Raw genomic sequence first — 57,671 nt, 5'->3', positions numbered from 1 at the left:
CAATGCTGCTGTTCCCGGCAATCCTCCAACTCTTCTAAATAAAGGCGCTGTCGGTTCCAAGGTGAAGACGCTACAGGTGCGTTTGGAAATACAGGGTTACGATCCGGGTCCGATCGACGGCATTTTTGGCGCTCGCACTGCTACGGCTGTCAAGAACTTTCAGAAATCTAAGGGTTTGATGGCTAACGGCATGGTGGACGAAACAACCTGGAAATCGCTCGGCCAAAAATAAGTGACAAGTGAAAAATACGGAAAATTGCTGTGGCGATAACTCATGATTGAACCCGGTGTCCAAAAATGACCGGGTTTCTCGATGTTGGGCGATCGAGCAATTGGGTCATTACCCTGCGGATTTATCAGTGGGTCGCTTCCTTAAATCTAAAATCTAAAATCTAAAATCGATTGACCGATCGCTCTGTTGTGTGCTAGAGTAATTGAATGTCTAAATGCGGATATGGCGAAATTGGCAGACGCGCCAGATTTAGGTTCTGGTTCCGAAAGGAGTGAAGGTTCAAGTCCTTTTATCCGCACTACTCTCACAGCTTTGTACATCAATAGTTTCAGGTTTGTTACTGTACAGTAACAAATTATTTTTGACATACTTATCCCTCTCAATAGACGCTGATTCTTGACACTTGAGGGACTGACGCTATAGAGCACTATCAACTGCACGATCGAGTATTTCAAACTCAACTAGATCGACTAACCCATAACCATCCTCAGAGAACCGATATTCTCCTCGCTCTAGTGCATCTGCAAAGGTCTCCAGATAAACGCGAAAATTAGGTGCAATAAGCGCTCTAGTAGGCTCCTGCCACTCAACAATAATGACTTGTCCAACATTTCCGCCTGCTGCTGGGGCTAAATCTACGCATTCGCAAGCACCATTGCTTTCCATTGTGAATGGAATCCAATTCGGGTTCCACCAACCGTTCCAGATTCCTTCAAAAATATTTTCACGATCGCACCTAAAATTATCGTCTGAACAATCCTGCCATTTTTCAGATATTTCGATCGCACTTTCGAGAGAGAGGAACTCCAAGTGGGGGAACAGGGAATAAGATTCTTCCTCCTTACCGTTATGCACGCGGTAAGACAGCTTGAAATCTTCGAGAAACTCTACACCAAAAAATGCTTCTGCCCGATAAATCTCCTCATCAGTAGCGCCTGGTTTAAGACTTGTCAGCACTTGAGGTGCATTGGCTGCCAGCCAATTATGAATTCTTTCCCAAATTATTTTCATGAGAAACCTCCGAAGCTAGAAACTCACTCTATGCGAGAACTGAGAGGAAAGCGAGATAGCGGTTTTAACCGCCTAAAATTCAACCGGGGTGCTGACTTTCTTTGCCCTGCTACTTTTTATCGACTCTAACGATCGCTTATGACAACAACTTTCTAATCTATTACGTCAAGGAACATCTAATATTCTCAAATCACGGCTCAAAAAAAACTTGTAGATTTGTGCCTCTCACGGACTGCTGCTACAGCGATGCCTTCTCAATTCATGGTGTCAATCTACTCGGTTGAGACGATAAACAAAGCAATCATCGTCACCGAACTTTCGGTACTCGATAAATTGAAAGCCTAGACGTTCATAGAAGTGGTGGGCGCGAGTATTATTGGCCAGCGGATCAACGAGGAGAGCATTCACCGCCGGATCTGCGAAACATCTGACAATTGCAAGTTGCATCATTTTCGTTCCATAGCCTTTGCCTAAATCGGTTTCTTCCCCAATCCAAATATCAATTGCACGAAGATCCGCCGTGACATCACCCCAATAGTTGCTATCCTCACGTGCCGGATCGATGATTTGGACAAATGCGATCGGACGACCATCGATTTCGGCAATCAATTGCTCCCTCCAATCGGGCGCGCGCTCAAGTTCCACCTCCCAAGCCCAGTCATCGTTAGGATCTGACGAAATTACGTGAGGTTGCTCATCCCAGTGTCGTAACAGATTCAAATCAGCGGAGGTCGCGGAGCGTAGATTAATCATAACTTCTTTGAACGTCAAACTTGTCATAGCTGAGATCCGAATTTTCCCAGGTAATATTGGCTCGATCGCCCCTGGCTTACCCTGACTAAAATCATAGTCTGTTACCATAACTATTCCTCCTAAATCATACTTTGGAGGATATTCATATGATATTTAACGGCTAAATTGAGTGGCGACAAATATCACAAAAACTAAGCGACATGACTCTGATTATGGCTTCAACGTCGTGTTAGCGAGCTAGCATACAATCATTATCTGTCATAACAAAATACAACTCTTGGCAGACTCCAACGAAATGTCTGGGAGATTACGAAGCATATCATCCCATGTCTTCTGTGCTTGCAATGCTTCTATAACGACTTGAAGCGGCTCTGAGAATATGGCAGGAAAATCTGCCTCTTCGGAAAACTGAATCTTGAATGCTAATTGCTCTTGGGGCGGGGTGAACTGAGCGTTGACTCCTTCTTTGTTACCTCTTGCATCAACCCGATACCAACCAACTTCAGGTAAATGGATGGCATTGAAACCGTGCAAACTATACGGTGCACCCTTGTCATCAATACTTAACCGCTGGTAGCAAAGACCTGCTGGAATGTCATTTGCTCTTAGTAACGCTGCTAACAAGTGACTTTTCGCATAGCAATATCCTGTTTTGTGCTGAAGTACATCTGAAGCTCGACAGGTCACAGGACTCATTTGATAGTCATAACTGTGACGAATTTTATCTCGCACCCATTCAAAGCAAGCCTTAGCTATCGCCGTTGGTGTCTCATATCCCGATGCGATTTGTTTAGCACATTCCATAATTTCGGGATGCTGCCAATCAATAACTTTACTCACTTTCAAGTATTCTTCCATGTCAACCGCTAGGAACGCTATAGCCTCAATTGTAAAGGCCTCACCAACAAATTTCAACTGTGTTAGCCACTAACCTTTCCATCCTCTTTGCCCTCTGCGTCCTCTGCGGTTTGTTCAATCTTTCCCGCATTAGTAACAATCTTTTTATGCTGGCGTTCCGACGCCGCTTTTTGCAGCATTTTCAACTTTTCTGGGTCAGCATTCGATCGCCAAAACAACTTATGATCCTTAATTTTAACGCAATTTTCCTCCAAACACTTCACCCACTCGCGATGTTTTTTAACGGCGCCACAATCGAGAATCCCTAACTTTTCTTCTTGGCGGGTGAGTTTCGCAAATTTGTCGTAATGGGGATAAGTAGCAGTAACAAAAGCTTCTTTTCTAACTAAAATTGGCGGATTATACACATCAGAATAGTCTTGATATCCGACAGAAAGGTCACGCAAATTTATGTGCATGGAAGTGTGGAGGGCTGGATGCGGGTTAGCGTCAAAATCAGGATAAAATAAATAGGAAATTTTTGGTTTATGAGCGTGAAATTTGATGATTGTAGCGCCGTCAAGCCTGCCAATTGTGCGGTTGGCGCAGCCTTCGTAGAGCCGCAGCAAAGGGTCAAGTTCTTCTAATGCAGAGACGTGCACTGAAAGAGAACCATGCTGTTTGTAGCCGATCGCACTATCTTCGCAACAGTCAGCCACAATATCAGGTTTGCCCAAACTGTATAGCATTAAATCAGCCAACGTGCAAGCTTTTTGATAATTGTCAAACAAACCTTTGATATCATTGCGGATTTGAGCCGGGAGTCGGCGCATTGAAGGCCGATCGCCCAAACCGTTGAGAGCGAGATATACTAGCAAATCTTGGCGGCGCTTATCGGCGATTGTCTCCCAATCATCCGCATCCGTTGCTTGCAAAATCACCCTCCAAGCGCGATTAAAACTGTGAAATTCCCCTTTAATTACCGATTCTTCAGCTAATTCGCTTTTAACAGGAAGGCGGCCTCGATCGCTTACAAAAGCCATCAAAGGAGCCAGCATTTCCGCATAATCCTCAAAGCGCTTAACTTGCGATCGCACCCTGGGAGTCGATAAGTGCGATCGAAACCGAGAAGCGCGAAAACCTTCACCCTCGGCAGCATCCCGAAACACAAAATAAATCCCCAAAGCCACAGGAATTGCATCCACATTCAAAACTTGGTCAATATAAACCTTCAACTCTTCTTGTTCGTAATACTTCTGAAAAGTATTCCGAGAAGTAATCACCCCATCCCCGTAAGCAATTTGGCCTCGATCGCTATCATCAATCAAAACCTGAGCCGCCACAACTAATAAATTCTTAGTTAGTTCCCAAGCATTCAGCAAAGCTTCTCGGCGTTCCGCCAAAGATTCAATGACATTAATCACATAACCAATATTCACAATATCAGCACAAATTCGCGGAGTATCCGGCTGATAGTATGGGTCCCACCCAGAAATAGCATAACCCTCTTGTCCAATATATTTAACATCCCCGCCGTAACCGCAACCGTAGTCAAAAAAAGTCGCCCCGTCCCTCACTAAATCAGCTTCTAAAACCAGACGCAGAGGTTTAGAAAGCGAATTGCGTACCATTGCAGCTTTGTGCCGCTCGATCTTAGGAATTGATACCTCGCTATTCTCCTGTTTCACACGCTCGACAACAGTATGATCTTGGATTTCTACACCGCAATATCCCAAATATTTGAGCCAACCCTCGCGAGTGCCGATAACGCTAGTATTGTCAAGTAGCCCCCACTTTTCCTCGCAGCGAGTCAGCCTGGAAAACTTTTCGTAATGGGGATAATCCGCAGCTACAAAAGTTTCCTTACGGTGCAAAACCGGGGGATTTTCGCTGTTGCTGTAATCAAAACATTTAACTTCCCCAGTTGCTAGATTAATCTGGATGCTGGTTTGCAAAGCAGGATGAGCATCTGTATCGAAATCAGGGTAAAAAAGATAAGATATTTTAGGTTGATGGAGTGAAATTTTAACTAAAGTTGCTTCATCAATATTTTCCAGAGTGCGTCTGGCACAATTTTCGTAGATTCCGAGGACAGGGTTGAGTGTCTGCAAAGCGGAAACGTGAACGTAAAAAGCCGTCGGTAATTTTTTTCCCACCTTGCTTTCGCGACAGCAGCGAGCCACCTTTGCTAGGAGATTGTCAACATATAAATTATTGATTTCATCGACCGGGTACAGCACAGCATTTGCAGAATCTTGCTCAGAGATAGCCTTGTTTTCGTACAATAAAACTTCCCGACTAAAACTAATCAAAGGCGTTAGCAGTTTTTCATCATTTTCTAATGAATCGCTATCTAAAATAGTGTTTGTACTGGTATCGTAATTCATAGCTAAATTAATTATTGTTAATTAACCGCAGAGAACGCAGAGGAGGCGGAGTGAAAAAATAAACAAAATTTTCCTAGATTTTCTATATGTAGGATGCACACTCCGTACCATACCGCTTTATTTATTAGTCTTTTAGAGAGGGACTTCGTTTTTGTGATGGAGATTTTGATCGCCGACTAATATCGACTACGAGCTAGTAAGATATTAACCAAACATTCGAGTTTCCACAAATTCTTGAACCCGGGCTAAATGACTAGACAAACTCACTAATATGTTTTCCACCCTCTCAATATTTAATAATTCCCCCTCTGATGGTTTAGATTGAAAGCCTCGCGCTTGATGCTCCAATTGTGCTGCCAAATCCGACATCAGAGCAACTCCCACATTAGCCGAAGTTCCTTTGAGACGGTGGGCTTGATATTCCACAGCTTGCCAATCTTTAGCTTCTAGAGCTAGTTTGGCAGCAGCCATATCAGCTTGGGCGTCTGCCACAAAAGCTTGCAAAAGTCGCTCTGGCAATTTAATATTAACTCGTCCGAGTTGCTCCAATCTGCTCTTGTCGAACAGTCCGTCGTAGTCTCTATGTTCCCAAGTTTGAAGTGCGATCGCCCTTGGTGTCGGCCCAGCCACAACCTGCGCTTTTTCCACAACTTCTGTATAATTTGTTCCTAATGGAGATTTATTTTCAGAATTAATACTTTTAACTCCATACTTATTTTCACCATGAACATTTAGGGCTTCATACTTTTTCAGGGCCGCCGCCAAAGCATCTAAATCTACAGGTTTGCTGAGATAATCGTCCATCCCCGCCGCCAGACACTTTTCTCGTTCCCCCGGCATAGCATGAGCAGTTAAAGCCATCACAAAAGTATGCCGCTCGCTTCCTTCGATTTGCCTCAACTTTTGGGCCGTTTTGTAACCATCAAGTACCGGCATTTGACAGTCCATCAGCACTAAATCATAGCTTTTTTTTGCCAGCAACTCCAGCGCTTCTTGACCGTTGACCACGCAGTCAGCCTGATAGCCTAAAACAGCCAACTGTTCGACAAGAACTTGTTGATTGATCGGGTGGTCTTCCGCCACCAAAATTCTCAGCGATGACGGCGAATTGGAAGTAACATATTGAGAATTAACTGGTGACAACTTGCAAGTATTAGTAGGGTCCACTCTCCCAAACTCTCCCGTTCCCTTCATCGGCGCAAGCATTGCCTCAAGCAGGTGGCTTGGCCGCACGGGCTCGATCAAATATCCGTTAAAACCCCGACTGCAAAGCGATTCAGCCTTGGGCTGTTCCCGCAAAGCAGTCATGGCGATTAACGAGCCAACTATAGAGGTCGATCGCACTTTCCTCGCAAATTCCTCCGCATCCAACTCCGGCATTTGCAAGTCCACAAGCAGCAAATCCCAGCTTTTTCCCCCCTCCCCTGAATGCTGAGAAATCCCGCGCTGGGCATTGTTCAACCAACTCAAAGCCTCAGCAGCAGTTTCTGCCTCATCGCAGCGGGCACCCCAACTTTGAGCGAGCGATCGCACGGCTGCCCTTCTCAAAGCGCTTCCAGAGACTACTAACAGTTTCTTGCCCGCAAGTTGGGGATCGTGAGGCTCAACTTGCAACTGTTTTTCCAAAGGTACAGTAAACCAAAAAGTAGCACCGCTGCCTAGCAAACTGCGAACTCCAATGTCCCCTCCCATCATCTCCACTAACTGCTTGCAAATAGCCAAACCCAAACCCGTCCCGCCGTAAGGCCTAGTAGGAGAATCGTCTACCTGAGAAAAAGATTGGAACAGCTTTGTTTGCCCTTCTGCCGAAATTCCAATGCCAGTATCCCGCACGGAAAACAGCAATCTTGCTTGTTGTCTACCGTCTGCCAGTCCGTTGCCCTGTTTCACAGTTACGTGAACTAGAACTTGACCGCGATCGGTAAATTTTATGGCATTCCCCGTCAAATTCAGCAAAACTTGCTTCAATCTGCCCGCGTCGCCCACCAACTTTCTCGGAACTGAGCTGTCAACTAAAATATTTAATTCAATACCTTTTTCTTCGGCTAAGTGCGCTATGATTTCTATCACAGACTCAACGCAACTATCCAAATCAAAATTAGCCTTTTCCAGTCGCATTTCTCCAGCTTCAATCTTAGAGAAATCGAGGATATCATTAATAACATTCAGCAAATGTTCAGCACTGCGGTAAATAGTCTGAACGCAGTCCCGCTGTTTCTGTTCCAGAGGAGCGCGCAGCAGCAATTGAGCCATTGCCAAAACCCCATTCATCGGAGTGCGAATTTCGTGACTCATGTTCGCCAAGAATTGCGACTTCACCCGGCTCGCTTCTAAGGCCGTTTCCCGCGCTTCCACCAACTCATTAATCTTGTCGGCAACCATCACGATTCCCCCGACTTTCTCGTCTGGATCGTACCAAGGGTGAGCAGCCCACCGCAGGTACAGAACAGAGCCGTCTGCTCGTTCCCAGGCATCTTCGCTCACAGAAACTACTTTGCCTTGGAGCACTTCTTGGTACATTACTTTCCAGCGATTCGGCGTATCTGGAAACAATTCGTAATGGCTAAAATTATTCAGAGACGGCAAGTCCAAATTAAATTGACTAACCCATTTTTTAGAGTTAGCCATATAGCGCATTTGCTTATCGAACATCGCCATTGCTACAGGCACGCAAGTAATAATTTGTCTCAGTTGCTGCCGTTCCCTTTCCAGAGCATCTTCCGCCTGTTTCCGCTCAGTAATGTCGCTAATCATGCCGGCCATTCGCAGCGCTTGTCCTTGGGAATTACGTTGAGCTTTTCCCTGAGAAGTGCAGTAGCGGTAAGCACCGTTAGAGTGTAACAGCCGGAATTCTACATTATAATCTATTTCTTGTTCCAAGTGAGCGGCGATCGCCGCGACGATTCCCTCCTTGTCATCGGGGTGGAGGCGGTTGTATAGAGCGTCCATAGTCCTGCCAAATTGCTTTCGCGACAAACCGATAATTTCCAAAAGGCGATCGTTCCAATAAACCTCATTTTTACTTAAATCCCAATCCCAAATTCCGTCGTTCACTCCCTCTAAAACTAACCTGTAGCGTTCCTCGCTTTCCTTGAGTTTTTGACTGGTATGAAACGCCTGAGATTCGGCGCGGTACACGCGCATAGCATTGTACAAACTGCGAGACAAACTATCGGGAGAAAGCTTGTTTTTAGCAATATAATCAGAAGCTCCAGCCTTCATTAATTCCACAGCAATTTGTTCGTCGCCTTGACCTGTGAGAACAATTAAGGGAACTTTCAGCCCCGCTTCTCGTAGATTTTTTACCAAACTCAGCCCGTCTCCGTCGGGCAATCCGTAGTCGAGCAATACGCAGTCAAATTTGCATTCAAATATTTGATTTAATAGCAGCCCATTTTCTATCTCATCAACCTCGCTTAAAAGTTGAGATTTATTTGGTTTGGATAGTTTAGCGGTAGCCTGGGCATAATTTTTGTTGACCGAGAGTTGGGCCAGCGCATCCGCGCAATCTTCTGCTTCAGTAACTGCTGCCGAAACACCGGCGGACTTGAGCGAACGTTTGATCGCCATTCGATCAACTGCATCGTCATCAACTATCAGAATTGTGAGAATTTTGTCCATAAAAACCGAATTGTGGATTACTCCGAAAAAGCTGCTTTCGAGAAAAAGGAATTAAAACAACTGCATAGCTGAAAAATCATAAAGCTCCATTGAAAAAAAATTATTAAAAATTCCCTATTTTAGTTAGGGGATTTCGCTCAGCATCCAGTATCTGTTGAGGGTAGCCATCACTTCCACAAAGTTAGAAAAAGTAACAGGTTTAAGAATATATCCCGCTACATTCAAATTATAAGCTTTTACTTTATCTCTATCTTCATTAGAAGTGGTGAGAACGATCACCGGAATCGACCTCAAACATTCATCCAGTCGCAATTCTTGCAAAAACTCGATCCCGCTCATTCTCGGCATATTCAAGTCCAGCAAAATCAACCGGCGGGCTTGAGGCATTGGAGTATCTATTTTTCCTTCTCCACGTAATATAGCTAGAGCTTCTAATCCATTGGCAGCAATGTAGAGGGGGTTGACGATGTTATTTTTTTTGAAAGCTCGCCGGACGTTCATCACATCAACCTCATCATCTTCTACCAAGAGAATATGAATTTTTTTGTCTTGCATAAATCAGCCATTTTATAGATGTTTTTTAAGCGCCCGTCTCGTTGGCGATGTTTAGTCAGCACGGATCGCGAACCCAGCAGGTTTAATCTCTATTGTCCGTTGTCAAGAATCATTTATGCCTGAGCCGATGACAGTATCTACCTGCAGGCGTACTCGCCCGTCATTCGATTTTAGATTTTAGATTTTAGATTTTGGATTGACCCCACGGATAAATGCGGGGGCTTGAGGATTTTAGATTTTAGATTTTGGATTGATTCCACGGATAAATCTGGGGGCTTGTACCCTCAAGAAATTCTTGGTCAGAGAATGAGCGGTGCAGCGGAGATCCAAAAACTCGCCAATAACACCCGATCGAGCTACGGTAAAATCTAAAACTCATCTACATTATTAATCGCCATGTCAGCCGATCGCAAACTCTACGAAGGCAAAGCCAAAATCCTCTACTCCACCGAAGACAGCGAAATTTTGCTGACGCACTTCAAAGACGACGCCACAGCCTTTAACGCCCAGAAACGCGGCAGCATCGTCGGCAAAGGCGAAATCAACTGCGCGATATCCGCCCACCTGTTTCGGATGCTAGAAGCCAAAGGCATTCCCACCCACTTCATCGACACGCCGGCCCCCAACCAAATGCGAGTCTGTCGCGTCCAAATCTTGCCCTTGGAAGTCGTAGTCAGAAACATTGCCGCCGGCAGTCTTTGCAAGCAAACCGGGCTCGCCCTCGGCACAATTGTCAATCCGCCGCTGGTGGAGTTTTATTACAAAAACGACGATTTGGGAGACCCACTGCTGACCCGCGACAGGCTGCTGCTAATGCAGCTAGCCACCCCCGAACAAGTAGACCAACTAGAAATCGCCGCCCGCGAAATTAACGAAATACTAAAAGAATTTTTCACCGAGTGCGGCATTACCCTAGTAGACTTCAAACTAGAATTCGGTATCGACCAACATCAAAATCTGATCCTCGCCGACGAAATCAGTCCCGACACCTGCCGCCTCTGGGACAACGCAGAAGCCGACCCGGACGCCCGTGTGATGGACAAAGACCGATTCCGCCGCGACTTAGGATCGGTAGAAACCGCTTACCAACAAGTTCTCCAACGGGTTCTCGCTCAGAAAGTCTAGAGGCCTTGGTAATGCGCTAGAATTGCACAGTTTGTCACCCTTGTGCCTTTGATGTCAGCAATCAGCGGTCAACAGTCATCAATTAGCGGTCAGCGCGAAATTCAACCGACTTAATAACTAATGACTATGACTAATGAATAATGACTAATGACTAATGTGGTGTGTGGATTGCCCAAAAAAGTGAACAAAAATGCGTTTATCTGCTGTATTGGTGGCAGTTTTTACTGCCTCAGCAACATTCGGGTTATCAAATTCTGCAAGCGGCCAAACATCCTACTCTGATTCAGCAGAGGAAGCTTTGGCTGCCGTTGTACCCGCGCCGTCGATCGAATTACCCGATCGCCCCATTCCAGAATTAACCCAAGACCCTCCTCAAAACCGCAAAGCCGCTAAAACCAGCAAACGGGAAGCCCTAACAATAGCGGAGGCCCCCGTCAGAGGAGGGAACGACCGCAAGCCCCCAGACCGATTCACAGACGACCCGCCTTCGCCGGTTTCCCCTGCCAGCTTTCAACTCAAACCAGAGCTAGCATCCAACCCCTCCCCCGCCTCTAGCAGCCAAAACGCCCTGCCAGACGTGCAACAGGACAGCTCGCTCCCCCCATCGGAAGCGGCTGTAACGCCCGCCTGGATCGCAGCAGAGCTAGGGAAACCAGAGGAATCCGGGACGATCGCTCAAAACGCCCAAGTTACCCCCAGACCGGCCCCGACCAGACCGCCGGCTAACACCGTTCCCCCATTGCCCCCTGGTCCAGCACCGCAGCCCAGACAAACCCCCGCACCCGCCGGGGCGGCAGAACCGCAAGTGCTAGTTGCAGAAGTTACAGTCACGGGGGCGACGGACGACCTGGAAAGCGAAATTTACCGAGTCATCAGCACTCAACCAGGACGCACGACCAACCGCAGCCAACTGCAACAAGACATCAACGCCATTTTTGCCACAGGCTTTTTCAGAAACGTGCGGGCAGTACCGGAAGACACCCCGTTGGGCGTCCGGGTGACTTTTATTGTGCAGCCAAATCCGGTATTGCGGGGAGTGACAATCACCGGTCAGCAAGTGCTGCCCCAAAGCGTAATTGACGAAAGCTTCCGCGATCAATACGGCAAAATTCTCAACCTCCGTCGCTTTGAAGAGGGAGTGAAAAAAATTAATGCGTGGTATCAAGAGAACGGCTATGTTTTGGGCCAAATCACTGATGCCCCGCAAGTAGGAGACGACGGAACAGTCACCCTGGTAGTGGCAGAAGGCCAGATCGAATCCGTTGATGTCCGCTTCCTGAACAAGGAGGGAGAGTCAACGGATGCCACGGGTCAGCCGATCGGAGGCAACACCCGCCGCTTTGTCATCACCCGCGAAGTAGAACTCAAGCCCGGAGACATCTTTAACCGCACCAAGGCGGAAAGAGATTTGAGACGGGTGTTTGGTTTGGGAATTTTTGAAGACGTGCGACTTGCTTTGGAACCGGGAACGACTGACCCCCGCAAGGCAAGGGTAATTGTCAACGTCATCGAGAAAAATACTGGTTCTTTGGCGGCTGGTGCGGGTTTGAGTTCCGCGACGGGTTTGTTCGGTACGCTGAGTTACCAGCAGCAAAACTTCGGCGGTAGGAACCAGAAGTTGGGCGCTGAAGTACAAATCGGGGAACGCCAAAATCTGTTTGACGTGAGTTTTACTGACCCCTGGATTGCGGGCGATCCTTACCGGACTTCTTATACGATTAATGCGTTTAGAAGACGATCGATCAGCGTGATTTTTGACGGTGGCGAACGGGAAGTCAGATTGCCCAACGACGATCGACCTCGCATCAATCGCACCGGGGCCGGCATCAATTTCACCCGTCCTCTGTCGCGCAATCCTTTTGCCGATTCTGAGTGGACGGCTTCACTCGGCTTGCAGTACCAGCGAGTCTCAATTACCGATCGCAAAGGCCGGCGCGAATCCGAGGACGAACTCGGCAACCAGTTGAGTTTTAGCGATTCGGGATCGGATGACTTGACAACACTGCAAGCAGGTGTTGTGCGCGATCGGCGCAACGACCCCCTCCGCCCCACTAGCGGTTCCCTGCTCAGGTTTGGGATGGAACAATCGATTCCTGTAGGTTCCGGCAGCATCCTCTTAAACCGCCTGCGAGCCAGCTACAGCTTGTACCTACCAGTCAAGTACACTAACTTTGCTCCCGGCCCTCAAACCCTGGCATTTAGTTTTAAAGGTGGCACCGTATTCGGAGATTTGCCTCCCTACGAAGCCTTTGCCTTGGGCGGCGCCAACTCGGTGCGCGGGTACGCCGAAGGCGACATGGGAGCCGGTCGCAGTTTCCTAGAAGCCAGCGTTGAGTACCGTTTCCCGATTATTTCGTTTATCGGCGGAGCGCTATTTTTGGATGCTGGCACTGACTTGGGCACGGGCAAAGATGTCCCGGGCGACCCTGCCGGTATCCGCGAAAAGCCCGGTAGCGGTTATGGTTACGGCCTCGGCGTACGGATTCAATCTCCTTTAGGGCCGATCCGGATCGATTACGGTATCAACGACACTGGCGACAATCAAATTCACTTTGGAATTGGTGAGCGATTCTAATTAACGAAGAGTCATTAGTCAGCAGTCATTAGTTATTAGTTAGGAGTAAGCTGTCGCGCATTTAAATTGTACATTCAGGGCGGGCGGGACGCGCACCCCACTCATTGTTTTATTGTTTTTTGACAGACAATTTAAATGCCGCAACAGCTTAATTGCTAATTGCTAATTAGTAAGCTGCGGCCAGGCGCACCCTACAAATCATGTCTAAGGTGCGCGACCAGGCGCACCCTACTGTTAACTTCCCTCTTCCCTCTTCCTTCTTCCAAATGACTCAACGTACCTTAAAATCTGAATTTGAACTGTCGGGAATCGGTTTGCACAGCGGTGAACAAACTCGCGTCCGAGTTTTGCCTGCGGAGGTTGGGGAAGGCCGCTATTTTGTCAGAATTGACTTGCCCGGTGCTCCGATAATTCCTGCAAAAATTGAGGCCGTTTGTCAGACTGCACTTTCAACTGAACTAGCAGGTATCGATGCTCAAATTCGCACTGTAGAGCATCTCTTAGCAGCTTTGGCGGGGATGGGAGCGGATAATGCTCGAATTGAGGTTGATGGGGCGGAATTGCCGCTGCTGGACGGTTCGGCTCAGGTTTGGGTAGAGGCGATCGCCCATACCGGCTTAGTTCCTCAAGAATCGAAGCAAGACCCCACTTCCTCCTTCGTCCTAGAACAGCCAATTTGGGTGCGCCACGGGGATGCTTTTGCAGCGGCTTTACCGTCAGCGGAAACTCGATTTAGTTACGGAATTGATTTTGAGGAACAGGCGATCGGCAATCAATGGTACAGTTGGTCGCCAGAGGCAGAAAGTTTTGCGACGGCGATCGCCCCAGCCCGCACTTTTGGACTTGCTCGCCAAGTTGACCAATTGCGACAAGCAGGTTTGATCAAAGGTGGTACCCTAGAAAACGCCCTAGTTTGCGATCGCTCCGGCTGGCTCAACCCGCCTTTGAGATTTGCCAACGAACCAGTGCGCCATAAAATCCTAGACTTAGCAGGCGACCTCAGCTTGCTCGGAACTTGGCCAAAAGCTCACTACTTGGCTTACAAAGCCAGTCACAACCTGCACGTCCAACTCGCCCAAGCCCTGAAATCGCAAGCTCTAGCTACGCTAGATAAAAGTTAGGAAAAAACACGCGATCTGTTAAGATTGCATATTCCTTCTGCCATACCACACTCAAAAGTCTTCAAGCAATGTCCACGCTGACTGAAGTTAACACCCTCAATACTGCTAATTCTGAATCCGTCCCCACCGAAAACGGTGAGGAGTCTCCAGCGGTTAAATCTACTTTTACTCTCGAAGAAATTCAGAAATTATTGCCTCATCGCTATCCTTTTGCACTGGTTGACAAGATTGTTGATTACGTGCCGTCCGAGAAGGCTGTAGGAATTAAAAATGTGACTTTCAATGAACCACATTTTCAAGGGCATTTTCCCGGACGGCCAATTATGCCTGGGGTATTAATTGTTGAAGCTATGGCTCAAGTTGGCGGTATTGTTCTCGCTCAGTTGCCCGACATCAAGCAAGGATTGTGGATGTTTACCGGAATCGATCAAGTGAAGTTCCGTCGTCAGGTTGTACCGGGCGATCAGTTGCTGATGACTGTAGAATTGCTGTGGGTAAAACGCCGCCGCTTCGCAAAAATGCAGGCTCTGGCTGAAGTAGACGGACAAAAAGTTTGTGAAGGAGAATTGACGTTTTCGATGGTAGATTAAATTCGGAATTAGTGAGGGCTTGGGGGTAGTTTTAAGTTATGAGTTTTCAATTTAAATTGAAACCGCGAACCCTTCCTCGGAAGGAAGTAATCTTAAAATTAAAAAAATTCCTTCTTCGTGCTTCCTTCTTGCTTCAACATCCATCCGTTAAATCAGTTTAATCCCTTACACTGCGCGTTGCCGAACTTCCTTCCCACTTACCAGCAAAACAACTGACAAATGCTTACTTTGATTCACCCAACTGCTGTGATTCATCCCGGTGCTGAACTTCACCCGACTGTAGAAGTGGGAGCTTATGCTGTAATTGGGGAAAGAGTGAAAATCGGGCCTGATACTAAGATTGGTGCCCATGCAATTATCGACGGGCTAACCGAAATAGGCGCTCGCAATCAAATTTTCCCCGGTGCGGCGATTGGTTTGGAACCTCAAGATTTGAAATACGAGGGTTCTCCGACTAGGGTGAAAATTGGCGACAGCAATCAAATTCGCGAATACGTGACAATTAACCGCGCTACTGGAGCCGGGGAAAGCACGACTATTGGCAATCATAATCTATTGATGGCTTATGTTCATGTCGGACACAATTGCGCGATCGCCGATCGAGTAATTATCGCCAATGCTGTAGCCTTAGCCGGACACGTTAAAATCGAGTCTCAAGCCCGCTTGAGCGGTGTTTTGGGCGTTCACCAGTTTGTCCACATCGGCCGCTTGTCTATGGTGGGCGGCTTGAGCAGGATCGATCGAGACGTACCTCCTTATATGCTAGTCGAGGGCAATCCTTCGAGAGTGCGAGCAATCAACAAAGTCGGTCTCCAACGCGCTGGTTTGACAGAAGAAGATTTGCTAGTTTTGAAGAAAACTTTTCGTATTTTATACCATTCTGGCTACACTCTCAATCAAGCTTTGGAACAGTTGGATTTGTTACCAGAAAACGCCCACTTGCAGCACCTGCGGAGATTTGTGCAGCAGTCTATAACCAAAGGGCGGCGCGGTTTGATTCCTGGCAAAAAGTAAATGAGGTAGAATAAACCTATTGTTTGTAGTAAGGACTTTAGTCCTTATTAGCTAAAAGTCGCGTCAGATAGGACTGCAGTCCTCACTACAAACCTATGAGCAGTTAGCTGTAGGGTGTGTCAGTTTCAAGCCTTGACGCAGCTAAAAAAGTTTTGCTCCCGGGCACCTTACTGATGATATCGAGGATTTTATGAAAATTTTTATCAGCACTGGTGAGGTTTCTGGCGATTTGCAAGGAGCTTTGTTAGTTGCAGCCTTAAAACGTCACGCTGTCGCGGCTGGTTTTGAGCTAGAAATAACAGGATTGGGCGGCCCTCGTATGGCAGAAGCTGGGGCTACTATTTTAGGCGATACTGTGGGCATTGGTTCTATGGGTCTGATAGAATCAGTGCCGTATATTTGGCCAACGATCAAAGTTCAGCAAAAAGCTAAACAATATCTCAAAAACTTCCGCCCCGATGCTGTTGTATTGATTGATTATTTGACTCCAAATCTCGGTATTGGCAGCTATATCCGCCGCTGTTTGCCTGATTTGCCGGTGGTTTGGTACATCGCACCTCAAGAATGGGTTTGGTCGATTTCTCGTCGCAATACCGATCTGATTGTCAATATTACCGACCAACTGTTGGCAATTTTCCCCGAAGAAGCTTGTTATTATCGAAAAAAAGGAGCCCAAGTGAGTTGGGTTGGTCATCCTTTGGTGGATAGAATGCAATCTGCGCCCAGCCGGGAAGTTGCCCGCAAAACTTTGGGAATTGTCCCGGAACAGGTGTCAGTAGCCCTAATTCCCGCCTCCAGACACCAAGAACTCAAGTACCTGATGCCGGTTATATTTGAGGCAGCTCAAATTATTCAAGCTAAATTGCCGGAAGTTGATTTTTTGATTCCGCTTGCTAACAAAGCTTTCCGCAGCAAAATCGAAAAAGCGATCGAGAATTACGGTTTGCGGGCTACTTTGTTAGAAAATCAAACTCTGGAAATATTAGCCGCTGCCGATCTGGCGATTACTAAATCTGGTACTGTTAATTTGGAGTTGGCTTTGCTGGATGTTCCGCAAGTTGTCCTCTATCGCGTCAGTCCGATTACGGCGATTATTGCTCGCCACGTGCTGAAATTTTCGATTCCTTTTATGTCTCCGCCCAATTTGGTGCAAATGAAGCCGATCGTCCCGGAGTTGCTGCAAGACGACGCTACTGCGGAAAATATAGTGAACCATGCACTGGAATTGCTGCAAAATGCCAATCGACGCCAGCAAACTTTGGCAGGTTATCGGGAAATGCGCGAAAGTCTCGGAGATGTGGGGGTGTGCGACCGCGCCGCTGCGGAAATAATGAAAAATGTCAAATAAAATACAGCTTCTTAAAGCAATTTTGGTATTCAAAGGTGATGTATAAACCCGGTTTCTTTGTATATGGCTCCTTGACAAGCCCAAGATTTGTTACCAAAAACCCGGTTAATTTCCTTAATTTTTATTAAAGCAACTTTGTTATTGAAATGTTATGCCAAGCAATCGGAAAAAGCGACCGATCGCTGTTGATTTATTTGCAGGCGCGGGCGGCATGACCCTGGGCTTTGAACAAGCAGGTTTTGATGTACTTGCCTCAGTCGAAATTGACCCAATTCACTGCGCCACACACGAGTTTAATTTCCCGCTGTGTTCTATTCTGTGCAAAGATGTTGCACAGCTTACTGGTTCGGAAATTAGGAAAAAATCGGCGATCGGGCGGCGCGAGATAGACGTAGTAATCAGCGGTTCCCCCTGTCAAGGATTCTCGATGATGGGCAAGCGCGATGTGGACGACCCGCGAAATTCTCTAATTTTTCACTTTAAACGCTTAGTTTTGGAGCTAAAACCCAAGTTCTTCGTAATGGAAAATGTGCCGGGAATTGCATCAGGAGAACACAAAGAACTCCTGAATACTTTAATTAACTCTTTTCTGGAAGCAGGCTATCAAGTAGAAGAAAACTATCAAGTTCTCAACGCGGTTCACTACGGAGTGCCTCAAGCTCGTAAACGCTTGTTTCTGATTGGGTGCAAAGCAGGTTATGAGCTACCAAAATACCCTCAGCAAACTACGATACTGCCGAAAATTAAAATTCCTAAACGCTATAAAAAAGTTAATTTACCTGCTGTCCCGACAGTTTGGGATGCGATTGGAGATTTGCCGGAAGTGGAAAAGTACAGCGAGTTGCTGCACCGAGATTGGGTAGTCGCGGAGTACGGAAAGTGCAGCGCTTATGCGAGTATAATGCGCGGGATTGATGGTTTGGAGGATGATTATTCCTACGATCGCGAGTACGATCGGCAAATTCTCTCTTGTAGTTTGCGAACTCAACACTCTCTGGAATGTATAGAAAGGTTTCATGCTGCTAAACACGGCGAAAAAGAGCCGATCAGCCGTTTTTACAAGCTTCATCCCCAGGGTGTTTGCAACACTCTCAGGGCTGGAACCGACCGAGCTAGGGGGGCTTATACTTCGCCGAGACCGATTCACCCGATCGCGCCTCGGTGCATTACTGTCAGGGAAGCTGCGCGACTGCATTCCTATCCTGACTGGTTTAGATTTCACGTTACAAAATGGCACGGTTTTCGCCAAGTCGGAAATTCTGTACCGCCGCTATTGGCGAAAGCTGTAGCAGCGCAGATTATTAGCGCTTTGGGCGTGGAAGCAATTAAGCCGAGTCTCAAACTGACCTGGGGATATGATTCGTTGCTTAAGCTGAATTGGTCGGAAGCAGAACAATATTATCTAAAAAGTTAAGAGTTAGATTTAATTATCTGTAACGAGGAATTAGTAATTGGTAATTGGTAATTGGTAAACAAGTAGTGATTTTTGCCTGTTATCTCCTTCTACAGAGCGGGTTAGATCACATCCCATAACTACTTATAGCAATCCTCGCATCATTTGTGAATTTCTTACGGACTCAGAGCGGGTTCGGGGAGGGTTTGGGTGGGGTAAAAAATTTACGACTCATGCAAGGATTGCTATATGCAGGACTACCCTTAATTAAGTGCGGGCTGCCGTCCCCTGTATCGGTAGACACAGTTCGATGACGTGCAGGAAATGTCCCGCGTAGTTAAACAAACCGAGAAGGTATTCCGGCGCGCTGTGCAGTTTTTTTTAAGGTGACAGTGGGGGAACTGCTTCGACTACGCCTCTACTATCGAAGGCGGAGCGATCGTCCTATACATCAAATAGCAACATCAACATCTAGATACCATTTAAGATTTTAGATTGTAAAAGTCTCCCGATAAAACATTTTGATAAATTTCGCTTAGTTTTGCAACAATTACGAGTCTTTTGGAATTCTAGAGCTATCTTGGAAAAAGTGTATTTTCAGGAGACTCAACTACTATGGGTTGGTTTAAAAGACTGTTCGGACTCGAAAAGCCTGAAGCCCCGGCTGAACCGATGGCACAAGTAGTACAGCAAGCAGCACAAGCGCAATCCATCGATCCTGCTAAAGTCGGCCCAGACGGAAATTTTGACGAAAGCGGGTTAGCGAAGCGGGTTGCTTTAGCTTTTGACAGCGATGCAGAAGTTGCTGATATCGAGACTGTTTATGTCGCTCAGCTCAGCAGCACAGTTGTTCTCAAAGGTCAAGTTCCCAGTCAGGAAATTCTCGACAAGTTAGTAGCGATCGCCTCTGCTGAAGAAGGTGCCACAAACGTGCAAACCGATCAGGTGACAGTCGGGTAGTTCTTCGGAACCGAAGCAGTTTCGCTCCGGGCGTGGCTCGAATTAGTCAAAAGCTCGATTAAACCCGCTGCAGCGGGTTTTTTCTTGCCCTCTGCCCCTCAAAATATTAATTTTTGTAAATTTAACGAATTCATCTTAAAAAACAGTATAATTGAATACAGAAACTAAAAAAGTTTTAGCCAAAAAAACCCAAGCTACTCTGACTGCCCTTTTTATCTCCATACATATAAGGATCAAAAATATGAAACTCACTTATCGCGGCGCACACTATGAGTACGACATTCCGACTGTCGATATGATCGAAGGCGAAGTCGCGGGCAAATATCGGGGTCAAAACTGGAACTATCGCTATCCGAGACACATTCCCGCCCCAAATAAATACGGCGGTACAAACCATACTACAAAACGAGATTCTCAAACTGGCGATCGGGATAGCGCAGCAGTTCGCACCCCAGGGGCGGTTGAATCTTACCCAACAGTGGTGGAAGTGGCGCAAGTCCACCAAGCGAATATTTGCAATATTCTCGATCGTAGAAAGCAAGCAGCCAAAGCCAATGGCGATGAAACACTGCTGCGCTTGCTAGAAATTGAGTCGAGACAGATGGTCTGTTAGAGAAAAGCTTCAGAAAACAAAGCGTTTGTCAAGAGGGGGAAATCAACAGCGGCTTGATTTCCCCCCTCTTCCCATAAAGTAATTTCCAGGTAAGTGAAGTACAAATAAACCAGTTTCTGTCATCCCTTGACACAAACCACCTGCTTCAAAGTCGCCACAATTTCCACCAAATCCGACTGCTGACTCATCACCTCATCAATCGGCTTATAAGCCCCCGGAATTTCATCTAAAAATTGCTCATCTTTCCGGCACTCAACCCCCTCAGTCTGCCGTACAAAATCATCCAGAGTGAATACATTCTTCGCTTGATTGCGAGACATCAAGCGCCCCGCACCGTGACTGCAACTACAGTAACTCTCAGCATTTCCCTTCCCTTTAACAATGAAAGATTTCGCCCCCATCGAACCCGGAATAATCCCGTAATCCTCAACATCCGCGCGCACGGCACCCTTACGAGTAACATACACATCTTCGCCAAAATGCACCTCTTTTTCCGCGTAATTGTGGTGGCAATTCACCTCTAATAACGGCTTAACAGATTTGCCGCCCGCGACGTACTTTTCCACAATTCGCTTAAACCGATTCATCATTACATCGCGATTAAAACGAGCATAATCTTGCGCCCACTGCAAATCGTGCCAGTAAGCGGCAAACTCCCGCGTACCCGCTACAAAATAAGCCAAATCTTTGTCAGCCAGATTAATTTCTGCCAGTTTAGCTAAATCTTTAGCAGTCTCGATGTGCTGCTGTGCGAGCAAATTTCCAATGCCGCGAGAACCGGAGTGCAGCATCAGCCAAACAAAGTTTTCAGTATCAACGCAAACCTCAATAAAATGATTGCCACCGCCGAGGGAACCCATTTGTTTTAAGGCTTTATTGTTTTGATGCTGCACGCCTTGATGAAGTTCCTTAAATTCCCCCCATCCTTGCCAGTTTGTGACAGTTTTTTCTACTTCCTTGTTTTCCGCAAATCCCACAGGGATTGCTGCTTCGATATCGAGGCGAATTTGTTTGAGTTTACCTTCTAATTTTTCCGCCTTGAATGGCATTTTAATCGCAGCCATCCCGCAACCAATATCAACGCCCACAGCAGCCGGAATAATCGCTTCTTTTGTGGCAATTACTGAACCGACTAAAGCACCTTTTCCTAAATGTACGTCGGGCATTAGTGCAACGTGTTTGAATACAAAGGGCAAAGATGCTACGTTGGCGGTCATCTTGGTTTCTTTTTCGCCCAGGGCGTGATTTGCCCAAGATAATACTGGTTTTGGGGCTGATATGTCTAATTTTTCGTAGGGCATTTTTGTTTAAGTTTGTTTGGCCAAATTGTTATGTAGTATTATTGTAACATAAAACTTCGGATGTCAAACGCATCTGACAGACTAATTCTCGTAGGGTGCGTCAGTCGGGAATTTCTTTTGGGAGTCATAGAATGTTTACTGGCGCACCTTACCCACTAATTCTTGCCGCGTCAACTTCACATCAAATGCAGTAGCGGTATTGTTGGTAAATCCGACAGTCCGACAGGGAATGAATTCCCTGTCTCATAGCTAAAGTCCTCTCAAAGAGGACTAAAATCGATCGCACTTCCCGTCAAAATCTACAGTCGGTTAAAACCGACTTTCGCTTTGAGGCAGGGGTTTCAACCCCTGCCGGATTGCGTCGAAGTGCGTAAAAAGCTGACACTACATTTTACAAATTCGTAGTCTTTATCCCCGCCTTCTGCACAGGAATAGCAACCGCCTGCGGTTTCTTCTTCGCTGCAAAAATCCCAAATAAGTCGTGCAGCAAAATATAGAAACACGGAATAATAAACAGCGTCAGCAGCGTCGCCAGCGACAAACCGGAAAACACCACCACACCCAAAGGTTGCAGGAATTCCGAACCGTCTCCAATTCCCAAAGCTAGGGGAAATAAACCCAAAACTGTAGTAATAGTTGTCATCAAAATTGGACGCAAGCGCTGAGGTGCAGCCCTGAGAATTGCTGTTGCGCGATCGACCTTTTCATCTTCCAGAATTTGGTTCGCCAACTCCACCATAATAATCGCATTATTTACCACAATTCCCACCAGCAAAATCGCCCCCACAATCACCGTTGCGCCGATCGGAGTTTTAGTCGCGTACAGCCCGAAAATCCCGCCAGCCAAAGCCAGCGGCACCGTCAGCATAATCACCAGCGGATCGACAAGCGAATTGTACTGCACCGCCATCACCACAAATACCAAAAACGCCGCCAAAGATCCCAAAACAATCAGCGAACTTTGCAATTCCCGGTTAGTTTCCGCCGCCGAACTAGGTATCACTCGCACTCCCGGCGGCAATTTGATTTCCGACAAAACTGCATCCACTTGTTTCAAAGCATCGCCCAAACTTGCGCCCTTATTAATATTCCCAGCAATCATGAAAACTTGGCGCTGGTTAAGCCTTTGAATTTCCCCAGGCGCTTTTCCCAGTTCAATATTCGCCACATCGCTCAAGCGGATAATGCTGTTATCCCTAGCAGTTAAAGGGATAAATTTTAGTGCTGAAATTGATTGAACAGCAGCGCGATCGAACTGTACCCGCACATCAACCAAACGGTTTCCCCGCTGCAATTGCGTGGGAACAGAACCTTGAATTGCTGTCTGAATCGCTTCTCCAATTTGCCTCGCATTCAACCCGTAGATTTCTGCTTGTTCCCAGTTGGGGCGAATCTGCACTTCCGTTTGCTGCGGATCTGCATCCGGGCGAAAAGTAGCTAAATTTACCTTCTGATCCAAAGTTGCCAATATCTCGCGGCCGGCTTGCTGCAATATTTGTTCGTTTTCGCCCTGAAGCAGGACATCAACTTCAGCGCCGCGCACTGGTGAATTAGTTAAAACCAAACCCCGCACATTTTCTGGATTCAGACGCAAACGAGTATTTTTAGGCAAATCAATTTTTTGATTCAATTCTTGCGTAACTCGCTGCACAAAATTTAATGTATTAGTGCCGGGTTTTAGCGTAATGTTGCACCCGCCGCGCAGGACATTCTCAACCGTATTGTTGCCGAATAACAGCCCGCCCACCGTCGTCAAAGTGTATTGAGTTTCTGGTTGGCTGAGGATAATTTTATCAGCTTCGGCCATGATTCTTTGGTTGGTTGCCAAATTTGTGCCGGCCGGAAACAAAGCAAACAATCTTGCTTGACCGGTATTAATTCTGGGCAATATTTCCTGGGGGATTTGACCAGTCATCAGCCAACTGCCGCCACCCAACCCAATAATCGCTACTGCAAGGATAATCAACCGCCACCGCACTATGCCCGATAAAAATTTACCGTAACCGGCGGTAGCATTGGTAAAAGCTCGATCGAATGCGCGCAGCGGCCAAAAGTTGCTCAAACCGCTGGATATCCGCAGCGCTAGCAGTCGAGAAGCCATCATCGGTACAACTGTCAATCCGACAATCAGAGAGGCGGCGACGGAGAAGGTGATGGTGAGAATTAACTCGTTGAAAAGTAAGGAAACCAAGCCACCGATGAGCAAAAATGGTAGTACGGCAACTAAGTTAGTAAGGGTGGAAGCAAATAAAGCTGATTCTAATTCTTGGCTGCTTTTTTCTGCTTGCTGGATCAACTGCTTGTTACTGAAGCGCTGACCGTTGGCACTTTTTTTATTGCTGCTTCCTTCGACAATATTCTCCAGCATCACGATCGAGTTATCGACCACAATTCCCACTCCCAGCGCCAAACCGCCCAAACTGAAGACGTTGAGAGATAGGCCAAAAACTCCCATCAGAATAATCGCCATTAAAGTTGCGAGGGGAATTGCCAGGACAATAATCAAAGTTTGGCGCAGGGAAGCGAGGAACAGCAAAACTGCTGCCCCCGCTAAAACGGCCCCGGTTAAACCAGAAAATAGGACGTTGCTAATAGAATCGCGGATGAACTTAGACTCGTCAAAGGTATTGACGATAGTCGTACCTTCGGGAATTGCCCCGGATGCTTTTAATTCTTCTAGCCGCTTTTTTATGCCGTCTACAACTGAGATTGTATTGGCGTCAGGCTGCTTTTGAATGCTAATTTTTACGGCTGCTTTCTGATTGAGAAATACTTTGACTCGCTCTTCTTCTGTACCGTCAATTACCTGAGCAAAATCTCGCAAAAACACTCGTTTTGGCGGATTGGAACCCGATGCTAGAAAAGAAATTGCCTGAATTTCTTTGGCGTTTTTAAATCGCCCGACGGTACGGGTTAAAGGTTCCCCTCCTTCTTGCCGCAGTCGCCCGCCGGAAGTGTCGAGGTTGCGGGATTCGAGGGCGGATAAAACGTCGGAAATACTGACGCCTAAAGATTGCAAGCGATTTAAGTCAATATTTACTTGAATTTCTTCTTGCACGCCGCCGGCCACGTCAATTGCTGCTATTCCAGGAATTACGTTTAGTTCTCTGGATAATTCTTCGTCGGCAAATACGCGCAAATCAACTCCTTGCAAGGAGTTGGAAGTGAGGGCAAATTCGTAAATCGGCTGCTGGGAAGGGTCAACTTTGAAGAGAGTGGGCGATTCAACTGTATCGGGAAGTCGGTTGCGGATGCGGTTGACAGCGGCGGTGGCGTCGTTGAGGGCCTGGTCGATGTTGCCCCCGGGTTTGAAGAATAAATCGACGCTGACTTGTCCTTCGCGAGTGCGGGAGAAAACTTGCATGACGCCTTCAGTGGCGGAAAGTCCTTGTTCTAGGGGGCGGGTAACTTCGTCTATTGCTACTTCTGGGGAGACTCCGGGGGCGTTTAAGCGCACGCCGATGCGGGGATAGGTGATGGATGGTAGCAAGTCAACGGGCAGTTGGGTGATGTAGAAAAAGCCCACGATTATAATAGCAAGTGTCAGCATGAGGGTGCCGATGTGGCGACGAATCGCGGTCGCGCTAATGCTGAATCCGGTTTTGTCGGGGGTCATTTGATTTTAGATTTTAAATTGAAAAGTTTACACCGTCAGTCAGCCTGCAAAGGAACGAATCGCGGGGCTGGCAACCAAATGGTTTTCGGTCAGGCTTTATTTTGTATAGGGAGTGAGAGAATATTTACGCTCCGCACCTGACAAGTAGTATAATAAATTTTAATAAATTGTCAAAAATGTTTTTTATAATATTCCTTTAGAGGTAGTCTATCGCCCACAATACAGATTGGCAGAAATTGCGATCGGCTTTTTTATCATCGAAAGCAATTGCGATTTACCGCTATCGTGGGGGTGGATTTACTATATTGTTGGTCTTACCCACAGATGGTTTGTAAAACCCGCCCCTCCATTCTTATTCGGCGTAGCTGATTTACGGTATGGAAGGCTAAATATGCCGGATCTTCCGTACTGAGTGCGCTAATTTATCTAAAATTAATGACCTAAATTTTTACACAGCAAGGGTTTCCGGTATTAATTTAGTTAATTAGGAGCCATTTTTTCCTTCGATTCATACATAGCTTAAGTTTTCAATACTTAAACTAATCGTTTGGCACAGTAAGTAAGCAAGAGCCAGCTTTACTAACAAGTTCTTTCTGCTGATTTACTGCCATTCACCATCTTTCCTAAAAAAACCCGGTTTCTTCAGGAAACCGGGTTTTTCACACTTAAACTGCGTGTTTTCGATACCAATCAATCGTATTTTTCAATCCTTCCTTAAACTTCACCTCCGCTACAAAACCAAACTTTTCCTTAGCCCTTTGGGTATCCAAACAGCGGCGCGGTTGACCGTTTGGTTTGTCTGTTTCCCAAACAATTTCTCCCTCAAATCCCATCAATTCGCAAATCGTTTCCACTAAATCGCGAATTTTAACTTCACTATTCGTTCCCAAATTAACCGGATCAGATTCACTGTAATCTTGCGTTGCCATCACAATTCCCCGCGCGGCATCTGTGGAATACAAAAACTCGCGGCTAGGGCTGCCGTCGCCCCAAACGGGCAGTGTTTTGTCTCCCCTTTCTTGCGCTTCGTAGACTTTGCGAATTAATGCGGGGATGACGTGGGAACTTTTCGGGTCAAAGTTATCTTCCGGGCCGTACAGATTCACTGGTAGCAAGTAGATACCGTTGAATCCGTACTGCTGGCGGTAGGATTGCAGTTGCACTAATAAGGCTTTTTTGGCAATTCCGTAAGGTGCATTAGTTACTTCTGGATAGCCGTTCCACAGGTCGTCTTCTTTGAAAGGAACTGGGGTTAAATTGGGATAAGCGCAAATAGTGCCTACGCAGACAAATTTTTCGACTCCTGCTTCGTAGGCGGCGTGGATTAGTTGCGCGCCCATCATCAAATTATCGTAAAATAATTCAGCGGGTTTGACTAGGTTTAAACCGATACCGCCGACGTGGGCGGCGAGGTGAATGATGATATCTTGTTTTTCGGCGGCGCGCTTGCAGTTTTCCATGACGCGAAGGTCGCAGTCGCGCGATCGACTAACGGAAATTTTATCAGCATCTGCCCCTGCTTTCACTAGCTGGTCGACTACCTGACGGCCCAAGAAACCGGCGCCGCCCGTGACTAGAATGCGTTTGCTGCTTAAATCCAAGCTTGTCATAATTTTAGCCTCGGGATTTTGAATAAAGGTCGATCGACAATTTCAATTCTAAAATTGTTGCTTTAGCAAAAAAAGCTTTAAAGTGCAGGATGAGGTTGCCCACACATTTGTTTTAGCTGCAGCCGATAGGGACAATTTGCGCCGTGCACACCCGAAAGTTAGATATAGGGGTCGCGACTCCCCAACTATCATTTTAATGTTTTTTTTAGCCCGCCCAGCTAAAAAAATTGCGAGCAATTAAGCCGGTTCTTTGAATGCCGATCGCGCTAATAGCTGTAACCATCCTCTAATCAGTTGTGAAGTGTATGCAGGGGAAATCCTCCGGTGCGCGCCTTTAACCAAAGGGGTAGACACGGGGCCCTACCCCTACAAATTGTTCGCGCTGACGGCTTAATTTAGCGACTTAATCAAATCCGTTGCCCGAACCTCGACCTTGCTCGTCTAAAGCTTTGATGTCAGCATCTACCATTAAATGTACTAACTCCTGAAAAGTTACAGAAGGTTCCCAATTTAATTGCTGGCGCGCCTTAGTCGAATCGCCTATCAACAGTTCAACTTCTGCCGGCCGCAAGTAGCGTTCGTCAAACTCCACATATTTTTGCCAATCTAAATTGACGTAAGTAAAAGCCAAATCGAGAAATTCCTTAATGGAATGGGTCTCGTTGGTAGCAATGACATAATCGTCAGGCTTGTCTTGTTGCAGCATCAGCCACATCGCCTGCACGTAGTCTTTAGCATAGCCCCAGTCGCGCTTAGAATCGAGATTGCCCAAGTAAATCTTTTTCTGCTTGCCGGCGACTATTCTGGCTACGGCGCGAGTAATTTTGCGAGTTACAAAAGTTTCGCCACGGCGGGGAGATTCGTGATTGAACAAGATGCCGTTGCAAGCAAAAAGTCCGTAAGATTCGCGATAATTTATTGTTTGCCAGTGTCCGTAAACTTTGGCGCAGGCATAAGGACTTCTGGGATAAAAAGGAGTTGTTTCCTTTTGCGGAACTTCCTGTACCAAGCCAAACATTTCCGAAGAACCTGCTTGATAAAACCGCACTTCTATGCCGGTGCGCTGCTGATAGTCCCGAATTGCTTCTAGCAGCCGCAATACTCCCATGCCTACTGCGTCAACAGTATATTCCGGCGAGTCAAAACTGACTCGAACGTGAGATTGAGCGCCTAAGTTATAAATTTCTACCGGCTGAACTTCTTCCAATATCCGGCGGAGAGTGGTGCCGTCCGTCAAGTCGCCGTAGTGTAGAAACAGGCGCGCACCCTCGCTGTGAGGATCGACATAGATATGGTCTATTCGATCGGTATTGAAACTAGAACTGCGCCGGATAATGCCGTGAACTTCATATCCTTTCTCTAACAGTAATTCGCTCAAGTAGGAGCCGTCTTGACCTGTAATACCTGTTATTAGCGCTCGCTTGCGTTGCGTCATCTGATTTTCCTGTGACAGGCTGTGTTAATTCACAATAAATCTTTTGGCAGAGGCTGTTGCTCCCTGCCGGCCGTATTCTCAAACTCTACGTTAACTGCTTTATAAAACTTATTCAAACTTAACTTTAGTTACCTAAAGCCAGTTGAAGTTTACTTCCTACGCTGTTGGGTAGTGGGCTATCCCAAGATAAGTAGGCTATCCCCCTTAAGCCAAAGGTTATAGAGTTAAGTTTAACACCTAAACCTAAAGTAGTCTATCTAGAAGAACTGATATTTCTAGATGAATAAGAGGTAGGTTTATTTAAGTATTTGCCCCGTTAGTTAAGCTCACAATTCTTCGATCGGCATCCAGGAACTGTTTAGTTTTGACAAAGAGTTTGTCGCTGATTGTCAGTAGTCAGCATCAGTGGTCAGTAACAAATAAAACTAACTACCGATGGCTGACTGCGGACAAAAATTAGTATGCGCCGTTATTTTTGGGAAAAATCACAACTCCAATTGTTTTGAAAACAATCCACATATCCATCCAAAGGTTTTTGTCATTTGCGTAATAGAGGTCGATTTGGACTCGGCGGGGATAGGGAATGTCGTTGCGACCGGACACTTGCCACAATCCTGTAATTCCAGGTCTTATGGTGAGAATTTTGTTGATGTGATTGCCGTATCTCGGCAGTTCTTCTTCAACTAAAGGTCTCGGTCCGACGACGCTCATATCTCCTTTTAAAACATTCCAAAACTGGGGAAACTCGTCTAAACTGGTCATTCGTAAAAATCTTCCAATCCAGGTAATTCGAGGGTCTTGTTTCAGCTTGAAATTGTCCTCAAACTCTTGACGCAAATGCGGAGAATTTTCCATGATTTCCAGCAATATATCGTCCGCATTTTCCACCATCGTTCTGAATTTAAGGCAATAAAACCTTTTACGGTTTTTGCCTACTCGTTCCTGTACGTAAAAAATAGGACCGGGCGAGCTTAAGGCGATTAAGAAAGCCAAAAGCAGGTAAACCGGAGCAAACAGGATCAGAACCGATAAGGAAAACAGGATGTCAAATAACCGCTTGAAAAGTTCTCCGTCGAGGCTCTGTAGAGAACGACTTATGCGTCTATCTCCTTGCAGGACAGACCCAAAACCGCGTCTTGCGATCGCTCGAATTACCTTGCCGGAGATTAGTTGGCTGTCGGCAGTCATCTTACTCCTTCACTTCACACCACACACAGTCCTGATCATAAAGCCTCAAGACGCTTTGTTCTCTCAATTATGTTTCCAATACTCAATTTTCTGCCTTCTGAAGGCTTCAAAAGGCACAAGGAAGAAGGAAGAGGGCTTCTGGCGGCAGAAGGAAAAAGGCACAAGGCACTTATGCAGAGGTCTTCTGAAGGCACTTATACAAAGGCAGAAGGGAGATTGTCCCGTTATCGGGTTCTGGCACTCTCAAGCCCCAGACTCGGTAAAATCACGGGAGTGAAATTCCTGATAGCAGCGTTCCACAAAAGCTAGATAGCGCTGCCCAAAAACTTCGGGGGCAAACTGTTCAGCGCGCAACCTGCAGATTTCTGGCCGAAATTTGCCTTGCAACTGCTCAAATTCCTTGACAGCTTCGACTAATGCTGCTGCGGTTTGGGAGGAAAAAAATAAACCCGTCCCTGTCTCTGGGTGTTGGCGAATGTCGAGCACTGTCTCCAAAGCGCCCCCTGCTGCATAGGAAATTACTGGTGTTCCGCAAGCTTGAGCCTCTACCAAAGCTATGCCAAAATCTTCGCAAGCTGCATATACAAAGGCTTTCGCCTCTGCCATGTACTTTTCAACTATGGAGGCGGGCTGCCAGCCGAGCACTTGCACGTTGGGTTTGGCGATTTGCCGAATCATTTCTAATTCTGGCCCGGTGCCGATGACAATTAGAGTATGCCCGAGTTGATTGAATGCTTGGACGATCGCACTTACGTTTTTGTAACTTACCAACCGACAAACTGTGACGTAAAAGTCCTGTTTTTGCCGCATCAAGGAAAATCGCTCGATATTTATCGGCGGATAAATCACCTCGGCCCGCCGCCGATAGCAGCGCCAAATTCGGCGCGCAGTGTGTTGAGAGTTAGCGATGAAATAATCAACACGATTGGCGGAAATTACGTCCCACTGTCGCAGTCGATGCAACAAATATCGCGTCAGCAGCCCCGGGATCCCCCGTCCGGCTTTGCTGCTACGCAAATAGTCAAAAGTTAAGTCCCAAGCGTAGCGCATGGGAGTGTGGCAGTAGCAGACGTGCAGTTGCTGGGGACTGGTGAGGATGCCTTTGGCGACAGCGTGGGATGATGAGAGGATGATGTCGTATTCTCGCAGATCTAGTTGTTCGATCGCGATCGGCAGAAATGGCAGATATTTTTGGACGCCGCTGCGGGCTGCAGGAAAGTGCTGCAAAAATGTTGTGCCAATCTGTCGCCCGAAAAGATAGCTTTCGGGATTGGCTGATTCAAAGTCGATGAGGGCATAGACATCTGCCTCGTCTACGTGTTTGAGGATTTCTTGCACTACGAGTTCTGAACCGCCAGTAGCTAAGGGCGTCAACCATTCGTGAACTAGGGCGTATTTGAGTTTTTTCACTTGTATTTGTAGCCGATCAAACGATTTGTTAGCGCCAGTGCTGTCAATATTAGTCTTACTAAGGGATAACTTACGCAATATCCAGCCATCAACCAGGTTTCTATGTAGGTATCTAGGTAAAACCAAGGATTTTGGGAATAAACGGAGTTTTTGTCAAATCAACCACAGCACAACTGCACTCTCCAGCAGGGATTTCCCCGATAGTTGACAAGAAATACTATTAGGCGGAATACTGAAGGTGATTTCCGGGCGCCTAAATCTTCGGAATCGGCGATCGGCTCAATGTGGTGTGAGGAAAAAATGTCCAAATTTTTGTGGAAGGGACTTTTAATTAGTCCCGCTGTAGTGGCAGCAAGTTTAGTCGTATCTTCGACGGCGCTAGCAGTAGAGCAACCTGTAGAAATTGCCACGGCAGCTCAAGCTGATAAATTGCAATTAGCAGGTGCTGCAACCGAGGCAGCCAAGTCTGAGACAGCAAAGCCTGAGACAGCCGAACCAGCGTCACTAGATAGCAACTTGACTGTTGAAACTATTGAGAAAGAAAGTGCGAACCTCTACGAGGGCTTTCCTTCGGATCGCTTCGCTAACGCTAACGATCCCATCGCCCCAGTTACCGAACAACCAAAAGCAACGGAAAACGCAGTTGCAGCAGATTTAAGCGAAACCAAACCCGCAGTAGCGCCCGTAAATTTAAGTGCCGAAAAATCAGTCGCGCAGCAAATCCCCGCAGTAGCGCCCGCAAACTTAAGCGAAACGCAACCCGCCGCACCACTGGCTAATTTAAACGCAGAAAAACCGGCCGCGCAACCCGAGCAAATTTCCCAATCCACAGATTCAAGCGCCCAACCTCAAGCACAGTCAAATGTTTTAGAACAAATCAATCAATACAGCGCAGAAGACAGTCGCAGCGAAGATGGGGCTGGCCAAGTAACCTCAGTTTCTCAACTTTCCGACGTTCGGCCCACCGATTGGGCATTCCAAGCTTTGCAATCCCTAGTAGAGCGCTACGGGTGCATAGCTGGCTATCCTGACGGCACTTTTCGCGGCAACCGGGCGATGACTCGCTACGAGTTTGCAGCAGGTTTAAATGCGTGTTTGGATAAAGTTACCGAGCTAATTCAAGGCGGTTCCAGAAATCTGGCGACGCGAGAAGATTTGGCTTCTGTGCAAAGGTTGCAAGAAGAATTTGCGGCGGAGTTGGCAACTTTACGCGGCCGCGTCGATGTTTTGGAAGCGCGCGCCTCGGAATTAGAAGCAAATCAGTTTTCAACTACGACTAAACTCAACGGCGAAGTGATATTTGCTTTGACGGGTATCGCCAGGGGAGATGATGCCGAGGGCCGCGAAGCTGATAAAACCACGGCTTTCGGCAGCAGGGTTCGGATCAATTTCGACACGAGTTTTTCTGGAGAAGATTTGCTGAGAACTCGACTGCAAGTTTTGAATCTGGGTTCGTTTTCTACGAATAATACGAAAACCGCTGAAGGAGAATTGCGGTTTAACGCCGGACCTTTTGCCGAGGCTAGCAATACTGTAGGTTTAGATGCGCTGCTTTACCAATTCCCTCTAGGGAAAAGCACGACTGTAATTTTAGAAGCCAACGCCGGCGCTGCTGATGATTTTGCTAACACTGTCAACCCTTACTTTGACGGAGACGGCGGCAGTGGCGCTCTTTCTAACTTCGGTACTCGCAACCCGGTTTACTATTTGACTGGCGGTTCTGGCATCGCTCTGCGGCATCAGTTTGGGGAAAAACTCGAGCTGAGTTTGGGATATTTGGCCGGCAATGCTGCGGACCCGACGCGGGGAAATGGTTTGTTTAACGGTTCTTACGGCGGTTTGGCTCAGTTGACTTTTAAACCGAACGACAACATGGCTTTAGGTTTAACTTACGTTAATTCCTACAACTTCGTTACTGGTACCGGCAGCAATGCTTCTAATTTCCCGGTGCGTCTCGGTTCCTTCGGGCTCGACAGCGACAGCACTCTGCCAGTTTCTAGCAATTCCTACGGCGCGCAAGCTTCGTGGCGGTTGAACCGGAGATTGGCAATTGGTGGTTGGGCGGGTTACACCAACCAGCGCATTTTATCCAACTTGGCTACTCCTACGGGTTCTGTACAGCGGGGAGACCAAAAAATTTGGAACTGGGCAGTTACTTTGGCTTTTCCCGATTTGTTGAAAGAAGGAAATGTGGCCGGAATTTTGGTAGGTATGGAGCCGCGGGTGACGAGTTCTACTAATCGGACTTTGCCGGAAGATAAGGATACTTCGCTGCACGTTGAAGGTTTTTATCAGTTTAAGTTGAGCGACAATATTTCTGTCACTCCTGGTTTGATTTGGCTGACTGCTCCTGACCACAATAAGGATAATTCTGATTTGGTGATTGGGGTGGTCAGAACGACGTTTACTTTCTAGGAGAAGCCCACACCGATTTTAGATTTTAGATTGGCGGTTGTAATCTAAAATCTAAAATCGCCAATCTAAAATTGTCCTAACTTGGGTTTAAGGTTTCAACAAAAACGACCAGCTTTAGCAAAAGCTGGTCTGCACAAATAGTTAAATCCGTTGTGTTCCCACAGTGTTGTTCTCACAGTGAGGAAACCCAAGTTGCACGTTTCTTTGCAAAGGGTTCTAAAAGAAATATCATCTCTCTTAAGTGGTATTATAACAACAAAATTTAATTTTCTGTAATAAAACTTTACATTACAGATGCATTTTAATTTTTAGGGACGATCGCACTTTTTTGCACTTTGTATAATAAAACCGGTTTCAAAAACCCGGTCTATACGTAGGTTGATGCCTACCAAACCTTTTATTTTGCGAAAAAACGAGGTTTCGATCGCCGATAGACTCCTTTGCTCACTTTATATAAATCAAGCCGGAGCTTGCTGCGGTCTGCCCCAGACAATCCGCTCCTGCTTGTATACAACCATACCCGGTTTCGCGCCTTTCGGCTTGTATACATATTTCGGTTCTGTATAAACCACCGGAACTTGTTCGCTGTGGCGGGCGCGACTGTAGTAAGCAGTCATGTCGGCCGCAAATTGCAAATCAGTTTCTTCAGCCACAGTACCGGGTTTCAGACGCAGCAAAGCGTGACTTCCGGGAATCTCTAGGGTGTGGAACCACAAATCGTAGTCGTTAGCGGTGCGAAAAGTGAGTTGGTCATTTTGGCGATTGTTGCGCCCGATTAATAATTCAAAGCCGCTGGGGGTTTGGTAGCGGTGAAATTCGATCGCAGCATTTTTGTCGGTACTGCGGTAATCTGGTACGTCTAGATATTTTTGCTGGATCAGTTCTTCGCGGATTTCGGCGAGGGTTTGCAAATCTTGGGTGTTGCGGTAGGTTTCCAACACCGAAAGTGCGGCTTCAACTTGTTCTAAATAGTCGATTTCTTCCTGTACGGCGGCTAACAAAGGTTCTACTGCAATGCGGGCTCTTTTAAGTTTTTGGTGTTTTTTGTAGAGGGCTTGAGCGTTTTGAACTGCGTTTTTTTCCGGGTTTAGGGAAATGATAACTGGTTTCTCGGTTTCAAAGTCGGGGAGAGAAATTGATTTCATTCCCGGTTCCCAATGTTGCAAATTTGCCATCAGCAAGTCGGCTTGGGATTTGTGCGTGTCGGCGTCTGCTGATTGCTGCAAGCGTTCTTTAAATGTGTTGGCTTTGAGGCGCAGTTTGGCCAGAACGTTGTTGAGTTTTTGGTTAAGCTGATGCCGCAGTTGGGCAAATACTTCTTGATTGATTTCGCCTGTGTAGTAGCTGTTAAGTAATTCTTGAACGGAAGAGAAGGAAGAATCAGAGGGCGGACACGGGGGCACCGCCCCTACATTGTGATTTTCTGGGGCGGGCCAATCGATGACGGTGTAGCCTTCGGGGGTAAAACTCGGGTGAAATTTGGAGTTTTCTAGGCATTGCAGCCAGTATAGCCAGCGCTGGAATAGTTGCTGCCATTGGTCGGGATTGAGGCTGTCGGTGGATTGTTCGGGGTCTAAAGAAGCCGATCGAATCATTGACAAAACTAAGGCTTTACTCATCCCTCGGTAATTCTTCAACATATTGCCCTTTAATTGCCCAGGAACCAGGCTAATTCGTGATTGCCAGCGGTTTTGAGATTCGCTCAGACTCGGCACTGCATCGGTCAAAGACGGGGGCATTTCGTAGGGTTGCCCGGTTTGGATGGGACGGACGGTGGACTGTTTGGCGCTGACTTGGTGGGCGCAGGTGACAACGAGGTTGTCTTGGGCGGTGAGGATGACGTTGCTATATTTGCCCATGATTTCGGCGTACAGGTGCCAGAGGGCTGGTTCTCCGGGGCGTTTGGCGAATTGCAAGTCGATGACTCTTTCCCAGGATGCAACGGGGGCGATCGAAACTAAGGCTAAACCGCTGAGTTGGTGCCGCAGTTGTTCGCTGAAGGTGAAGGTGTCGGGAATGCGGGGCGGGGGGTCGCCGACGCAGATGCGGGCGGCGACAGGATGCCAGGAAAGGTCAATCCAGCCGCGCCCTTTCATGGTGCGGAAGGCCAGGGACACGGTGAAGCGATCGCGCTGGTAGACTTGTTCTAAGCGCGCTGGCAGCCATTGGGCTCGCAGTTCGCTGCAAGTGGCGGTTAAAGTTGTAAAGTCTACGGGTTGCACGGTATTCTCAGGGCGATCGAACTATCTATTTCTATGCTGACAGATATCGGTCACATTTTACTAACTCTATAGAATTATTGTTTACTCTTGCTTTCCGTCCTTCGCTAGGAAAGCTCTTCAATAATTTCGTTAACAAATAACAAATAACTAATACACATCTCCTAAAAAGAAGGTTTTGAACAAGCAGGATGCCTGTTCCACAAGAACTAGGGGAGATGTCTAATAACAACTAACTAATAACTTCCCGAATTAATTGCAAATGTTTGTACAAAGGTGCGATCGTATTGGCTGCGATCGCCCCGCTAGCAGCAACAGCCGGCAAACCAATGCCCGGAAAAGTCGAATCTCCGCAGCAAAACAGCCCCGCTAAAGGCGTTCTCGGCCCGGGAAACAAGCCGCTACCCGCCCGAATTCCTGGCCCGTAGGAACCGCGATGGCGGCGCAAAAACCGTTCGTGGGTGAGGGGTGTCCCAACTAAGGTGACTTCGCAGCGCGATCGAATATCGGGGATAATTCTCTCTAAGGCTTCCCACATTACCTCGGCGCGCGCTTGTTTTTGCAGTTTGTACTCTTCGCTGGTGCGATCGAGCTTTTGCCAGAAATCGTAAGGCTCGTTTCCGGGGGTATAGGCGTGAATGACGTGCTTTCCCGGAGGCGCGAGGTGGGGGTCAAGGAGGGAGGGAATCGAGACGAGAACGACGTTCTGGGGGGCCGAAACGCCCATTTCCCAGTCTTTGACGAAGATGTAGTGACAAGCCAAGTCCGATCGCACTCCGGCAGCATCAATTCCCAGATGCAGGTGCATGAAGCTGTCGCACTCCGGCGTCGCCTGCCGCTGTTGCCGAAACCTTTGCGGGACTGAGGTTTCAGGCAACAGTTTCAGGGTATCCCACACGGAAGCGTTGGAGACGACGGCTTTGTGCGATCGAATAATTTTGCCCGATCGCAGCCGCACGCCGGCAGCCCGGTTGTTTTCCACCAAAACTTCTGCAACGTGGGAATTTAGCAGCAACTGCCCTCCGTGGCGCTCTAAACCGCGTACCAGGGCATTTACCAGAGCTGCACTACCGCCGATCGGATAGTCCAAAACTGCATTGGGGCGATACCAGTCGGCGAACATGAAAGCGACTTCGGCTGCGATCGTTCCGTCGGCGGGAAGTCCAGACAGCAGGAAACACAACAAATTCAGCCAATTTCGGACAAACGGATCTTTGACATTTTTGTCCATAATTTTGCTGAAAGGGCCTGCAAGTGCGATCGCATCGCCAGCACTTTGCAGGAAAGCCGGCGCAAATTTGCCGAGGGTAAAAACAGCGCCCAAATCGAAGCGCAAAGCCAGGGAGGGTAAGGCTGTGGCAGCTTTGGCGTAGGGTTCCATGATGCGCTGGAGTTGCCGCCATTCGGCGACTGCTGCCGCGCCGCGCAGTTGTGCGAGCACTTCAGCAAATTGACTCGCGCCAACAGATGTGTCGAAATCCCCTTCTGGCAAACAGCAACCCCAGGTATCGTAGGTGATGCAGGGGAGTTTTTCGCCGATCGCATCCAAAACTTGCTGCAGCGGATTGGCAGAGGGGCTGTAGGATAATCCTGAGTACAGGGAGGGCCCGGAGTCGAAGCTAAATCCGCCGCGTTCAAAACCGTGTGCGGCGCCGCCCGCGATCGAATGGCTTTCGCAGACAATCACGTCAAAGCCATATCTGGCAAGTATTGCAGCGCAACTCAAGCCGCCTATCCCGCTGCCGATGACGATGATTTCTGTGTCTGTGGGGGCGATCGCAACCATGTTTTTCTCCGCTATATCAGCTAATATTATCTCTGTTACCAACAATACAACTGGTTTGTATATTAAATGGAAAATATATCTATTCTAGAACAAGCCGCTAAATCTAATTCTAAACCATCTTCCAACGCCGTAGTTGACGCCCTCCTAGAAGCTGAGAAAAACGCGAAAAAAAATAAAATTCGCTATTCTTTCGAGCAATTAATTGGCAACTGGCAACTCTGCTTTATCACGGGCACGAAAAAGACTCGACAAAAAGCGGGGATTGTCTTGGGGGCGGGACGTTACATCCCTGAGTGGATTGCGAAAATTCAAATTGCTTATTCGGCTGAACCTGTTGCTGAAGGGGAAGAGAATAGCAACATCGGCAGGGTGGAGAATTCGGTGCAAGTTGGGGCGATCGTACTAACTCTTTCCGGGCCGACTAAGTTTTTGCCTAATAATATTTTAGCTTTTGATTTTACCAGAATAGCGGTGAAATTGTTGGGAAAAACTGTGTATCAAGGATTTATTCGCGGTGGAGAAGCGCGGGAGGCGGATTTTTTTAGTTTGAGTGTGGGGAAGCAGGCATTTTTTGCATATTTTCTGGTAGAAGATGGGATAATTGCCGCTAGGGGAAGGGGCGGCGGATTGGCTTTGTGGGGGAGAGTTTAGCGGTTCTTAATTGCCTGGAATACAGCAGGGAAATAACCTTGTTTATTTGGGAATTGGCGGGATATTTGTTCTGCTTGGCGGTTGACTTCTGTTGTTTACTGCATCAATATTACGCAAAGTAGCCGCTTCCCGGGCGCGATCGCCCAATTCCCGCCACATTGGTAAAGCTTGGTTATAGTATTTCAATGCTTCTTGCGATTGGGAAAGGCTGTCGTACGCGGCACCAATATTATTCAAAGTAGTAGCTTCCCCCCTGCGATCGCCCACTTCGCGCCACATTGGTAAAGCTTGGTTAAAGTATTTCAATGCTTCTTGTGGTTGGGAAATGTTGTTGTATGCTAAACCAATATTATTCAAAGTACCAGCTTCCCCCCTGCGATCGCCAAAGGTATCGACTGCGGCTAATCTTGATTGTTAGATCCTCTGTTGGTAAGCAGTTCTAGTATTGCGACTAGGGAATTGACACAGAGCCAAATTATGAACTATATTAGAGAGATGGATGCAGCAGAAATGCTCTAAACATGACATCCCGTTACCCACTAGGGTCGAGGAAATTCCGGTAAAGACGTTCTGAATACCAAAATTTATTTTTTGGCGAATGCTCTTTAAGGAGCTTTTGTCACTTTTAAGGTAAGGGTCTAGGATTATGTCTAAACCAACAACTATGTTTGCTATCGATAAAACTAATACTCTATCAGCAGATTTTCCTCTTTCGGTAACTCGTATTGAAATCGAAAAGTTGTTCGGGATATACACTTATGATCTTTCAAAAGAAGTAGCAAGTACAGGTTCCTTAAGCTCATTGTTTATTTTATATGGTGATAATGGTTCTGGAAAAACCACTATTCTTAAACTACTTTTTCATCTTCTTTCTCCTTCAGCAGGCAGAGGACATCGTTCTTTCATAGCGCAAATACCTTTTGCTAAATTTGCTGTTTCGCTAGCTGGTGGAACCCATATAGTAGTTTCTCGTGAAGAAAATGATTTACTTGGACCCTTTCAAATTGAACTTCGAGAAAAAGGTAAGAGTGTTTCCAAAGTTAAATATAAAATCGATGAGGGCCGAATACCCCAGGGTTTAGATGGAAATCTTTTAAGAAGGTTATCGGAACTTCAGTTAAGTGTATTTTTTCTTGGTGACGATAGAGTTCTCAACAGCGATGTATTTGAGTCAGAAGAAACAGAACTTGAGCAATTCTTTCTTATGTCGGAAAATCGTCGTATGGGTCTAGATCCGCGACGGTTTTTAAGAAGGTCATCTCACGTTGCCAATATAGATCGAGATTTTGCATTAAAAACTTCTATAGCCCGTACTGAAAAATGGATTGGAGACCAAGCATTAAAAGGATCTAATGAAGGGTCTGCCAATGTTCATAATCTATATGAAGAAATTATTTCAAGCATTATTACCTCAGGTGAAATAGAATCGGAGGATCTTCCACACTCACCACAACAATTAATTCAAGAATTAAAAGCCGCAGAAGATAGAAGTAAAGAATTTTCTCACTTTGGTTTGATGTCAACACTAGACAATCAAAATCTAATCAGTACAATTGCCAATAATAGTGACGCAACTCTTCGTATTACTTGGAATGTCTTAAAACCCTACCTTGATAGCGTTTCAGCAAGACTAAAGGCCTTGCAAGAGACACAAGATTTGTTGAAACTTTTTGTAAGTACAGTTAATAGCTTTTTTAATGATAAAAAGATTGAGTTGCACGTTAGAACCGGGTTGAAGATCGCAACTGAAAATGGTCAAGAGATTTCTCCAGAATCACTTTCATCTGGTGAAAAGCAACTGCTGCTATTGCTTTGTAATACTTTAACTGCAAGAGATAAAGCCACAATTTTTATCATTGATGAACCTGAAATATCTTTAAATATTAAATGGCAGCGGCAACTTATTCGTGTACTCCTTGATTTTACGAAGGGTAGCTTAGTCCAGTTTTTACTTGCTACTCATTCTATTGAGTTGCTAGCTCAATATAGAAGGAATGTAGTTAAGCTACAAGATGTAAGCAACGAGATTGAAAATGGAAGATGAGAAACGCCGTAAATTAGATGAGTTAGTTGTTCGCTATCAACTTGAACCTAGTCTAAATGATGTGTATGTTGAAGGATTAACCGATAAGTGTATCATTCAATGGTTTTTGGAGGAATCTAATTTAGATACAGAAAACGTTGCTGTTTACGAAATAGATACTATAGATATACCTACAGAGCGGCTTTTTGAACTAGGATTAAATGACAATAATCGTAGCCGGGTGATTTTTTTAGCCTTTGAACTGCAAAGCCGTGTTGAAGGAAGCCTTCCTCCCGTTATTTGTATTGTCGATAAAGATTTTGATAACTTAATAGCAAGTTCACATATAGAATCGGAACTTTTACTATTTACTGACTATACATCAATTGAAATGTATCTTTTTGATTCTAATATTATTGAAAAATTTTTAAGGTTGGCGGTACGTAAAGATGATTTAAAAGCTGTGAATATTATCAAAAATATTTCCCCTATTCTTGAAGAAATGTTTTTACTTAGAGCCGCTAACCAATCTTTGAGTTATGGAATGAAATGGTTGTCATTAAAGGCATTAAAAAGCTGCTTTAAAAGATCAAAAAGTGGTCAACTTGAATTTGATTCAAATGGCTTTGTTGATAAATACCTACATGATAATAATAGAAATTCAGATAAAATTGCTTTTTTAGATAAAGTCAATGAACTACGAAATAAAAATATATCAGAAATTAGGAAAAAGATACGTGGACATGATTTTATTGACATTTTTTGCTGGTATATTGAGCCTTATCTTCCCAAGAATAAAAAAGGGTTTAGTGAACCAGAGATTGTATTGGGTAATTTGCTATGTTGTTTGGATGTAGATTATTTGATGCAAGAAAAACTATTTCAAGAGCTTACAAGGCGTTTGAGTAAATAAACCTTATAATAGCTTTTCCAAAAACCATGCAATAGTAGCGACAGAATGTTGACTTTGTGAAAGAAACCGAATAACGTGAACTGTAGGAAGACTTTTTAGAAATGGTATAAAATATCGCCCCCACTGACAAGAGTAAAGCATTTGGAAATACAGCCAGAGGTTTGAAACATAAATTTTCGCCCCTCTGCTTACCCCCTACATCTCTCGCCCAAACATCAGATCACCCGTTTCCCGCCGGTATGCGGACAGTGAAAATAGATCCTTTTCCCTTTTCGCTTTCTACCAAAATCTCTCCACCCATCATCTGACAGTAGTAGCGGCTAAGTGTCAGCCCCAATCCGGCCCCTTCGTACTGTCGCGTTGATGAACAGTCAGCTTGCACAAAAGCTTCAAACAATTTATGCTGTTGTTCTTGCGACATTCCAATTCCGGTATCCTTAACCGATAAGCAAATCCAATCCGACTCTTCAACATTCAGCAGAGGACAAGCGATCGCCGCAGAATGAGTTTCATCGGCAGGTATTGAATGGTCAATCGCCGATCGCCCTGCTGCATTCAATTTGCCACTTCCTTCAATGCGCCTGACAGTCAGTTTAACTCTGCCGTTTTTGGTGAACTTAGCAGCATTACTCAGCAAGTGCATCAAAACCTGTCGCACTTTTTTGAAATCTGCGTGCATGATACCCGCAGTTCGATCGCACTCAATCTCCAAAACATTGCCATTTTTTTCTACCAACGGTTTCGCGGCACACCCAACATTGTCAACCAGGGATTCGATGTCAAACTCTTGGATTTCGAGTTTCATCCCCCCCGCTTCAATTTTTGATAAATCGAGGATATCGTTAATCAAAGATAGCAGGTGCGTGCCCGCCTTCTGAATCTTTTGCAAGTCCGGTACAAACTCATCAAATCCCGCATCTTGGGCATCTTCTGAAAGTAGTTGACTGTAACCGATAATCGCATTTAAAGGAGTCCGCAATTCGTGGCTCATGTTTGCTAAAAACTGGCTTTTAGCAGTGTTAGCGGTGACGGCGGCTTCCTTAGCTTGTTTCAATTCTTTTGTATGTTCCGAAACTCGCTCGATTAGGTGATTGAGAGACGCAGCTAATGAGCCTATTTCGTCTTGTCCGGTGACGGAGGCTCGCAAATCAAAATTCGACTCGGCGGCCACTTGTTTGGCAATCTGAGTGACGCTCACGACTGGTTTAGCGATCGCCCGACTGGTGCGGTCAGCCACCATTCCGGCTACCACGACCGACAGCAGCATACTAATAATAATTATGGCTTTTTCCATTCCTTGAGCGTCTTCCATCACTTCACCGCCTTGCCCCTCTTGCTGCTGGGCAATATCGAGGATTTGGCTCAATCTTTCAAGGCTGCTGTTGAGCTGTTTTACACCTTCTCCGCTTTCTGTGGCCAACAATTTTGTGGCAGACTCTATCTCCCGAGGTGACAGTTGCGATTGCTGGATTTGCTGCAAAGCTGACTTGAGAGTATCGGCATAGGATTCTAAATCTTCCGTGCAATCTTGTAGTAAACTTTTGAGAACTTCCGGCTTTGCTGCCAGCCAAGCAGGTTGGCTATCGGCAAACTTTTCTATGCGTAACCGCAGCTCTTTTGCTTGAAAAATGCTCTTGAGAAACTGCTCTTCTTGAAGTTTCAGATTGGCGGAATTATCTACAAAAGAATCTAGCTGGGCTCCCTGCAATTGTGCCGCCATCGCTGCATCTTTAAAATTGCCGAGTAATTGCGCTTGTAGGTGAGCGTCATTGAATTGTTTTAATCCTTGTCCTTGGTAGTAATCAGCAATCACCAGCCCACTCAAAGAGCCAAAAAATCCGATTCCTATGGCGAGAAAATACCCGCGACCAATTTTTTTATGGATGGACAAAGCACCAATTTTATATGACCACGTTTTGCGGAGTTTTAAGGATGGTATTTCTACAAAATCCTTGCTGGATATTTTCTTGTGTGCGGTTTCTAGAGAAGCGACTTGTTCAGAAATAAAGAGCGGCATCAGTTTACCTACCTTGCTATTTTTTTGTTTACCTTTCGCGTTGCCACAGGTTCTTTCTGCGGGTTAAATGGTTCTAACTCTCGATTAAACTCGCCTTGGTATTCCCAAACGGCAACTGATAAACTTGCTTCGTTCCCTGTTTTTTTTAGCAAGTTAATTTTGGACATATGCAACCCCTGTATTCTGCTAAAATCTACCACGCTCTTAAGTTCTCCAAATGGAAAAGCTTGTCTGTTTAACCGTAGACATCTGCGAAAAAGCATCTGAAACTATTGTCGAGTCAGAGGAGAAACTTAAATTCGGTTGATGTCTAAGAGATAATTAGGCTGTTGATGACTGTTGCCAAATTACTTTTTCGACTCGTAAAAGTCTGCCACAGGCAAAAAAAATAAAAATTTATACCCGCAGTGAATTATCCCTGCGTGGAATGTTACAGGCAGAAAATTCTCTCTGACCTGTTTTGCCTGTGAGTAGCCCAAAGCTGATATTGTCTGTTGACAATGCACCCGATTCCTCAGCTTGGGAGTTTTGCTGCCAGCAATGCGACGATTGCGTGACGGTTTTTGTCGATCGTCCGACAACTTTGTAGCACAGAATGTCACAAATGCAGGAGCCGATCGAACTTTTGCACCCTGGCGATCGACTTTTGGCACCGTTGCCCCGCACAGACAAGTCTGAGGTGAAGTGTCGTTAGTTGAGTATAACTGTAGGGCTTGCGAAAAGAAACCCGGTTTCCGGGAGTCAACTGTTGGCGATTGCGAGTTCTGGAGTTGCGGTGGTCAATTCGATCGCCAGTGCTAGCTTACCGTCTCTACCCAAAGCTTCATCCGCCAAGCGTACCATCCAGCGATTCGGCTTGGCTTGGGGTCTGGCGGCGAGAACAACGGTCCAAGCTTCCCGTTCTTTGCCGCGACCCAACAGCGCAGCACAAACAATCAAAGCTGTGGCGGTTGAACGGCTGATCCCACTTTGGCAGCAGATCAGCAAACTGCCTCCCTGTGGTGACATTTTGAGGGCAAAGTCAATAATTTTAAGTACATCCTCAAGGGTAGGCAAGATTTGATCCGGGTCGTCAACGGGGGTGTCGAGGTCGTTAAACTCCAGGCACATTCGGTTTGGGATTCGATCGAAAGCTTTGGGTTCGGACACACCCGGACTGCCGATCGAGATCAGGTATTTAATCTCGCCTCGCGCAGGGCGCTCAATAATGTATTCGCTGGCTTCTGCTTGCGAAGCAATCAGGATTTTCGGCAGTTTTTCACCCGATAAATCTGGGGAAACAGAGGGCTCAAAATCAACTGTTTCTGCCTCAGTCCTGACATCCGCCAAGTATTGAGCAGCCAGCGCCCGAACGTCAGCAAATTCGCGATTTAAAGCTGTTTCCAGAGCCAAAATAGCAGCCGTTGAGCCAATTTGACCGAGGGATTTAACAGCGTTTTGGCGCACTCCAGAAGTTTCGTCTCCCAGCAGCCGCACCAAAGCTGCCACAGCTTCCTCTGTCCCAATTTCCCCCAAAGCAGCAGCAAGTCTCCACCGCACATAAGATTCGCTGTCGCCAATTGCGCTCGCCAGCCCCGCGACTACCATTTTTTGCAATTTCGCATCTCCCTCTGTATTGATGTTCCCAAGGGCCACCGCCGCCCTGCCGCGCACGAAAATGTCTCGATCCCAGAGCGACCCGATTACCGCCACCATAGCCACCTCACTGCTGATTTCTCCCAAGGCAGAAACTGCACTGCCGCGCACGTCTGAGTCGTCATGGTTGAGGGCTTGTACCAGCCCGGCCACAGCCGTTTCCGTGCCAATTTGTCCCAAGGCCTCGGCCGCCCTCAAAGAAACTGCATAGGAGTCTGGATCATCGTGAAGCAATTCTATTAAGCCGGGTACTGCCTCACAATCGCCGGTTTTCCCCAAAGCGGCTGCAGCCCTAGCGCGGACGATGTGATTTTCGTCTCTGAGCGCATTCAGCAGCCCGGGAACTACCTCAGAGATGCCGATTTTTCCGCAGTTGACGGCTGCCCGCCAGCGCACCTCGGGGTCTTGGTGTTTGAGAACTTTCAGCAGCGCGGGGACGGCTATTTTCGGGTTAATTTTGCCCAAGGCCCAAACAGCCCAGGCGCGCACCCTAGACTCTGGGTGTTTGATGGCTTTGAGCAGTGCTACGGCGGCTGGTTTCGAGTTAATTTCTCCTAAAGCCCAAGCGGCCCAAGCTTGCATTTGGGAATCTTGGGATTCGAGCGATCGGGCTAATTCAATTACTGCTGCTTCGGAGCCGATTTTGCCGATCGCTCGAATCCCATCAAGGCGCACTGCACTTTCTTGGTGGTTCAATGCGGCCACCAGCATCGGAATTGCCATATCGGAACTTGTTAGGGCCAGCAGTTGAATTTTGAGCAGTGGCGAAGTCGGGATTTTGTCGATTAATTTTATGGTAGCTGTTTGAAATTCTGGCTTTACCGTTCCTGCTAGCTTCGAGCCGAGTTTTAAATTTACTTTTAGAGCTAATTTTACTGCCCGCAAAGCCAGACTTTGCTGTTCTACTTGCGGCAATATAGTCGCCAAGGTGCGCATCCCTTGTTTTTGTTTCAAATATTTATGATGGAATTGAGCATCGCTGAGCTCGGGTAGGTGTTGGATGAGGCTTGCTGCTGAAGTCACTGATTTATCCTAATATTTTGGCGAGCGGTTGAGATTGCTCTTTTAAACTGTCTTTCAAAAATATGGCGTCTACAAAACGCTACTTCTAAAAAAAAGCTTGCACCCACTTCTAAAATATGTCTTATTCCACTATTTTTGCAACTCCCCAATTATTAATTATCGGGTTTGTTTGGGCAATCGGCTTGACAATTAGTTGCGCTTGCTGATTGGCATCGCTGCGCTTTTAACTGGCATAGCTCTGCTATATCATTTTATACTCACATCTTGCACCATTGTCAGGAACAGGCAAGATGCCTGTTCCACAAGAAAATTCACCCTTTGTGGAACAGGCATCTTGCCTGTTAATCAAAGCTTATTGAGAATGGTGCAACATCTTATTTTATACCCACTTGGTTTGAAATAGCGATCGGCGCGGTTGACTGCAGCTAACCGGAAACAGCTTGATTGCGGGACAATCTCTCAACGAGCATAGGGTCCTTTTTTCAAAACCTTAGCCAAAGCGTTATCGTTATCTCGCAAACCTTCGTAAAAAAACATCACTTCTCCTTGAATCCCGCAAGAGCGGTTGTAAGCAATTACTTGCAACAACAGTTCGGGAGTTATGGTATATTTGCTGCCTCGATTCGTCAACAAAATACCGGGCGACACGCACTTTACTTGCTGCCCGCTAAGCTGTCCTCCAATCATTTTATCGACCAATTGTTTGTAAGCATTAAAATCGCGGCGATAAAACTGAGGGTGAAAAAGATCGACCAAGTTTTTGTCTACCCAAGCTTTAGAATCTTGCAAATATTCCACCAGTCCCCAGTCATAAGGACTCGGCGACATGGATAGCAACAAATCAGGATTAATAGCTTTCACTTCTCGGTGTAAACGAGCTACAAACTCAGTAATAATATTAGCACGCCACTGCACCCAATGTTGCTCTTTACAATCCGACGGTGCTGCTTTACCGCACTCTTCTCGATAGCGTTTAACCGTTTTTTCGTCGTAACCGCCTTCTACCGGAAACGCAATGCGATCGTCTCCTTGAACTCCGTTTACCGGATAATTCTTAGCAACTTCCAGCATCAACCCCAGCACAAACTCTTGCACTTCCGGGTCAAGAGAATTCATCCAGTCAAAGTTATTTTTTTTAAGTAAATTGCCGCTGGCATCACGGGCGGTCCACTCAGGTTTTTTCGCCAGCAAATGACCGCCCTTGCGATTGTAAGAACTCACAAATCCGTATTCAAAACAAGGAATTACTTTTAAACCAACTCTCTTGGCCTCAACACATATTTCTGCTAAAGGGTCGCGACCTTGATAGCGCGAGTCAATTTCCACCCCAAATTTTTCTCGCATAATTTTAGAAGGATAAGCCGTATAACCCTGGCTCCAAATTATAGGGAAAACGGTATTAAATCCCGTATCGGCGAGAAAGTCCATTGCCTCAGCAATTCGCTCTTTTGATGTTAGAACTTTGGAGTCAGTGGTGGTTATCCAAACGCCGCGAATTCCACCAGGATTGTTAGTCGCAAACGAACTGGGCAGCGTTGCTGGATTTGGTGCAGAAAATCCAGTCGTCGCCAACCGCTGTTGGAGGGAAGAGGCAAAATTGCGAATTGCTGATTGGAAAGGTGTGAAAAATCCCATTTATTTATTTAATCTTGTTTTGTTGTAAGGTGGGCACTGCACCCGCTACGTTATTGATTGGTAGCACCCGGTATTATTTATGGATAAGATGCGCGGAATAACCGCCTATATTATTTATTGATAAGGTGCGGAGTACGCACCCTACATTCATTGGTAGCACCCCATATTATTTATGGATAAGGTGCGCGGCGCGCACCCCAAAATTGTACTATCCAGCTACTCCCGACAACTTCTGGCTCAAAGCTTCTTTCAAAAGTTCTGCCTTATCAGTTTCCTCCCAAGGCAAATCTAAATCAGTGCGTCCGAAGTGACCGTAAGCCGCCACATCTTGATAGAAACGGCCGCCTCTTTCAGCAGGCAAATTCTGCAAGTTAAATGCCTGAATGATGCCTGCAGGACGCAGTTCAAAATGCTGCTTCACAACTTCCAAAAGGCGATCGTCATCAACTTTTCCAGTGCCAAAAGTTTCGATCATCATGCTAACGGGCCGCGCAACGCCGATCGCATAACTCAACTGCACTTCGCACTTTTGGGCTAAACCAGCCGCTACGATATTTTTAGCAACGTAGCGACAAGCATAAGCCGCGCTGCGGTCTACCTTGGTGGGGTCTTTCCCAGAAAAAGCGCCGCCGCCGTGGCGGGAATAGCCACCGTAGGTATCCACAATAATTTTGCGGCCCGTCAAACCCGAATCTCCTTGAGGCCCGCCGACCACAAATTTGCCAGTGGGGTTGACAAGGAAGCGAGTTTCTGCATCAGGCTTCACGCTAATATCGGCAAACACGGGTTGGACGATAGCAGTCCAAAGGTCTTCTTTGATTTTGGCTTGAACTGCGGCTGTGTCTGTGATGTCGCCGATCGTTTCGGTGTGCTGCGTAGAAATTAAAATCGTATCTATGCCAACAGGTTTGCCGTCCTCATAGATGACTGTAACTTGGCTTTTGCCGTCGGGACGCAAGTAAGATAACTGACCGGTTTTGCGGACTGCGGCCAGTTGACGGCAAATCCGGTGCGCTAAACTGATCGGCAGAGGCATCATTTCCGGCGTTTCGTTGCAAGCAAAGCCGAACATCAAACCTTGGTCGCCAGCGCCGATGGCGTCCAATTCCTCTTCACTCGATTGTTCCCGGCTTTCGTGGGCTGTATTCACCCCTTGAGCAATATCGGGAGACTGAGAATCAAGAGCTACCAACACTGAGCAACTATTGGCCGAAAAGCCGTTGTCAGCGTGGATGTAGCCAATATCGGCTATTTTTTTCCGGGCTAATTCAATGTAATTTACCTGAGCTTTAGTGGTAATTTCGCCCGTCAGCAGCATTAAGCCGGTGTTGACGACAACTTCTGCTGCGACGCGGCTTTTGGGGTCTTCAGTCAGTAAGGCATCTAAAATCGTATCTGAAATTTGATCGCAGATTTTATCGGGATGGCCTTCAGTGACCGATTCAGAGGTAAAGAGGTAGCGGCGTGACAATGATTATTTCTCCTTAGATAGGGGCTCTTCCTGCGCGACATCGACGACCAACGAGTTATTTTTCAGGTAAAGGCTCAGAATGATCGCGTCTGGGCTACCGTCGAATTTTTGTCGATCTGCAGAGCCGTGTTGAAGCAGGGTTTGAGACTGGGTAAAGTGACACTACTATAGCAAAGTCAGTTCCGGGAAGTGCCTAAAAACTTAGATTTTTTAGGATTGTCGATCGATCTTGGACACCGCTCGTCTAGCTCCTAACCTGACCAAGGTAAGATACAGTCAGGGTATCGCCTTGTGCAAGGACTATGGCAGGACTCCAAAAATCACCAAACTCGATCCAAACAATTGCCGACCTAGAATTTCCCGGCGGCCCCATACCGCTTGACTCTCGATTTTATATTGAACGCTCAGGGGCCGAAGCCCTGGCCTGTGGAGAAATTAGCAAACCCGGAGGTCTTGTTCGCATTAAAGCTCCCAAAAAAATGGGCAAAAGTTCGCTGATGCTGCGGATAATTGACGCGGCAGTCGATCGTGGATATCGCACAGTAAATGTAGACTTTCAGCAAGCCGACGCAACGGTTTTTGTTAGTTTAGATAAATTTTTGCGCTGGCTTTGTGTCAATGTCGCTCGGCAACTCAAACTCGAACCAAATATTGATGAATTCTGGGATGAAGATATGGGCAGCAAGGTAAGCTGCACTATTTACTTTGAAAACTATTTGCTCGCACAAATTGACAGTCCTATTGTCTTGGTAATCAACGAAATAAATCGAGTATTTGAACGCACCAATATTGCTCAAGATTTTCTGTCGGTTATCCGTTTTTGGTACGAACAAGCTCGCGGTAGCCCAACTTGGCAAAAACTCCGCACCGTGGTTATTCATTCAACAGCAATTTATATTGATTTGAATGTTAATAAATCTCCATTTAATGTAGGAATGCCGATTAAACTCTCAGAATTTACTGCGGAACAAGTTCAAGATTTGGCGGGCAGATACGGACTAAACTGGAGCGATCGCGATCCGATACAGCAATTAATGAACATGGTAGGCGGGCATCCTTATTTAGTGCATTTAGCGCTGTATCACCTGGCAAGTATGCTGCAAAATCGCCTGTCCGTCGAGCGGGAGGAACCGGGCGAGGAACTAGGGCGAGCCGAGTTGGCAGAACTGTTAACAGCAGCTCCTACTCACAGCGGAATTTATAGCGACTACTTGCAAAATCAGTCGCTCGCCATTCAACAGCAGCCCGAACTCGCCTCCGCATTCCAACAAGTTGTGGATGCTAAAAATACCATTTACCTCGAACCTTTGATGGCTTATCAGTTAGACAGCATGGGACTGGTCAAATTAGAGGGAAATAACTGTAGTTTGTCTTGCGAATTATATCGCTTGTATTTTCAAGGACAAAATTTGTGCGAGGACAAGTTGTCGATGCTTGGTTTTGAGGAGTTGCTGCGAGAAAATCAAAGGCTGCAAGCTTTGGTAAATGTGGACGAACTTACTCAAATTGGTAACAGACGATATTTTGATAGTTGCTTGCGAACGGAATGGAAACACATGGCTCGCGAGGGTTCTCCGATATCTTTAATTTTGTGCGACCTCGATTATTTCAAAATATATAATGATACCTACGGACATCAAGCTGGCGATGATTGTTTGCGATGGGTAGCTCAGACAATTCGCCGATCGCTCCAGCGTCCTGCTGATGTAGCTGCCCGCTACGGTGGCGAGGAATTTGCTGTTATTTTACCTGAAACTGATGCGTCGGCGGCTGTGGTTGTTGCCGAACAAATTAGAGCGAAAGTGAAAGCTTTGAATATTGTTTTCAACCCGCAGAGTCTTGACGGCCTGCCTAATTCTGTGGTAACTATTAGTTTAGGAATTGCCAGCGTTGTTCCGAGCGAGGAAAATGATGCGGTAACGCTGCTACTGGCGGCTGATGAGGCTCTTTATGACTCGAAAAGGGAGGGGCGCGATCGGCTCACGATGAGTACGCTTTTAAATTTTCGATTTGCTGCTGTTAATTAGGAATTTGCTGGGAAATATAATTCGTTTCTACACATACAAAGTCCGCCTGCGCGGACTCTAAAAAAATGATAGTTGAGAACTGGATTTGATGTTAATAACGGGGGACGCTGCGATCGACCACCATTGAGTAAGCATCTATGCCACCAACGATATTTTTAACGTTGGTAAATCCTCGCTCAGTTAACCAATGGCACATTTGAGCCGATCGCACTCCGTGATGGCACAGAACTAAGGTTTCTTTGTCGCGATCGAGTCTAGCGTCAATTTCACCAGACCATTCGGCAAACTCGCTCAGCGGAAAAGCGACAAATCCCGGCAGCGCCGCGAGTTCAATTTCGTAAGGTTCCCGCACGTCTACAAGCTGCAATTTATCAGCATTGGTTTCTGCTAATTGGCGAGCTAATTCTTCGACTGTAATTTGAGCAAAAATTTCTGACATTTGATTAGGAAAAAGTAGTCATCAGTCATTAGCCATCAGTCATTAGTCATTAGTTAACAGTCAACCGTTAACAGTCAACCGTTAACAGTCAACCGTTATTAATTGACGGGCGCAGGCGGTGAAATTAGCTCCACAGGAGGGGTAGGTGCAGGACGCCCGTCCAACTGGCTCACGCTGCCGCTGGGGTCAAGACAAGTGGCGATTAACCGGTCAGTGGGAAAGTCGAGCCTGCCACTCAAACCCACTACGCATTCAGCAAACTGTTGTGGCAATAAACTGCGGCGGCATCCATCGAGCACTAACAGGGGAGCAGCAGGTTGAGTTCGACTTTTGCCGTTAATATTCACTACGCAAGTAGCCAATTCCTTGGGACGCCTCACCCGCCGACAGCTAGAGAGCGCTTCGACACCAGAAATATTGGTTTTGCGGTTGATTTGGAGAGCGCATTTAGATATGTCGCGGGGGTGGAGCGCGTCAGCACAAGCGGCGGCGGCGGCCTCTGCTCCCACTCCGGCGTCAATTAGTTCCAAGGCGCAGACGCGATAGGGATTCCTAGAGCGAGGGATTCTAATCGTGATGGCTGATGCTGGTGAAATTGGCAGTGCTGTGGCTAACAAACCAAGAGCTGCTAGCTGCGTGCCGAGAGCCAATATCCAGCGCGCGGTAGGGCTTGAGGCTGTCGGTGCTGGTTTTGGGGAAGAAGTGCGGGAGAAATTGCGGTTGTGCATGGCAGATCGAGTAGTGAGTTTTTTGGCTGATTGGGGCGATCGAGCGATCGGCTTTTCCTTGAGAATTTACCGCACATTATGGATCGCGCTGCGGTCGATCGTTTTTTTATCGATCTTTGTTGGAATTTTGACCGTTACACACATATAATATAGAGTCTGCATAAAATTGCATACAGATATTAGAGAGGAAAATAAATGTCTCGATATCGAGGCCCCCGATTGAGAATCGTCCGTCGCCTGAAAGAGTTGCCGGGTCTAACCCGCAAAACCCCCAGACGAGATTATCCGCCTGGACAGCACGGTCAAAACCGCAAAAAGCTCTCTGAGTATGCGGTTCGCTTGCAAGAAAAGCAAAAACTCCGTTTCAATTACGGTGTGACGGAACGCCAACTGCTCCGTTACGTCCGCAAAGCCCGCCGTGTCACGGGCTCCACAGGTCAAGTGTTACTGCAATTTTTGGAAATGCGCTTGGACAATACTGTGTTTCGGATGGGAATGGCTCCAACCATTCCGTCCGCTAGACAATTGGTAAATCACGGTCACATAACTGTCAATGACCGTGAAGTCAATATCGCCAGCTATCAGTGCAAGCCTGGTGATGTGATCGCGGTGAAAAATAGAGAGCGCTCGCGCACAATGGTAGAAGCTAATCTCAAAGATCCAGGCTTGGCTCACTTGCCGAATCACTTGGAATTTGATAAGCAAAAACTAATTGGCAAAGTTAACGGCGTTATCGAACGCGAGTGGATTGCTCTACAGATTAACGAACTGCTAGTGGTGGAATACTACTCACGCCAAGCTTAAGTTATTAGTCATCAGTCGTTGGTCATTAGTCCTCAGTTGGTTGCTAGCAGAATAATTAATAATTGGGTAGGAACCCAGTTATTGATTAATTGCTACTGAATAATGAGGACTAAGGACTGAGGACTAAGAATTCATAATTTTCAACACTCCCACCCCCTAAAAAGGGATGGGATTTTTTGAAGGTTTCGCTTGTTAACTTCCTTGAGTTGCCATTTGCTCAGACGAGACCTGGCTGAGGGCATTAAATGATGTCCGACCCCCAAATTTTTCCTTTAAAATTTTTCTTCTCCGGTTGGTTCTTGGTGGACAAGACCTCGCTTTTGAAGGCGATAATTCGCTACAACGGGGTAAACAACACCGCGTATCCGATTGATCGCACCTACTGGACGATGAACTGCTAAGCCGTTCCAGGGAGAATATCTCAGATTTTCGTTGAAATCAGATTGTTTTTCATAATCAATAATCTGATGCTTGACGGTAAGACGACCTACTCTCAAGAAGGGTGATTCCTTTTCCTTCCAGACATTGATGCCATCGTCGATCGGCATTTTTAGGCTGGTTTGGAACTGAATGCCAAAATCCCAACAGTATTGGGCATAAGGTTTCGCCAAGGCTTGAATTAGATCGTCCCGGTAATAATTATCTGGTTGATTGGGATCTAAACCCAAGGCTTTAGCGCGATCGACAAAGGGAATTTTAGGAATTCCCGGTCGAGATTGTTCTGGAATTATCTCGTGCGGTGGTTTGCATGAAACCGGAGTAAACCCATACTTAATTACAGCAGGGTATTCGACAGGAACTAGACCAGGTTTAGAGGGATCGAAATCGGGATAGAGACCCAAAGCAGAGGGTGAACCGCTCCAATATTTGGCTGTTAGCAAACTCTTCGGAGTCCGGCTACCCGTAAGCGTCGAGACTGCTAGAAAGTGTCTGGGATGTCGGATTAGCCACTTTTTTAATGCCTCTGGTGATTCAACCAGAGCAGAAAAAAAGCCGTAGTAGTCTTTGATGGTTTGGCTCACAAATATCTCTGAATTGTGAACAATGATGTCCTGGGTTTTTGACTCGTGGCTTTGCGCCAGTCGTTCCCCTTCCACCCCCATCACTTTCACTGATATTGAGCGCGAATCTTTTTGGTAATCAGGGTATACTTTGGTAGCCCCGTTAGCAAATCGCAACCAAACAGGATATTCTTTTGGTTTTGCCAGCAAACCTTGCTTAAGGGAAATAGCATTGAGTTGCGAAGAACTTAACGAAGCGCGTTTGCCCACTTCCCGTTTAATCGCTTCCTCATCAAAGTCAAAAATTTCCAGAGTTCCTTTAACGCAAGCATGAGTTTTGGCGTGAGTATCTCGCAGCGCCCGCTCCTTATTCCCGTAAAGATTATCCATCCGAAGCTTGGCTTGCTCAACCAAAAGATCGTAGTATTTGCGTTCGTCCTGTTCGGGATATTCGGTAAATAACTTCTTGCTCATAAATAACCTTCGGTTAATCGCTAAAAAAGGTTCTACACAAACCGTTGCATCTGTTAAACAGTATAACTTCTGGTGCAATTGCTCCCGAATTGCCGTAGGCGATAGCTTGCGAAAAGATCGCCTTTTTATTCCTCATTTTTGATGGCGCAGGTGTCTTTGCACCCCCAACTAATTTGATTCTTAGTTGTCAGCTACAACTTAAAGATCGAAGGAGACTTTGTACTTGGGATCGCTTGGAGGAACATTACGATTCACTAAATCCGAGACTGTTTTGGTATTTTGGATAATTTCCCAACCCACCTCTGAAAAAGTTTCTTTATTGAAGACTTTAGGCGATAACAAAGGATTAGTTAAAGCTTGGGAGAAAGCATCAATGCCAATTATCCGTGCTACTAAAGGCGGAATTGCTGAATTTTTCCGGACATCTTCAGCGTACAATCCGACAAAGAATTCAATCTTATCAACATGACCGTACAACTCTTTTAATTTCTGTTGAGCGTATTCGTCACCCGTAATTTGATTGAAATCAGTCACCCTGGGATAACCACACATTTCGCGGTAATCGTTATAACTGGCTAACTGCGCCTGCCGTCCGAGTTTAACAGATGCTAGTTCGGTAGCATCAATAAATGTATAGGGTGTTCCTGCGATTTTAAAATCAGGTGTGTTAAACAAACCAATTCTAGTGCCGGGTTGAGAACAAGTTTCTTCCATCAATGCACCCAACCCTTTATCGATTAACATCTGATTATTCCAGAGGGAATCGTACATGGATTTTTCTTTGCCGTCATAGATAAAGGTTTCAGGAACCGCACTATGCCAGCGATAGACAAAACTAAACTCAATCGCCATCCAATTTTCTCGATACCAACTTTCCTTGGTAAAAGCTTCAGGATCTGCAAAGAACCTAAAATTATAGGGCGTAATGTGGAAAATGTACTCTTCCATAATGATATTGAGAACAATCACCATGAGAATATTTCTCGCGGTTTGGAAGAGCCTCTCATCGTCCCATTCCGGATAGTTTTTGGACAAAACATCACAAATTCGATTATGCTCCCTGATACATAAAGTGTTAAGCATGACATAGCCAATTTGGACGTTTGCCCGTTCAACTCCCATTGCAAATAGCTTGCCTTTCTTTTCGGGGGGTTGTCTTTTCTCATCATTAAGGGGTGCATGAAGACCTTCAAATTGAGGATCGACAATACCCAGCTCAGGATCGGCATAATAAAAGAGTGGATACTCTTCTTCTACGCCATCTTCGCGCTTGAGTTTTTGGGTTTTAAATTTACCGTCTTTGAAAGCTCTGAGCATATTTGTTTGTTTGCGGGTCAACCCGTAAACATTACACATATCAATCTGATGGTTGGAGCTATTTTTGAAGCGGTTTTGCTGATCTATCCGGAGAAAACTATCTGTAAACCACTGCACCCAATAGGGAAAGAGCAGAGTCGATTTGTCCGAATAAATGGTTTTTCCCTCTCTTTTTTGGAATAAGGTCTTTACTTTGTCCAGTGGTGGTAAATTTCCTTCTTTGTTAAATTCTGGATCGGGAGGTAAATGTCGCCCAGTATAAGTCTTGTCTGTAAGTGAATCCCAAGAGATGTAGGTATCAGTTTTCTTGGGAATATCTGTCCCTGGAATTTTGGGATCTAAGCCCATTAAGCTATAGGGAAGCGGGCGAGTCGGAAGTTTGTAAATGATGCTATTTAGAAAAAATTTGTTTAGTTTACGTTTCAGAGGCTCGTAACTTTGAACTAAATCCCAAATTGGTTTGAAATGAGTCAACGTATATGCTAAAGCTTTGTTGCTCAACCCATCTCTCGATGTATCTCTTGTCATGATTCCTTTTCCTTTCGATTTTTGTAGATTAAGTAGATTACAAAATTTTCTGAGGTTCGGCTCTGAGAGTTTGATAAAATTTTATCATTTTTCTCTATTTTCAATTACTTTGGAGAGAATCTTTTGCAGATTCTTAGGCCGATAGTCTTGGCTTTTTGCCAATCGCTCGATCGCGCTTTCATGAAGATCGTCAATGGTATCCCCCACCTCGCGCCACTTGATTCCTGCCCATTTGAAGAACCCAGGATCGTTTTTAAATGGAGCCTTATAATCAGGCTTGATATCCTCAATGGCCTCTGGCTCGAATTCAAGCTTCAATTCAAAATCACTGATTTGATCCAACATCCACTTCAAAACAGCATCTGATAACCCGCGGGATTCTGGCGTACCACCGCCGATGCAGCTATGCGCGCCTGGAAACCAAACTTGACGAAGCTTCTGGTTCGGGGCATCAGGATTTTTCTTCATCAGGGTAACATCAAAGACTTCGCGAATTTCGTCGATCGCAACGGCGTGCAACGCATTCTCAATATCCTTATTTAAAGTGGTGTCGTGGAATTTGTACCTTGTTTTGATCTGTCCCTCAAACTTCTTCAAGCCCGGTACAAGAGGAATACCAAGAGCTCCAACGGTGTCGAAACAACCAAGCAAGGTAATCGGGACGCGCTCGCCCCGATCTTTGCCGTTTTCTTTGCGGAACCTCTTTGCTTCCTCATCATTTGGTTTAATGCTTCGGTTACGGTAAAGCTCGTAAGCTTCTGATGCCTTGGTAACATAACGGCGGGATAGGAGACCGGAGCAATAGATCATCCCCGCTAGACTCCTGACTGTGTAAGCACCGCGACTGAACCCGAATAGATAGATTTCGTCACCCCGATCGTAGTTGAAAGAAAGAAAACGATAGGCATCTTGTATGTTTTTATCGATTCCCAGCCCAGTGACTCCGCCCACAATCTTGTTACTGTCTACTCCAATTCCCTCGTCATAAAACACGATCTGCGGAACCCCGTCACTGGCTGTCCGTTTCACAGCTTGGGCAACCCTAACCACATTAGTTGGGCACTGAGTATCTAATTTGTTCCAAGTTCCATCACAACAAACGATCAGACGTTTCATTTTTAAATTCTCTCTGTGAATCTGAAAATTTGATAGCGACCTGTAATTGCTAATCGGTTATTTGAGATTCCCCGTTCCCCTTTTTGGGTCGCTTCAGGCAAGCCCTCCTAATTTCTTGCTCGACGAAATTGTTATCTAGTTGGGCAATCTTTAGCTATTTCGATTCTCAGGATATTAGTCCCAAAACACCCTATAGTCTAGCTGGCTGTATTAAAATGTTAATTTTATTTATTATTCTTAAATTAAAATGTTTACAGTGTGAAATAGTAGCTTTGGTTCTGGGAAAATGCTCGCTTTTCCTAAAACGTAAAAAATTCAGAGCGTGAAATATAGCAATCCTAAATCAATTGTAAAATATATGGTTTCACCAATCCTGATTAACTTGGTATTAATTTAGGCTTTTTATCAAACAAGCCATACATATTTGACTTGGGAAATTTAAATATTTGACAATGAGTTACAAGCAGAAATAGTTTTTTAATAAGTGGGAAACTTCGACAGAGATACCAATGTTTTCTCAGAAAGTTTTTGCCTTGAAGCCAAATATCTTCTACAGGGTTTTGCTCGGGTGCATTAGGAGCAAATAATTCACATCTTATCAACCATTCAGATTTTTCTAAATCTTGATTAACCAGGCCAAGATAATCTCGCATTTCTCCATATTTATGATAACTTGCCCCATCCCAAAATATCAAAATTCTGGCTCCTTTATTTAGACTTTGAAGGTATTTTACAAACACAACTGTATTTGCTG

General features: G+C 46.2%; 43 protein-coding genes and 1 tRNA gene (1 of these 44 running past the window's edge). 19 read left to right on the top strand and 25 right to left on the bottom strand.

Translation table 11 applies throughout. The features are described from left to right. On the top strand, window positions 1-232 hold the 3' portion of the coding sequence (locus tag QUA27_RS11255) for a peptidoglycan-binding domain-containing protein (protein ID WP_333068038.1). 479 nt of this gene lie to the left of the window's left edge; only the last 232 of its 711 coding nucleotides appear in the window; its start codon lies off the left edge, out of view; its stop codon occupies window positions 230-232. A 216-nt stretch (window positions 233-448) separates the two neighbouring features. Further along, window positions 449-530: transfer RNA gene (locus tag QUA27_RS11250), tRNA-Leu, on the top strand. A gap of 119 nt (window positions 531-649) precedes the next feature. Here the strand turns inward: QUA27_RS11250 and QUA27_RS11245 are convergent. The 6 genes from QUA27_RS11245 to QUA27_RS11220 all read right to left on the bottom strand — a co-directional run bounded on the left by QUA27_RS11245 (window position 650) and on the right by QUA27_RS11220 (window position 9,396). Beyond that, window positions 650-1,243: an SMI1/KNR4 family protein gene (locus QUA27_RS11245; protein ID WP_333068037.1), complete on the bottom strand. Its 594-nt coding sequence runs from the start codon at window positions 1,241-1,243 to the stop codon at window positions 650-652. A gap of 267 nt (window positions 1,244-1,510) precedes the next feature. Next, window positions 1,511-2,104, bottom strand: coding sequence for a GNAT family N-acetyltransferase (locus QUA27_RS11240; RefSeq protein WP_333068036.1), 594 nt, complete (start codon window positions 2,102-2,104; stop codon window positions 1,511-1,513). A 150-nt stretch (window positions 2,105-2,254) separates the two neighbouring features. Further along, window positions 2,255-2,854, bottom strand: a complete 600-nt coding sequence (locus QUA27_RS11235) for a transglutaminase-like domain-containing protein (RefSeq protein ID WP_333068035.1) — start codon at window positions 2,852-2,854, stop codon at window positions 2,255-2,257. 62 nt (window positions 2,855-2,916) lie between these two features. Beyond that, complete coding sequence (locus tag QUA27_RS11230; protein WP_333068034.1) at window positions 2,917-5,220, bottom strand: DNA phosphorothioation-associated putative methyltransferase; 2,304 nt, start codon at window positions 5,218-5,220, stop codon at window positions 2,917-2,919. A 204-nt stretch (window positions 5,221-5,424) separates the two neighbouring features. Continuing rightward, window positions 5,425-8,841 (bottom strand): hybrid sensor histidine kinase/response regulator, encoded by a 3,417-nt coding sequence (locus QUA27_RS11225; RefSeq protein ID WP_333068032.1) that lies wholly within the window; start codon window positions 8,839-8,841, stop codon window positions 5,425-5,427. A gap of 123 nt (window positions 8,842-8,964) precedes the next feature. Continuing rightward, window positions 8,965-9,396, bottom strand: a complete 432-nt coding sequence (locus QUA27_RS11220) for a response regulator (RefSeq protein WP_333068031.1) — start codon at window positions 9,394-9,396, stop codon at window positions 8,965-8,967. Between the two features lie 396 nt (window positions 9,397-9,792). On the opposite strand from QUA27_RS11220, the gene purC reads away from it, so the two are divergent. The 9 genes from purC (at window position 9,793) to QUA27_RS11175 (ending at window position 20,135) form a co-directional block, all read left to right on the top strand. Next, window positions 9,793-10,521, top strand: a complete 729-nt coding sequence (gene purC / locus QUA27_RS11215; protein WP_333068030.1) for a phosphoribosylaminoimidazolesuccinocarboxamide synthase — start codon at window positions 9,793-9,795, stop codon at window positions 10,519-10,521. A gap of 190 nt (window positions 10,522-10,711) precedes the next feature. Next, window positions 10,712-13,096 carry a BamA/TamA family outer membrane protein gene (locus tag QUA27_RS11210; protein ID WP_333068028.1) on the top strand — a complete coding sequence of 795 codons (2,385 nt, stop codon included), beginning with the start codon at window positions 10,712-10,714 and terminating at the stop codon, window positions 13,094-13,096. A 266-nt stretch (window positions 13,097-13,362) separates the two neighbouring features. Next, window positions 13,363-14,217, top strand: coding sequence for a UDP-3-O-acyl-N-acetylglucosamine deacetylase (gene lpxC / locus QUA27_RS11205; RefSeq protein WP_333068027.1), 855 nt, complete (start codon window positions 13,363-13,365; stop codon window positions 14,215-14,217). A 68-nt stretch (window positions 14,218-14,285) separates the two neighbouring features. After that, on the top strand, window positions 14,286-14,807 hold the full coding sequence (fabZ, locus tag QUA27_RS11200) for a 3-hydroxyacyl-ACP dehydratase FabZ (RefSeq protein WP_333068025.1): 522 nt from the start codon (window positions 14,286-14,288) through the stop codon (window positions 14,805-14,807). 219 nt (window positions 14,808-15,026) lie between these two features. Next, window positions 15,027-15,821 carry an acyl-ACP--UDP-N-acetylglucosamine O-acyltransferase gene (lpxA, locus tag QUA27_RS11195; RefSeq protein WP_333068024.1) on the top strand — a complete coding sequence of 265 codons (795 nt, stop codon included), beginning with the start codon at window positions 15,027-15,029 and terminating at the stop codon, window positions 15,819-15,821. A gap of 190 nt (window positions 15,822-16,011) precedes the next feature. Further along, window positions 16,012-17,169 carry a lipid-A-disaccharide synthase gene (gene lpxB / locus QUA27_RS11190; protein ID WP_333068023.1) on the top strand — a complete coding sequence of 386 codons (1,158 nt, stop codon included), beginning with the start codon at window positions 16,012-16,014 and terminating at the stop codon, window positions 17,167-17,169. A gap of 151 nt (window positions 17,170-17,320) precedes the next feature. Further along, window positions 17,321-18,583, top strand: a complete 1,263-nt coding sequence (locus tag QUA27_RS11185) for a DNA cytosine methyltransferase (protein WP_333068022.1) — start codon at window positions 17,321-17,323, stop codon at window positions 18,581-18,583. 594 nt (window positions 18,584-19,177) lie between these two features. Continuing rightward, the gene (locus QUA27_RS11180; RefSeq protein ID WP_333068021.1) at window positions 19,178-19,522 is read left to right on the top strand and encodes a BON domain-containing protein; all 345 of its coding nucleotides are present in this window, start codon (window positions 19,178-19,180) and stop codon (window positions 19,520-19,522) included. Window positions 19,523-19,763: 241 nt separating this feature from the next. Further along, the gene (locus QUA27_RS11175; protein WP_333068020.1) at window positions 19,764-20,135 is read left to right on the top strand and encodes a DUF4278 domain-containing protein; all 372 of its coding nucleotides are present in this window, start codon (window positions 19,764-19,766) and stop codon (window positions 20,133-20,135) included. A 119-nt stretch (window positions 20,136-20,254) separates the two neighbouring features. On the opposite strand, the gene QUA27_RS11170 is transcribed toward QUA27_RS11175, so the two are convergent. The 6 genes from QUA27_RS11170 to QUA27_RS11145 all read right to left on the bottom strand — a co-directional run bounded on the left by QUA27_RS11170 (window position 20,255) and on the right by QUA27_RS11145 (window position 30,695). Continuing rightward, window positions 20,255-21,436 (bottom strand): RtcB family protein, encoded by a 1,182-nt coding sequence (locus QUA27_RS11170; RefSeq protein WP_333068018.1) that lies wholly within the window; start codon window positions 21,434-21,436, stop codon window positions 20,255-20,257. 391 nt (window positions 21,437-21,827) lie between these two features. Continuing rightward, a complete protein-coding gene (locus QUA27_RS11165) occupies window positions 21,828-25,052 on the bottom strand; it encodes an efflux RND transporter permease subunit (protein ID WP_333068017.1) in 3,225 nt (1,074 codons plus the stop codon). Between the two features lie 665 nt (window positions 25,053-25,717). Continuing rightward, the gene (locus tag QUA27_RS11160) at window positions 25,718-26,662 is read right to left on the bottom strand and encodes a GDP-L-fucose synthase family protein (protein WP_333068016.1); all 945 of its coding nucleotides are present in this window, start codon (window positions 26,660-26,662) and stop codon (window positions 25,718-25,720) included. A 403-nt stretch (window positions 26,663-27,065) separates the two neighbouring features. Next, the gene (gene gmd / locus QUA27_RS11155; protein WP_333068015.1) at window positions 27,066-28,097 is read right to left on the bottom strand and encodes a GDP-mannose 4,6-dehydratase; all 1,032 of its coding nucleotides are present in this window, start codon (window positions 28,095-28,097) and stop codon (window positions 27,066-27,068) included. 456 nt (window positions 28,098-28,553) lie between these two features. Beyond that, complete coding sequence (locus QUA27_RS11150) at window positions 28,554-29,285, bottom strand: undecaprenyl-phosphate galactose phosphotransferase family protein (RefSeq protein ID WP_333054666.1); 732 nt, start codon at window positions 29,283-29,285, stop codon at window positions 28,554-28,556. Window positions 29,286-29,528: 243 nt separating this feature from the next. Next, window positions 29,529-30,695 carry a glycosyltransferase gene (locus tag QUA27_RS11145; RefSeq protein ID WP_333068014.1) on the bottom strand — a complete coding sequence of 389 codons (1,167 nt, stop codon included), beginning with the start codon at window positions 30,693-30,695 and terminating at the stop codon, window positions 29,529-29,531. Between the two features lie 300 nt (window positions 30,696-30,995). On the opposite strand from QUA27_RS11145, the gene QUA27_RS11140 reads away from it, so the two are divergent. Then, window positions 30,996-33,110 carry an iron uptake porin gene (locus QUA27_RS11140; protein ID WP_333068013.1) on the top strand — a complete coding sequence of 705 codons (2,115 nt, stop codon included), beginning with the start codon at window positions 30,996-30,998 and terminating at the stop codon, window positions 33,108-33,110. Between the two features lie 458 nt (window positions 33,111-33,568). On the opposite strand, the gene QUA27_RS11135 is transcribed toward QUA27_RS11140, so the two are convergent. Next, entirely contained in the window at window positions 33,569-35,332 is a 1,764-nt protein-coding gene (locus QUA27_RS11135; RefSeq protein WP_333068011.1) for an Rqc2 family fibronectin-binding protein, read from the bottom strand. Window positions 35,333-35,561: 229 nt separating this feature from the next. Continuing rightward, the gene (locus QUA27_RS11130; RefSeq protein ID WP_333068010.1) at window positions 35,562-37,115 is read right to left on the bottom strand and encodes a phytoene desaturase family protein; all 1,554 of its coding nucleotides are present in this window, start codon (window positions 37,113-37,115) and stop codon (window positions 35,562-35,564) included. A 66-nt stretch (window positions 37,116-37,181) separates the two neighbouring features. On the opposite strand from QUA27_RS11130, the gene QUA27_RS11125 reads away from it, so the two are divergent. After that, window positions 37,182-37,766: a hypothetical protein gene (locus QUA27_RS11125; protein ID WP_333068009.1), complete on the top strand. Its 585-nt coding sequence runs from the start codon at window positions 37,182-37,184 to the stop codon at window positions 37,764-37,766. A 42-nt stretch (window positions 37,767-37,808) separates the two neighbouring features. Here QUA27_RS11125 and QUA27_RS11120 read toward each other — a convergent pair whose 3' ends face one another. Beyond that, the gene (locus tag QUA27_RS11120; RefSeq protein WP_333068008.1) at window positions 37,809-38,123 is read right to left on the bottom strand and encodes a tetratricopeptide repeat protein; all 315 of its coding nucleotides are present in this window, start codon (window positions 38,121-38,123) and stop codon (window positions 37,809-37,811) included. A 289-nt stretch (window positions 38,124-38,412) separates the two neighbouring features. Here QUA27_RS11120 and QUA27_RS11115 point away from each other — a divergent pair, with 289 nt between their 5' ends. Further along, window positions 38,413-39,810 (top strand): AAA family ATPase, encoded by a 1,398-nt coding sequence (locus tag QUA27_RS11115; protein ID WP_333068007.1) that lies wholly within the window; start codon window positions 38,413-38,415, stop codon window positions 39,808-39,810. Continuing rightward, the gene (locus tag QUA27_RS11110; protein WP_333068006.1) at window positions 39,800-40,702 is read left to right on the top strand and encodes a DUF4435 domain-containing protein; all 903 of its coding nucleotides are present in this window, start codon (window positions 39,800-39,802) and stop codon (window positions 40,700-40,702) included. The genes QUA27_RS11115 and QUA27_RS11110 overlap by 11 nt, the downstream gene beginning before the upstream one ends. A 220-nt stretch (window positions 40,703-40,922) precedes the next feature. Here the strand turns inward: QUA27_RS11110 and QUA27_RS11105 are convergent, their stop codons facing one another. Next, window positions 40,923-42,719, bottom strand: coding sequence for a sensor histidine kinase (locus tag QUA27_RS11105; protein WP_333068005.1), 1,797 nt, complete (start codon window positions 42,717-42,719; stop codon window positions 40,923-40,925). 540 nt (window positions 42,720-43,259) lie between these two features. Here QUA27_RS11105 and QUA27_RS11100 point away from each other — a divergent pair. Next, the gene (locus tag QUA27_RS11100) at window positions 43,260-43,397 is read left to right on the top strand and encodes a hypothetical protein (protein WP_333068003.1); all 138 of its coding nucleotides are present in this window, start codon (window positions 43,260-43,262) and stop codon (window positions 43,395-43,397) included. 63 nt (window positions 43,398-43,460) lie between these two features. Here the strand turns inward: QUA27_RS11100 and QUA27_RS11095 are convergent, their stop codons facing one another. The 3 genes from QUA27_RS11095 to metK all read right to left on the bottom strand — a co-directional run bounded on the left by QUA27_RS11095 (window position 43,461) and on the right by metK (window position 48,483). Continuing rightward, complete coding sequence (locus tag QUA27_RS11095) at window positions 43,461-45,377, bottom strand: HEAT repeat domain-containing protein (RefSeq protein WP_333068001.1); 1,917 nt, start codon at window positions 45,375-45,377, stop codon at window positions 43,461-43,463. A 459-nt stretch (window positions 45,378-45,836) separates the two neighbouring features. Further along, window positions 45,837-47,012 (bottom strand): glycoside hydrolase family 10-like protein, encoded by a 1,176-nt coding sequence (locus QUA27_RS11090; RefSeq protein WP_333068000.1) that lies wholly within the window; start codon window positions 47,010-47,012, stop codon window positions 45,837-45,839. Window positions 47,013-47,220: 208 nt separating this feature from the next. Further along, window positions 47,221-48,483 carry a methionine adenosyltransferase gene (metK, locus tag QUA27_RS11085; RefSeq protein ID WP_242718244.1) on the bottom strand — a complete coding sequence of 421 codons (1,263 nt, stop codon included), beginning with the start codon at window positions 48,481-48,483 and terminating at the stop codon, window positions 47,221-47,223. Window positions 48,484-48,785: 302 nt separating this feature from the next. On the opposite strand from metK, the gene QUA27_RS11080 reads away from it, so the two are divergent. Further along, window positions 48,786-50,510: an AAA-like domain-containing protein gene (locus QUA27_RS11080; RefSeq protein ID WP_333067999.1), complete on the top strand. Its 1,725-nt coding sequence runs from the start codon at window positions 48,786-48,788 to the stop codon at window positions 50,508-50,510. A 91-nt stretch (window positions 50,511-50,601) separates the two neighbouring features. Here the strand turns inward: QUA27_RS11080 and QUA27_RS11075 are convergent, their stop codons facing one another. Both QUA27_RS11075 and QUA27_RS11070 read right to left on the bottom strand, forming a co-directional pair. After that, window positions 50,602-50,949 (bottom strand): rhodanese-like domain-containing protein, encoded by a 348-nt coding sequence (locus tag QUA27_RS11075; protein WP_333067998.1) that lies wholly within the window; start codon window positions 50,947-50,949, stop codon window positions 50,602-50,604. Window positions 50,950-51,047: 98 nt separating this feature from the next. Next, window positions 51,048-51,479 (bottom strand): hypothetical protein, encoded by a 432-nt coding sequence (locus QUA27_RS11070; RefSeq protein ID WP_333067997.1) that lies wholly within the window; start codon window positions 51,477-51,479, stop codon window positions 51,048-51,050. Between the two features lie 46 nt (window positions 51,480-51,525). Here QUA27_RS11070 and QUA27_RS11065 point away from each other — a divergent pair, with 46 nt between their 5' ends. Both QUA27_RS11065 and rpsD read left to right on the top strand, forming a co-directional pair. Then, window positions 51,526-51,825, top strand: coding sequence for a hypothetical protein (locus tag QUA27_RS11065; protein ID WP_333067996.1), 300 nt, complete (start codon window positions 51,526-51,528; stop codon window positions 51,823-51,825). A gap of 47 nt (window positions 51,826-51,872) precedes the next feature. After that, complete coding sequence (gene rpsD / locus QUA27_RS11060) at window positions 51,873-52,481, top strand: 30S ribosomal protein S4 (RefSeq protein WP_006631941.1); 609 nt, start codon at window positions 51,873-51,875, stop codon at window positions 52,479-52,481. Between the two features lie 272 nt (window positions 52,482-52,753). Here rpsD and QUA27_RS11055 read toward each other — a convergent pair whose 3' ends face one another. From QUA27_RS11055 to QUA27_RS11040, 4 genes are all read right to left on the bottom strand, one after another. Next, window positions 52,754-53,956 carry a catalase family protein gene (locus tag QUA27_RS11055; RefSeq protein WP_333067995.1) on the bottom strand — a complete coding sequence of 401 codons (1,203 nt, stop codon included), beginning with the start codon at window positions 53,954-53,956 and terminating at the stop codon, window positions 52,754-52,756. 198 nt (window positions 53,957-54,154) lie between these two features. Next, a complete protein-coding gene (locus QUA27_RS11050) occupies window positions 54,155-55,801 on the bottom strand; it encodes a peroxidase family protein (RefSeq protein ID WP_333067994.1) in 1,647 nt (548 codons plus the stop codon). A gap of 84 nt (window positions 55,802-55,885) precedes the next feature. Continuing rightward, window positions 55,886-56,917, bottom strand: coding sequence for a T6SS phospholipase effector Tle1-like catalytic domain-containing protein (locus tag QUA27_RS11045; RefSeq protein ID WP_333067993.1), 1,032 nt, complete (start codon window positions 56,915-56,917; stop codon window positions 55,886-55,888). Window positions 56,918-57,294: 377 nt separating this feature from the next. Beyond that, the coding region (locus QUA27_RS11040; RefSeq protein ID WP_510175257.1) for a transposase domain-containing protein at window positions 57,295-57,671 on the bottom strand (377 nt) is incomplete at its 5' end.

Origin of the sequence: Microcoleus harperi Pol14_C6 (genome assembly GCF_036701295.1) — a bacterium.
Classification (GTDB): domain Bacteria; phylum Cyanobacteriota; class Cyanobacteriia; order Cyanobacteriales; family Microcoleaceae; genus Microcoleus.
Note: the sequence above shows the minus strand (reverse complement) of the source record. Positions and strands in the feature narration are given on the sequence as shown.

Excerpts from the sequence above, each read along its gene's own strand:
- QUA27_RS11225 (WP_333068032.1), bottom strand. The coding sequence starts at position 8,841 with ATGGACAAAATTCTCACAATTCTGATAGTTGATGACGATGCAGTTGAT.
- lpxA (WP_333068024.1), top strand. The coding sequence starts at position 15,027 with ATGCTTACTTTGATTCACCCAACTGCTGTGATTCATCCCGGTGCTGAA.
- QUA27_RS11065 (WP_333067996.1), top strand. The coding sequence starts at position 51,526 with ATGGCTGATGCTGGTGAAATTGGCAGTGCTGTGGCTAACAAACCAAGA.
- QUA27_RS11115 (WP_333068007.1), top strand. The coding sequence starts at position 38,413 with ATGTCTAAACCAACAACTATGTTTGCTATCGATAAAACTAATACTCTA.
- lpxC (WP_333068027.1), top strand. The coding sequence starts at position 13,363 with ATGACTCAACGTACCTTAAAATCTGAATTTGAACTGTCGGGAATCGGT.
- QUA27_RS11230 (WP_333068034.1), bottom strand. The coding sequence starts at position 5,220 with ATGAATTACGATACCAGTACAAACACTATTTTAGATAGCGATTCATTA.
- purC (WP_333068030.1), top strand. The coding sequence starts at position 9,793 with ATGTCAGCCGATCGCAAACTCTACGAAGGCAAAGCCAAAATCCTCTAC.
- QUA27_RS11125 (WP_333068009.1), top strand. The coding sequence starts at position 37,182 with ATGGAAAATATATCTATTCTAGAACAAGCCGCTAAATCTAATTCTAAA.
- QUA27_RS11110 (WP_333068006.1), top strand. The coding sequence starts at position 39,800 with ATGGAAGATGAGAAACGCCGTAAATTAGATGAGTTAGTTGTTCGCTAT.
- QUA27_RS11090 (WP_333068000.1), bottom strand. The coding sequence starts at position 47,012 with ATGGGATTTTTCACACCTTTCCAATCAGCAATTCGCAATTTTGCCTCT.
- QUA27_RS11150 (WP_333054666.1), bottom strand. The coding sequence starts at position 29,285 with ATGACTGCCGACAGCCAACTAATCTCCGGCAAGGTAATTCGAGCGATC.
- QUA27_RS11210 (WP_333068028.1), top strand. The coding sequence starts at position 10,712 with ATGCGTTTATCTGCTGTATTGGTGGCAGTTTTTACTGCCTCAGCAACA.
- QUA27_RS11180 (WP_333068021.1), top strand. The coding sequence starts at position 19,178 with ATGGGTTGGTTTAAAAGACTGTTCGGACTCGAAAAGCCTGAAGCCCCG.
- QUA27_RS11240 (WP_333068036.1), bottom strand. The coding sequence starts at position 2,104 with ATGGTAACAGACTATGATTTTAGTCAGGGTAAGCCAGGGGCGATCGAG.
- QUA27_RS11105 (WP_333068005.1), bottom strand. The coding sequence starts at position 42,719 with ATGCCGCTCTTTATTTCTGAACAAGTCGCTTCTCTAGAAACCGCACAC.
- QUA27_RS11075 (WP_333067998.1), bottom strand. The coding sequence starts at position 50,949 with ATGTCAGAAATTTTTGCTCAAATTACAGTCGAAGAATTAGCTCGCCAA.
- QUA27_RS11220 (WP_333068031.1), bottom strand. The coding sequence starts at position 9,396 with ATGCAAGACAAAAAAATTCATATTCTCTTGGTAGAAGATGATGAGGTT.
- QUA27_RS11055 (WP_333067995.1), bottom strand. The coding sequence starts at position 53,956 with ATGAGCAAGAAGTTATTTACCGAATATCCCGAACAGGACGAACGCAAA.
- QUA27_RS11185 (WP_333068022.1), top strand. The coding sequence starts at position 17,321 with ATGCCAAGCAATCGGAAAAAGCGACCGATCGCTGTTGATTTATTTGCA.
- lpxB (WP_333068023.1), top strand. The coding sequence starts at position 16,012 with ATGAAAATTTTTATCAGCACTGGTGAGGTTTCTGGCGATTTGCAAGGA.
- fabZ (WP_333068025.1), top strand. The coding sequence starts at position 14,286 with ATGTCCACGCTGACTGAAGTTAACACCCTCAATACTGCTAATTCTGAA.
- QUA27_RS11160 (WP_333068016.1), bottom strand. The coding sequence starts at position 26,662 with ATGACAAGCTTGGATTTAAGCAGCAAACGCATTCTAGTCACGGGCGGC.
- QUA27_RS11080 (WP_333067999.1), top strand. The coding sequence starts at position 48,786 with ATGGCAGGACTCCAAAAATCACCAAACTCGATCCAAACAATTGCCGAC.
- QUA27_RS11235 (WP_333068035.1), bottom strand. The coding sequence starts at position 2,854 with ATGGAAGAATACTTGAAAGTGAGTAAAGTTATTGATTGGCAGCATCCC.
- QUA27_RS11050 (WP_333067994.1), bottom strand. The coding sequence starts at position 55,801 with ATGACAAGAGATACATCGAGAGATGGGTTGAGCAACAAAGCTTTAGCA.
- QUA27_RS11045 (WP_333067993.1), bottom strand. The coding sequence starts at position 56,917 with ATGAAACGTCTGATCGTTTGTTGTGATGGAACTTGGAACAAATTAGAT.
- QUA27_RS11130 (WP_333068010.1), bottom strand. The coding sequence starts at position 37,115 with ATGGTTGCGATCGCCCCCACAGACACAGAAATCATCGTCATCGGCAGC.
- QUA27_RS11175 (WP_333068020.1), top strand. The coding sequence starts at position 19,764 with ATGAAACTCACTTATCGCGGCGCACACTATGAGTACGACATTCCGACT.
- QUA27_RS11165 (WP_333068017.1), bottom strand. The coding sequence starts at position 25,052 with ATGACCCCCGACAAAACCGGATTCAGCATTAGCGCGACCGCGATTCGT.
- rpsD (WP_006631941.1), top strand. The coding sequence starts at position 51,873 with ATGTCTCGATATCGAGGCCCCCGATTGAGAATCGTCCGTCGCCTGAAA.
- QUA27_RS11170 (WP_333068018.1), bottom strand. The coding sequence starts at position 21,436 with ATGCCCTACGAAAAATTAGACATATCAGCCCCAAAACCAGTATTATCT.
- QUA27_RS11245 (WP_333068037.1), bottom strand. The coding sequence starts at position 1,243 with ATGAAAATAATTTGGGAAAGAATTCATAATTGGCTGGCAGCCAATGCA.
- QUA27_RS11140 (WP_333068013.1), top strand. The coding sequence starts at position 30,996 with ATGTCCAAATTTTTGTGGAAGGGACTTTTAATTAGTCCCGCTGTAGTG.
- gmd (WP_333068015.1), bottom strand. The coding sequence starts at position 28,097 with ATGACGCAACGCAAGCGAGCGCTAATAACAGGTATTACAGGTCAAGAC.
- QUA27_RS11100 (WP_333068003.1), top strand. The coding sequence starts at position 43,260 with ATGCGACGATTGCGTGACGGTTTTTGTCGATCGTCCGACAACTTTGTA.